This window comes from Hyalangium gracile (genome assembly GCF_020103725.1).
In the GTDB taxonomy this organism is placed as follows: Bacteria; Myxococcota; Myxococcia; order Myxococcales; family Myxococcaceae; genus Hyalangium; species Hyalangium gracile.
In genome coordinates, this window is record NZ_JAHXBG010000015.1 from 1 (window position 1) to 57,671 (window position 57,671).

30 protein-coding genes (1 of these 30 running past the window's edge) are annotated in these 57,671 nt (G+C 67.8%); 9 read left to right on the forward strand and 21 right to left on the reverse strand.

The annotated features are described in order from the left end of the window. Positions 1-5,015: S8 family serine peptidase (locus tag KY572_RS27870; RefSeq protein ID WP_224246024.1), on the forward strand; the 5,015-nt coding region annotated here is incomplete at its 5' end. A gap of 220 nt (positions 5,016-5,235) precedes the next feature. Further along, a complete protein-coding gene (locus KY572_RS27875; protein WP_224246025.1) occupies positions 5,236-7,047 on the forward strand; it encodes a serine/threonine-protein kinase in 1,812 nt (603 codons plus the stop codon). Positions 7,048-7,062: 15 nt separating this feature from the next. Here the strand turns inward: KY572_RS27875 and KY572_RS27880 are convergent, their stop codons facing one another. Continuing rightward, complete coding sequence (locus tag KY572_RS27880; protein ID WP_224246026.1) at positions 7,063-7,659, reverse strand: GbsR/MarR family transcriptional regulator; 597 nt, start codon at positions 7,657-7,659, stop codon at positions 7,063-7,065. Then, positions 7,656-8,654, reverse strand: a complete 999-nt coding sequence (locus tag KY572_RS27885) for a polyprenyl synthetase family protein (protein WP_224246027.1) — start codon at positions 8,652-8,654, stop codon at positions 7,656-7,658. Before KY572_RS27885 ends, KY572_RS27880 begins: the two co-directional genes overlap by 4 nt. Positions 8,655-8,893: 239 nt before the next feature. On the opposite strand from KY572_RS27885, the gene KY572_RS27890 reads away from it, so the two are divergent. Further along, positions 8,894-10,399: an MFS transporter gene (locus tag KY572_RS27890; protein ID WP_224246028.1), complete on the forward strand. Its 1,506-nt coding sequence runs from the start codon at positions 8,894-8,896 to the stop codon at positions 10,397-10,399. A 41-nt stretch (positions 10,400-10,440) separates the two neighbouring features. Here the strand turns inward: KY572_RS27890 and KY572_RS27895 are convergent, their stop codons facing one another. Further along, complete coding sequence (locus KY572_RS27895) at positions 10,441-11,976, reverse strand: methyl-accepting chemotaxis protein (protein WP_224246029.1); 1,536 nt, start codon at positions 11,974-11,976, stop codon at positions 10,441-10,443. A 163-nt stretch (positions 11,977-12,139) separates the two neighbouring features. Continuing rightward, entirely contained in the window at positions 12,140-12,874 is a 735-nt protein-coding gene (locus KY572_RS27900; RefSeq protein ID WP_224246030.1) for a hypothetical protein, read from the reverse strand. Between the two features lie 91 nt (positions 12,875-12,965). Between KY572_RS27900 and KY572_RS27905 the strand changes: the two genes are divergently transcribed. The 4 genes from KY572_RS27905 to KY572_RS27920 all read left to right on the forward strand — a co-directional run bounded on the left by KY572_RS27905 (position 12,966) and on the right by KY572_RS27920 (position 21,137). Continuing rightward, entirely contained in the window at positions 12,966-14,189 is a 1,224-nt protein-coding gene (locus KY572_RS27905) for a DUF6361 family protein (RefSeq protein ID WP_224246031.1), read from the forward strand. Beyond that, positions 14,190-16,004 (forward strand): phospholipase D family protein, encoded by a 1,815-nt coding sequence (locus KY572_RS27910; RefSeq protein WP_224246032.1) that lies wholly within the window; start codon positions 14,190-14,192, stop codon positions 16,002-16,004. After that, positions 15,992-19,003: a DEAD/DEAH box helicase gene (locus KY572_RS27915; protein WP_224246033.1), complete on the forward strand. Its 3,012-nt coding sequence runs from the start codon at positions 15,992-15,994 to the stop codon at positions 19,001-19,003. Before KY572_RS27910 ends, KY572_RS27915 begins: the two co-directional genes overlap by 13 nt. Positions 19,004-19,067: 64 nt before the next feature. Beyond that, positions 19,068-21,137, forward strand: coding sequence for an OPT family oligopeptide transporter (locus KY572_RS27920; protein WP_224246034.1), 2,070 nt, complete (start codon positions 19,068-19,070; stop codon positions 21,135-21,137). Between the two features lie 10 nt (positions 21,138-21,147). Here KY572_RS27920 and KY572_RS27925 read toward each other — a convergent pair whose 3' ends face one another. Then, entirely contained in the window at positions 21,148-26,445 is a 5,298-nt protein-coding gene (locus KY572_RS27925) for a trifunctional serine/threonine-protein kinase/ATP-binding protein/sensor histidine kinase (protein ID WP_224246035.1), read from the reverse strand. Between the two features lie 400 nt (positions 26,446-26,845). Here KY572_RS27925 and KY572_RS27930 point away from each other — a divergent pair, with 400 nt between their 5' ends. Continuing rightward, entirely contained in the window at positions 26,846-34,450 is a 7,605-nt protein-coding gene (locus tag KY572_RS27930; protein ID WP_224246036.1) for a hypothetical protein, read from the forward strand. 111 nt (positions 34,451-34,561) lie between these two features. Here KY572_RS27930 and KY572_RS27935 read toward each other — a convergent pair whose 3' ends face one another. From KY572_RS27935 to KY572_RS27945, 3 genes are read right to left on the reverse strand one after another with little or no spacing between them, the layout of a single operon-like run. Continuing rightward, positions 34,562-35,128, reverse strand: a complete 567-nt coding sequence (locus tag KY572_RS27935) for a glycoside hydrolase family protein (RefSeq protein WP_224246037.1) — start codon at positions 35,126-35,128, stop codon at positions 34,562-34,564. A gap of 5 nt (positions 35,129-35,133) precedes the next feature. Further along, complete coding sequence (locus KY572_RS27940; RefSeq protein WP_224246038.1) at positions 35,134-35,739, reverse strand: hypothetical protein; 606 nt, start codon at positions 35,737-35,739, stop codon at positions 35,134-35,136. Next, entirely contained in the window at positions 35,736-36,161 is a 426-nt protein-coding gene (locus KY572_RS27945; protein WP_224246039.1) for a hypothetical protein, read from the reverse strand. Before KY572_RS27945 ends, KY572_RS27940 begins: the two co-directional genes overlap by 4 nt. Positions 36,162-36,440: 279 nt before the next feature. On the opposite strand from KY572_RS27945, the gene KY572_RS48220 reads away from it, so the two are divergent. Then, positions 36,441-36,557 (forward strand): helix-turn-helix domain-containing protein, encoded by a 117-nt coding sequence (locus KY572_RS48220; RefSeq protein ID WP_224246040.1) that lies wholly within the window; start codon positions 36,441-36,443, stop codon positions 36,555-36,557. Between the two features lie 218 nt (positions 36,558-36,775). On the opposite strand, the gene dbpB (KY572_RS27955) is transcribed toward KY572_RS48220, so the two are convergent. From dbpB (KY572_RS27955) to KY572_RS28015, 13 genes are all read right to left on the reverse strand, one after another. Beyond that, on the reverse strand, positions 36,776-37,933 hold the full coding sequence (gene dbpB / locus KY572_RS27955; protein ID WP_224246041.1) for a DGQHR domain-containing protein DpdB: 1,158 nt from the start codon (positions 37,931-37,933) through the stop codon (positions 36,776-36,778). A gap of 37 nt (positions 37,934-37,970) precedes the next feature. Next, the gene (gene dpdA, locus KY572_RS27960) at positions 37,971-39,257 is read right to left on the reverse strand and encodes a tRNA-guanine transglycosylase DpdA (protein ID WP_224246042.1); all 1,287 of its coding nucleotides are present in this window, start codon (positions 39,255-39,257) and stop codon (positions 37,971-37,973) included. Next, positions 39,254-40,390: a DGQHR domain-containing protein DpdB gene (gene dbpB, locus KY572_RS27965; protein WP_224246043.1), complete on the reverse strand. Its 1,137-nt coding sequence runs from the start codon at positions 40,388-40,390 to the stop codon at positions 39,254-39,256. The genes dpdA and dbpB (KY572_RS27965) overlap by 4 nt, the downstream gene beginning before the upstream one ends. Beyond that, positions 40,383-41,339, reverse strand: a complete 957-nt coding sequence (locus KY572_RS27970) for a hypothetical protein (RefSeq protein ID WP_224246044.1) — start codon at positions 41,337-41,339, stop codon at positions 40,383-40,385. Before KY572_RS27970 ends, dbpB (KY572_RS27965) begins: the two co-directional genes overlap by 8 nt. Positions 41,340-41,360: 21 nt before the next feature. After that, entirely contained in the window at positions 41,361-41,732 is a 372-nt protein-coding gene (gene queD / locus KY572_RS27975; RefSeq protein WP_224246045.1) for a 6-carboxytetrahydropterin synthase QueD, read from the reverse strand. Positions 41,733-41,740: 8 nt separating this feature from the next. Then, positions 41,741-42,382, reverse strand: a complete 642-nt coding sequence (gene queE / locus KY572_RS27980; RefSeq protein WP_224246046.1) for a 7-carboxy-7-deazaguanine synthase — start codon at positions 42,380-42,382, stop codon at positions 41,741-41,743. A gap of 3 nt (positions 42,383-42,385) precedes the next feature. After that, on the reverse strand, positions 42,386-43,087 hold the full coding sequence (gene queC / locus KY572_RS27985) for a 7-cyano-7-deazaguanine synthase QueC (protein ID WP_224246047.1): 702 nt from the start codon (positions 43,085-43,087) through the stop codon (positions 42,386-42,388). A 280-nt stretch (positions 43,088-43,367) separates the two neighbouring features. Further along, entirely contained in the window at positions 43,368-44,120 is a 753-nt protein-coding gene (locus KY572_RS27990) for a hypothetical protein (protein ID WP_224246048.1), read from the reverse strand. Further along, positions 44,113-47,130, reverse strand: a complete 3,018-nt coding sequence (locus KY572_RS27995; RefSeq protein ID WP_224246049.1) for a hypothetical protein — start codon at positions 47,128-47,130, stop codon at positions 44,113-44,115. Before KY572_RS27995 ends, KY572_RS27990 begins: the two co-directional genes overlap by 8 nt. A 305-nt stretch (positions 47,131-47,435) precedes the next feature. Further along, a complete protein-coding gene (locus tag KY572_RS28000; RefSeq protein ID WP_224246050.1) occupies positions 47,436-48,314 on the reverse strand; it encodes a hypothetical protein in 879 nt (292 codons plus the stop codon). Further along, a complete protein-coding gene (locus KY572_RS28005; RefSeq protein ID WP_224246051.1) occupies positions 48,311-50,875 on the reverse strand; it encodes a helicase-related protein in 2,565 nt (854 codons plus the stop codon). The genes KY572_RS28000 and KY572_RS28005 overlap by 4 nt, the downstream gene beginning before the upstream one ends. Next, positions 50,872-53,880 (reverse strand): SNF2-related protein, encoded by a 3,009-nt coding sequence (locus tag KY572_RS28010; RefSeq protein WP_224246052.1) that lies wholly within the window; start codon positions 53,878-53,880, stop codon positions 50,872-50,874. Before KY572_RS28010 ends, KY572_RS28005 begins: the two co-directional genes overlap by 4 nt. Positions 53,881-54,257: 377 nt before the next feature. After that, positions 54,258-57,671, reverse strand: the 3' portion of a protein-coding gene (locus KY572_RS28015) for an AAA domain-containing protein (RefSeq protein WP_224246053.1). 3,012 nt of this gene lie beyond the right edge of the window; only the last 3,414 of its 6,426 coding nucleotides appear in the window; its start codon lies off the right edge, out of view; its stop codon occupies positions 54,258-54,260.

A 57,671-nucleotide genomic window follows, 5' to 3' on the forward strand; every position in this document is an offset into this window, starting at 1 on the left:
AGGGCTTCACCCAGGCGCAGTTCACCGCCTCGGGCTTCGGCGTGGACGTGTCCGACTCCGGTCTGGACAACGGCACCCCGACGCCGAACCACTACGGCTTCTACGTGGGCGGCAACATCAGCAACGCCAGCCGCATCGTCTACAACCGCATCGAGGGCTCCGGCTCCACCCCCGCGGGCTGCGACGGCCACGGCAACCTGAACGCGCACATCGTCGGCGGCTACACCGACAAGACGGGCGCGCCCTTCCAGGACGCGGCTGGCTACTCCTACGGCCTGGGCGTGGCGCCCTTCGTGAAGATGGGCGGCTCGGTCATCTTCGCGCCGAACTACACCGACCCGGTGTACGAGGACCTGCAGTCGCGCGCCTACCGCGACGGCATGCGCATCAGCACCAACAGCTGGGGCTACACCAGCGGCAACAGCTACAACATCGACTGCCAGCAGTACGACTCGCTGGTGCGTGACGCGCAGCAGGCCGGCCACGCCGAGCCCAACACGCCGGGCAACCAGCAGATGGTCATCGTGTTCGCCGCGGGCAACAACGGCCCGGGCGCCAACACCGTGGCGCCTCCGGGCACCGCGAAGAACATCATCACCGTGGGTGCCTCCGAGAACGTCCAGGCCTTCGGCGGCGCCGATGCCTGCCTCGTGGGCGATGACGGTGCGGACAGCGCCAACGACATCATCGACTTCTCCGGCCGCGGTCCCTCGTCGGACGGCCGCAAGAAGCCGGACATCGTGGCCCCCGGCACTCACGTGTCCGGTGGCGTGGCGCAGGACCCCAGCCAGCGCGCCAACCCGCCGGCCAACCCGCTGGGCAAGGCGCTCTCCTGCTTCGACGCCAGCGGCGTGTGCGGCGGCCCCAGCAACGACTTCTTCCCGGTGGGCCAGCAGTGGTACTCGGCCTCCTCGGGTACCAGCCACTCGACCCCGGCCGTCGCCGGCGGCGCGGCGCTGGTGCGCCAGTACTTCATCAACGAGGGCATGGCTCCGCCGAGCCCCGCGATGACGAAGGCGTACCTGATGAACACCACCCGCTACATGACGGGTGTGGACGCCAACGACAACCTCTGGTCCAACAAGCAGGGCATGGGTCTGATGGACCTGGGCATGGCCTTCGACGGCATCCCGCGCCTGATTGACGACGAGACCGCGGCCAGCCTCTTCACCGCCACGGGCCAGACGCGCACCTTCCAGGGCGAGATTGCTGACTCCAGCAAGCCCTTCCGCGTCACCCTGGCGTGGACGGACGCGCCGGGCTCCACCACCGGCGGCGCCTGGAAGAACAACCTGGACCTGACCGTCACGGTCGGCACCAACACCTACAAGGGCAACGTCTTCACCGGCGCCAACTCGGTCACGGGCGGCACGGCGGACACCCAGAACAACGTGGAGAGCGTGTTCCTGCCCGCGGGCACCACGGGCAGCTTCTCCATCACGGTGACGGCGGCCAACATCACCTCGGACGGTCTGCCGGGGAATGCCTCCACGCTGGACCAGGACTTCGCCCTGGTGGCGTACAACAGCTGCGACACCGCGGCCCCGACGCCCTCCGGCACGACGGCCACGGTCAACGGCGACAACCGCATCGACATCAGCTGGACGGAGAACGGCGCCAAGGAGTACCGCATCTACCGCGCCACCACCGCGGGCGGCCCGTACACCCGCGTGGCCAGCGCGACGGCCTCGCCGTACGCGGACATCGGCGTGTCCGGCAACACCACCTACTACTACGTGGTGCGCGCCGTGGACTGCGCCGAGTCTCCCAACTCCAACGAGGCCTCGGCCACCGCCACCGGTCTGTGCACCCTGGCGCCCACCTTCGCGGGCGTCACCGGCGTGACCAACAACGGCTCGGCCACCTGCGGCACCACCGTCAGCTGGGCGGCGGGCAGCCCGATCTGCGGCGGCACGCTGACCTACTCGGTCTACCGCAGCACCACCGCGGGCTTCACCCCGTCGGTCGCCAACCGCATCGCCATCGGCGTGAGCGGCACCAGCTTCACGGATGACCTGAACCTGACCAGCGGCACCAAGTACTACTACGTGGTCCGCGCCACCGAGGTGAGCAACGCCTCCAACGAGGACACCAACACCGTCGAGAAGTCCGTCATCCCCACGGGCGCGGTCTCCGCGGCGATCCGCTACTTCGACGACCTGGACAGCAACCGTCCGGCGGACGCGGCCTCGTACTGGATCGCGAGCGGCAGCACGGTCAACCTGACCACCAACTGCCACTACCAGTCGCCGACGCGGTCCTACCGCATGGGCGCGGCCTCGACGACGTGCACCAGCCTGTACGCGATCAACCAGACGGCCACCCTGTCGCTGGGCGGCAACGGCACCATCGCCGGCATCAACGGCTTCGACATCCCGGCCAGCACCATCGATCCGCGGATGACGTTCAACATCTGGTACGACTTCGAGAACAGGTACGACGGCTCGTGGCTGTCCTACAGCACCGTGGGCCCCAACGGCCCGTGGACCAACGTGGGCGATGCTCCGTCCGCCACCGCGCCGTACATCTCCTCGGGTGGCTACGACAACGCGCTGGATGACGACAGCTCCATCCGCATCTGGACGGGCGCGAACAAGGGCGCCAACGGCTCGCTGAAGGCCGTCACCGTCAACCTGTCGGCCCTGGCCGGTCAGAAGGTGTGGTTCGGCTTCCGGCTCTACACGGACATCTCGCAGAACGCCGAGGGCTTCTACGTCGACGACGTGCGCATCAACGCGGACGCGTACGCGACGTGCACCACCAACGTGCCTCCTCCGGGCCCGGCGGTGTCGTACCGGATCACCAACCTGCCCGCCACGGTGGGCGCCGGTGACTCGGTGACCTTCGACATCACCGCGCTGGACTCGGTGGGCCAGACGGCGACCGGCTACAGCGGCAGCGCCACGTTCACCAGCACCGACGCGCAGGCGGTCCTGCCCTCGGCCACCCCGTTCACCTCGGGTGTGGCGAACGGCGTGCCCGTCTCGTTCCGGACGCTGGGCACGCAGACGATCACCGCGAAGGACGCGGCCGACCCGGCCGTCACGGGCAGCGCCAGCACCAGCGTCACCGCGGGTGCTCCGGTGGCCCTGACGATCACCACGCAGCCGTCCACCACCGACGCGGGCGAGTCCATCTCTCCGGCGGTCCAGGTGGGCATGAAGGACCAGTTCGGCAACGTGGTCTCCACGGGCAGCAACGAGATCACCATCGCCCTGGAGAACAACGCGGGCGGCGGCACGCTGAGCGGCACCACCACGGTGGCGGCCGTCAACGGCGTGGCCACCTTCGGCGACCTGTCCATCGAGAAGGTGGGCGAGGGCTACACGCTGGCGGCGAGCGCTGACGGCCTGACCGGCGTCACCACCGACGGGTTCGACATCACCCCGGCGGCTCCGGCGAAGATGGCGTTCCTCAGCCAGCCTGGCACCACCAAGGCGGGCGACTCCATCACCCCGGCGGTGACGGTCATGATCCTGGACGCGTTCGACAACACCACGGACGCGGTGACCGAGGTCAGCGTCGCGCTGGGCAACAACCCGGGCGAGGGCCGGCTGAGCGGCACCACCACGGTGGAGTCCGTCAACGGCGTGGCCACCTTCAGCAACCTGTCCATCGACAAGGTGGGCACGGGCTACACGCTGGAGGCCTCGGCGGACGGGCTCGAGAACGCGACCAGCCAGGGCTTCAACATCACCCCGGCGGATCCGTACCGCGTCGTCATCACCCGCCAGCCGTCCGACGTGCAGGCGCGCGCCGCGATCACCCCGTCCGTCCTGGCCACCGTGCTGGATCGGTTCGGCAACGTCGCGACGCAGGCCACCGACCCTGTCTCGGCCGCGCTCGGCAGCAACTCCGGGGGCGCCCAGCTGCGCGGCACCACCACGGTCAACCCGGTGAGCGGCGTGGCCACCTTCAGCAACCTGTCGGTGAGCAAGGCCGGCCTCAACTACACCCTGGTGATCGGCTCCAGGAGGCTCTACGCGGACACCAGCGTGGGCTTCGACGTCACCCCGCGCTCGAACAGCAACGCGGACAAGCTGGCCTTCCGCGCCTCCGCGGACCAGTTCAACGCCGGTGAGGCGCAGACCATCGAGGTGGAGCTGCAGGATGCGGAGGGCCAGGTGCTGTCGGGCTCCTCCGAGTCCGTGACGCTGAGCCTCGGCGAGAACCCGGCGGGGGGCCAGCTGCTCGGCACCACGACGGTCGCCGCGGTCAACGGCGTGGCGAAGTTCACCGGCCTGTCGGTGCAGAAGGCCGGCGGCGGCTACACGCTGGTGGCCAGCGCCCAGGGCTTCGAGGGCGCGACCAGCGCCGCGTTCGCGGTGAAGCCCGGCCCCGCGGCCAGCTTCTCCGTGAAGCTGCCCTCCAGCGTCACGGCCGGTGAGGAGACCACGATCTCCGCCACCGCCCTGGACGCCTACGGCAACGTGGCGGCCTCCTACGCGGGTTCGGCCAAGGTGACGAGCTCGGACGCCTCCGCGTCCTTCGCCTCCACGGCCACCTTCGTCGAGGGCGTGCTGAGCAACTTCAAGGTGACCTTCAAGGGCACCGGCATGAAGTCGCTCTCCTTCGAGGACTCGGCGAACGCCAGCCTGAAGAGCTCCGCGAGCACCAACGTCACCGCCTTCGGTCAGCCGACGGCGTCCGTGACGAACCCCGAGGGCGGCACGGTCGTCTCCGGCTCCGTCAGCATCACCGCCGAGGGCGCGGTTGCCTCCGGCACGACGCTGGCCAAGCTCGCCATCTTCGTGGACGGCGTCGAGATCGCCAGCGGCTCGGATGCGAAGGTGACTGGCACCTGGGACAGCAGCGACGCCCAGGCCGGCACGCACATCATCACCGCCGTCATCACCGACGGCGCGGGCAACTCGGTCACCTCCGCTCCGGTCGTCGTCTCGACCGAGGCCGGTGGCTGCGGCTGCGGCGCGACGTCCGGCGCCGACGCCAGCGTCTTCCTGGGCCTGCTCGTCCTGGCGCGCTACGCGCTGGGCCGTCGCCGCAAGGCGGCCTAGGGGATGAGGCTCCGGGGCGCCTGAAGCCGGCGTCCCGGGGCTGACCGAGGGGAGCTCCTGGCTCCTCCCGGTCGCCACGAAGTCCAGCAGTCGATAGGAATGCGCCGGCGTGGAGCTCTCCCGCCGGTGCATTTTTTTTGTCCCGGGTCCAGCACGCGACAGTCCCCGGGAGCGAGTGCCTCCTCCAAATTCGGGGAATACGCTAAACTAGGAAGCCCTGTTGGGAGAGACCGTCATGGAGCTGCAGCCGGTGAAGTGCCCGTCCTGCGGAAAGCAGATGCCCGGCAACGTGGCATTCTGCCCGTGGGATGGGCATGCACTGGCGCACGCCATCTCCCTCACCCCGCGCTCGGATCCGCTGATCGAGACCCCGGTCAGCGAGTACGTCGTCAAGGAGCGCATCGGCGCGGGGGGCATGGGCATCGTCTACCGCGCGGTGCAGCCGCTGATCGGCAAGCAGGTCGCCATCAAGGTGCTGAAGGCGGAGTACGCGGGCGAGGCGGAGGTGGTGCAGCGGCTGCTCGTGGAGGCGCGGGTGGTGAACGCCATCCAGCACCGCGGCATCATCGACATCTTCGGGTTCGGACAGCTGCCGGATGGCCGGCCGTACGTGGTGATGGAGCTGCTCCAGGGCACGGCGTTGTCCTCGTACATCCGGAAGCGGAAGCGGCTGGCCCCGGACGAGGTGGTGGGTATCCTGGACGAGATCCTCGCCGCGCTCGGCGCCGCGCACCGAGGCGGTGTCATCCACCGCGATCTGAAGCCGGGCAACGTGTTCCTGGTGGAGAGCAGTGACGGGCAGCGCTCCGTCAAGCTGCTCGACTTCGGGATCGCCAAGGTGGTGCAGTTCCGCCCCGCCCGGCCGCTGACGGCACAAGGCAACATCCTGGGCACTCCCGAGTTCATGGCCCCCGAGCAGGTGCGCGGCGAGAAGGTGGGGCCCGCCACGGATCTCTACGCGCTGGGGATCATCGCGTTCCAGCTGCTCACGGGGCGCGTGCCCTTCATGGGCGAGACCACGCAGGTGCTCGTGGCGCAGGTGGAGCAGAAGCCCCCCACCCTGACCAGCCTGGTGCCGGAGGTGCCCGCCGCGCTCGAGCGGCTCGTGCTCCGGCTGCTGGCCAAGGATCCCTCGAAGCGCTTCCAGTCGGCGGAGGCGGTGCGCCGGGAGCTGGGCGCGCTGGGTGCCAAGGGGGCCACCAGGGCCATGGCGAGCGCCGCCAGCGAGGAGCGTACGGAGGTCTACCGCCCGGACGCGGCCCTCACGGCCCCGGCGGTGGTGAGGTCCTCCGGCGGCAACACCGTCTCTCTCGGGCCGAAGACCATCGAGGAGCCCATGCTGTCCGCCGCCGAGGAGGACAGCCGGTCCTCCACGGTGGAGGAGACCGAGCCCGTTCCGGTGGAGAAGGCCGCGGCCTCGCAGGCGGACGACAGCGACTCCACCGCGGCGCATGCGACCGAGCCTGCCCCGATAGAGCCCGTCTCGGTGCTGAAGCTTCGGAAGCCTCCGAGGCCCTTGTGGATCATGGGCGCAGGCATGGCGGCGCTCGTGCTGACCACGGGCGCCGTGGCCTTCGCGGCGTTTCACAGCGAGCCCTCGGCGCAGGAGCCGATCACCGAGACCGTGGCGCTCGGGGTCCCCTCTCCCGCCCCGGAGGACCCGAGGCCTGGCGCCCCCTCGCCCTCGAGGCCCCAAGCCATCGACCCGAAGGCGCGCGTGGAGCCCTGGAATCAGCGGAAGGTCACGAAGGCAGTGGCCCCCAAGCCCGCGGCGTCCAGGCCAGCCTCCACCCCGGCGGTGGCGGCCCCCAGCGCGAGCAACCGCACCTCCTACAAGGTCCTGCTGGCGAGGATCGCGGAGGCCGAGGCGCGGATGGTCAAGGTCAACCCGCTGATCTGCACGAACTCGTCACCGGCCTTCGCGGCGCTGAAGGATCTGGAGAAGCAGATCCAGGCGGCACCGGACGAGGACCGGATGAAGCTGACGGCCATGCTGGACGACTGGGAGCAGAAGTTCCTGCCCAAGCCCTGAGCGAGCGCGCGCCGCTCAGCGGGCCTTCTTGCGCGCGGGGCCCGCCTCGTCCCGGAACGCTCCGAGCACTCCGCCCACGTCCAGCCGCGCCGTCTTGATGAAGAGGCGGATGGCCTTCTCCACGTGCTCGGCCAGGGTGGCCATCCGCTCGAGGCGCTGGAGCCGCTCGGTGTCCACCGCGCCGGACTCGCGCGCCAGCCGCAGCGACTCCGAGAGGTCGGCGCGGATGCGCGCAACGAAGCCGGCCTCACGCTCCTCGATGACGTGCGTCACCATGCGGACCAGATCCGTCTCCGCCGCGTAGCGCCAGACGGTGTCCTGCGGCTGCCGGACGCGCTGCACCACGCCCCAGCGCTCCAGGTCCCTCAGGAGCATGGAGACGCCGCCCTTGGACAGATCCAGCTCGCGCTCGATCTCCCCGGCGGTGAGCGGCTCGCCACGCAGGTACAGCAGGGCCCAGACGCGGCCCTGGTTGCGCTTGAACCCCCAGAACTCGATGACGTTGCCCACGGCCTCCACGGCCATGGCCTCCCACGGCGCCAGCGAGCCTGGAGCCGAGAGCGACTCCGGACCTGGCGGGGTGACGCCACCTGTCCAGAGGTAGCCCTTCATGCGACCTTGCTCCGCACCTGGGCGGTGATGCCGTCGGACAGCTTGCGGGCCCAGCCCAGCAGCTCCTGGCCGCCCACCGTGTTCGAGAACGGCCCGAGGAAGTCCACGGCCGCGTTGATCTCCGCGTTGAGCCGCTCCAGCGACATCTCCACCGCGCCGGTGGCGATGATGCCCGCGCCCAGCTCCTGGGTGCGCTCCGGGGAGATGCTGGAGAAGGCCCACGCGTCGCGCAGCTTGCGCCGCAGCCCCTCGTCCTTGGCCAGGGCCAGGAGGATGGGCATGGAGGGCGTGCGCGAGTGCAGATCCGCGTACTGCGGCTTGCCCACGTCGGTGCCGAGGATGTCGCGGATGTCGTCGGCGATCTGGAAGGCCACGCCCAGGTGGCGGCCGAAGCCGTCGAAGCGATCCACGGCCTGGGGCTGGTTGGCGATCAGCGCGGCGGCCCGGCCGCACCAGCCGAAGAGCGAGCCCGTCTTGCCCTCGGCGATGTAGCGCAGCCGCGCCATGGGCAGATCCATGATGCCGCGCGCCTCCACCTCGGCGATGGCGGCCCGGGTCATCTCGGAGACGACGGACAGGGCCGTCTCTGCGACGCGGGCATCCATCTGGACCAGGCGCAGCAGCGTGGAGGAGAGGATGAGGTCGCCGCTCATCACCGCGACGATGTTGCCCCAGCGGGCGTTCACCGTGGGCCGGCCGCGGCGGAACATGCCGGCGTCCACCACGTCGTCATGCAGGAGGCTGGCGGAGTGGATGAGCTCCGCGGAGACGGCGATCTCCACCAGCTTGTCGGCGGGCACCCCCACCGCGTCTCCGAAGAGGCGCACGAGCATGGGGCGCGCGCGCTTGCCGCCGCCGCCCATGACCAGGTGGCGCGCGGCCTCCATCAGGGTGTCACCCTTCACGCCCGGACCCGCGTCCCCATCCACCAGCGCCGCACCGATGCGCTGCTCCACCACCGCGAGAAAGTCCGACAGCTCACGAGCCAGTTCCATGCAGAGACCTCTCTCCTCGGACGTTCATATAGTTCAAGACCGCGTGAACCGCATACGGAAACCTGCGGGGGACCTCATGGGGGGTATCAGGGGTTTGAGGTGAGGGATGAGCAGCACCGGTGTAGGAGCGCCGAAGCCGGCTGCCCTCCGGGCGTCCTGCCGCACCGCGTCGAAGCGGGTTTGAGTCACGGTGCCGCTCGTGAGACAGAGAGAAGGCCTCCTTATCGCCTTCGAGTCGCGTGTCTCCCGCCGCCCTGCGTCGTCACTTCCTCCGCAGCCTCGCCTCGCTCGCCACCTCCATCCCGCTGTTCCGTCCGGGCAGCTCGCTGCCGGGCGCCAACGCACCGCTGGTGGGCGCTCCCCCGCTGGATGTGGCCTCCGTGCGGACGCGCTCGCGCCCGGCGCTCCGCCTGTCCCTGCGAGCCTCGGTGGCCGAGGGGATGTTCGCGGAGGTGTTCACCGCGTGCGCGGGCGCCACGGTGCTCACCGCCTGGGCGCTGGCGCTGAAGCTGGGGCCCTTCCTGGTGGGAGTGATGGCCTCGCTGTCCTTCCTCGCCCAGTTCGTGCAGTTCCCCGCGGCGTGGCTCACCTCCACCTTCGGGCACCGGCGCGTGGCGCTCACCGCGGTGTGCCTGTCGCGGCTGGCGATCCTGCCGCTGTGCCTGCTCCCCTGGCTGCCGCTGTCCCTGGCCGGGCAGCAGCGACTGCTGGTGGGGATCGCCGCCGCTTCGGCCGTGCTGGGCGTGGTGGGCAACAACGCCTGGGTGGCGTGGATGGGCGAGCTCGTCCCGCGTCACCTCCGAGGCCGCTTCTTCGGCCGGCGCACGGCGCTGTGCACCGTCGCGGGCACCCTGGCGTCGCTGGCCGCGGGGGTGTTCCTGGATCGGACGCGGGAGCTCGGCGCGGTGGGCTGGGCGCTGCCGCTGCTCTCCGCGATCGCGTGCATCGTGGGCGTCATCACCGCGCTCCTGATGGCGCGGCAGCATGATCCGGCGCCGGGGAGCTCGGCGATCCGGCTGGACTTCGAGTCGGCGAAGGTGCCGCTGCGGGATCCGCGGGCGCGCCGGGTGCTGCTGTACCAGGTGGCGTGGAACGCGGCGATCGGCATCTCGGCGCCCTACTTCGCGCTGCACATGCTCCAGAACCTGAAGATGACGTTCGTCGTCATGGCGCTGTACTCGGCCGTCGTGGCGGCGGTGCGCGTGCTGCTGGGGCCGCTGTGGGGCAAGCTCATCGACCGGGTGGGGGCACAGCCGGTGGTGCTGGCGTGCTCGCTCGGGCTCACGCTGGTGCCGCTGATCTGGCTGTTCCCCACCGAGGGGATGATGTGGCCGCTGGTGTTCGACGTGATCCTCGCGGGCTCGCTGTGGAGCGGCCATGGCCTGGCGGTGTTCGCGCTGCCGCTGGCGGTGGCTCCTCGGAAGGGCCGGCCCTTCTACCTGGCGGCCTTCGCCACCGCGGGAGGACTGGCCTACGCGGCGGCCTCCGCGCTGGGCGGGGGCCTGGCGAGCGCCCTGCCCGCCCACTTCACCCTGGGCCGGCACGAGTGGGCGAACTTCCAGGTGCTCTTCCTCATCTCCGCGGTGGCGCGGTTCGGCGCGGCCTTCCTCGCCATGCGCATCATCGAGCCGGACGCGCGCCCGGTGCGCTCCCTGGGCGCGCTCGTGGAGGTGCTGTGGCCGCGCGTCCGCCCCACGCCCGCCCCGGTGCTCGTCGAGGCCCGGACGGGCAACGGCGAGCGGTGAAGGCCTGAGGCCCAGCCCCGGCGCCCACCGCGCCGAGCGGCTCAGAGGCGGTAGCCGCGGACCACCTGGGAGACGCGCTCGGAGAGCGCCTGGAGCGAGTCCACCGAGGCGGTGGTGGAGGTGATGCGCTCCAGGGTGTCGTTCATCAGCGAGTTCAGCTCGTTCACGGCGGTGGAGATCTGCTGGATGCCGCTGGTCTGCTGACTGACGGTGCTGGCGATCTGCCGGACGGACGCGGAGCTGTCGCGGACGATGTCGGACAGGGCCTGGAGGTTGTCGCCGGACTGGCGGATCTGGGAGAGCCCCTCCTCCATCTTGTGGGTGCCCTCCTCGGTGATGCGCACGGTGGTGACGATGGCCTCGCTCACGTCGCCGAGCAGATCCCGCACCTGCGAGGTGGCGCGGATGGACTGGTCCGCCAGGGCGCGGATCTCCCGGGCCACCACGGCGAAGCCCTTGCCGTGCTCGCCGGAGCGCACGGCCTCGATGGCGGCGTTGAGCGCCAGCATGTGGGACTGGTCCGCCAGGTCCTTCACCGTCTGGGTGATGCCGCCGATCTGCCGGGTGCGCTCGCCCAGCGAGGTGATCTGCGTGGCGATCTGCTTCACCGTCTCGAGCATCTCCACCAGCCCGTTGATGCTCTCGCTGATGGCGGCGCCGCCCTTCTTGCCCAGCTCGTCGGCGCGAGCGGCCACCTTGAGGACGGACTCCGCCGTCTGGGAGGCGTCGCTGGAGGTCCGGTGGAGCTCCTGCGCCGTGGTCTGCGTCTCATGCAGCGAGCTGGCGTAGCGGCTGGCCATCTCGTTCTGGTCGCTGGCGGAGTGGCTGAGCACCCGGACGGACTGGGTCATCAGCTCCGAGGAGAACTGGAGCTCGTGCAGCACCTCCTTGAGCCGGTTCACCATGGAGGCGAAGGCCAGGGAGAGCTGTCCCACCTCGTCCTGGGAGTCCACCCGGATGGACTCGCGCAGGTCGCCCTGGTCGGCGATGCGCCGGGCCACCTGGGTGAGCCGCAGCAGGGGCGCCACGATCCGCCGGCTGAAGAGGTAGGCCCCGATGCAGAAGGCCAGCAGGGCTCCCAGGAGCACGCTGCCGAAGCGGAGGGTGAGCTCCTGGAGCCGCTCGCGCGCCGCGGAGCGGTTGAAGCCCACGTGGATGGAGCCGAGCGCCCCCTCGAGCACCGGGGCGCGCAGCGAGAGGATCTCGGCCTCCTTGACGAGGAACGTGTGCGACGCCTGCTTGGAGAGGAGCTGCTTGTGCTGCTCCCGGAGGACGGGGGCGAAGGAGCCGGAGACGGCGAGCAGCGCACCCTCCGGGTCCACCACCGCGATGTAGGCCACCTTGGAGCGGCTGGCGACCTCGTCGATGGCGCCCTGGACGGCGGCGTCCTGGTGCCGGGCCATCAGCTCCAGCAGCGTGGAGGAGAGCGCGGTGGGGAGCGCGGCGCCGATCTCCTCTCCTTGGGCGTCGAAGCCGGCCTCCATGCGAGGCAGCAGATACCCGAAGGCGAGCAGCCCCGTGAGGATGGCGACCCCGAGCGGGCCAAGGCTGAGCTTCTGAGAGAGGGAGAGGCGCATCAGAAAGCCAGATTGTGAGTGCGGGGAGGAAGACAATGCAATCACTCTGCCCGTCACGGCGCAGCCAGGAGACGTGTCACGTCCTACGACGGCGCGGAACGCAGCACGGTGGGGTCGTGTGTCCGGCGGCAAGGCAGGCGGGCAGCCCCTCCCTGGCGCCGGCTCAGCCCCCGGCGCGGGCCATGGCCTCCCAGGCCTCCAGGCGGCGATCCAGGGCGGTGAGCGCCCACAGGTCGGCCTTGTTGTCCGGGTCCAGGGCCCCCAGGGCGCGCCGCAGCGGCTCCCGGGCCTGGATGACGCCCCACTCCGAGAGCACGCGCAGCGCCATGATGGACGAGCGCTCGGCCAGCAGCCCGAGGAGCGCGGAGACGACGCGCTCGCTCCGCTCGGCCGAGAGGCGCTGGACGGCCTCGTGACGCTCCTCGGGGGTGGACTCGGGATCGGCCAGGACTGCGGAGAGCGATTGGAAGCGCTCCGGGTCCAGCAGCTCGTGGGGGCCGTCCTTCACCCAGTGCTCCAGGGTGACGCTGGTCCCGCCGAACGAGACGCACTCGCGGCCCACCCCATCGTCCCCGAACAGGCCGAGGATGCGCTCCGGAGAAGGCGTGCCGCCCTCGAGCAGCCCCTTGGCGCGGGCGAAGAGCCCGGAGGAGTCGCCGATCAGGTGGACACGCACCACGGAGGCCTCCGCGTCCGCGCTGCGCTCCGGGCTGACCCGTCCCCACTTGAGGAAGACCTCGGCGAGCCCGCGCTGGTGCACGTACCAACGGTACTCCAGCCACACGGCGCTGGGGCGGTCGGCGAAGCGCGGCTCATCGGGCTCATAGAGGCGCGAGGCGCCCTCGGGCATCCCGGCGAAGCAGCGGTCCACGAGAGCCTGGGCGTCCTTGAGTCGCATGGGATGGTGGAGCTTAGTGCGAGTATCGTCGCGGGTGGGCACTGCCTTCACACCCGCGCTCCTGAATCCCGGCTAGGCTGCCATCCTTGCCATGGAGTCCTCCCTCGGCTGGGTCTATTTTTCGCGACGAGCATTCAAACGGGCGGAGGCGCTGCTCGCGGAGAGCGGCCAAGGCGTGCTCGATGAGATGGGATTCCTCGCCGTTCACTCCGCTTACGCCAACCGCTTCTTCCCGGGCACCTCCGTCCTTCATACCCGCCTGCGCTACGTCCTCTTCATTCCCTGGATCTATGAAGATCTGTCGATCCTGGGAGTGGAGCGAGGTCAGCTGGCCCGAGAGCTGGAGAAGCGGGAGATGCTGCTGACGGGGCGCCTCGAAGCTGGAACCGTCAAAGGCGACAGCTGGGGGATCATTGGCGTGGATAACTACCAACGCAAGAAGCCGGCCGCCCAGCCCGCTTCGCAGATCTATTGGGGGGCGCTGGGGCACTGGAGGGTCCTCCGCGCCCAGATCGGAGGCCAGCCGCCGAGCCGGACCATGCTCCACCGCTCCTGGCGGCCACGTGAGCGACGAGCCCCTCTGGACGATGACAAGACTCCCCTCAGTGAGGAAGCGTTCCCCTTCACGCAGCTTCCTCCACGGCCGCCTCACTGGGAGAACGCCAGCTCGCCGCTGGACTTCCGCATCCTCTCGAAGGAACGGCAGTTTTTGAGAAACCATCTGCTCTCGGTGACGAGGCGAGACGGTCAGCCCTCCTTCCTGTCTCGCCTCGTGGAGCGTGGGCCTGTGGTGCAGCCAGGTCTCTCACTGTATGACGACTCCGTCCTGGCTGCTGCGGATCGGGACGACAGGGAGGCCCTGGAACGAGCCAGGAGAGCCGCAGCCCTGGCCGCCGTGGGACGCGGCGTTTATGCGGCCCTCGTCGAGCAGGTTCGAGAGAACGATGGTGATACTCCAACGCCTCGGCGCCATCGGGAGAACCTCTCGAAGGTACTCGCCAGACATGGCCCCGAAGGCTCCAGCCTCGACGTAGAGGCCATGAGGGAGGACGCGGACTTCCCCGAAGACATTCTCGAGGTGCTTCGAGAGCTGCGCCGGTGGGTGGTGCAGGCACCGAACCGCCCGGAAGAACTGGCCACGCTTTTCGAGAAGGTGGAGTACCTCCGGAAGAAGGATCGCGCCAGACTCTCCCGAACGCTCATGGGGCGTGCCCGCCGAAGCGAGTGGGATCCCGAGAGCCACCCCGGCGCCGAGCCCCTCCACTACCGGTGGCACATCGTGAGGAACCTGCTGTCCGATCTGGGGCAGGACTGAATGGCACTGGGAAGACGAGACACGCTCGCGCTCCTCGACGCCATCCGCCCAGAGCCGGGACAGGAGGTGCAGTGGGCACTGTTCGCGACCTACTCCGCCGAACTCGTGGCGTTGGTGGCCATGCTCCTGGCCCTGGCGGGACTGGATGACGAGGACGCGAGCGGCTCCAAGGTAGACCTGGCACGCTCGATCGAGCACCTGCGCGGCCGGGTTCGCTTCCTCGCACAGGCAGGACGTGTCGTCCCCCCCTCACGTCATCCCCGCGTGCTGGGCCTTCTCGATCAGTTCGTCCGCGAGATCCCCTTCGATGAGCGAAGAGCCGCATGGCATCCGAAGCTGGCCCTGGTGCGCCTGGGGGCCGCGCAGGGAGAAGCGGAATGGCGGCTCTGGGTCGGAAGTCGGAACCTCACGAGGGATCTGTCCTGGGACACAGGGCTGCTGCTGGTAGGCCATCCGGGAGGGGCCGGTGTGGAGATCGCCGGCGTGCCCGAAGCTGGCGAGCATCTGGCGACCCGAGCCGCTCTGCCGGGGCTCGATCCGGAGACCGTCCAGCGTGAGTTGACCCAGGTCCGCTGGAAACTGCCCGAGGGCGTGCTGGCTCTCCCCGAGCTGAGGCTCCATACCGGGGCAGCGCGGTCTCTCCCCTCAGCGCCCATGGGGCTTCGCTCGCTGACGATCGTCAGCCCCTTCCTGAGCCAGGGGGTGCTGTCCACGCTCAGCTCCTGGGGTGATGCGTCCACACACCGGACGCTCGTCTCTACCCTGCCGGCGCTCCAGAAGCTGCCTCCCGTGCTCCGAGCGACCCTGGGCTTCGCGCAGGTGGCACACCTGGATGTCCCTGCGCACGAAGAAGCGGTGCCCACCAAAGGAGCAGACTCCGAGAGCGAGGAACAGCCACCCAACCGAGGACTCCACGGCAAGGTGATCCATGCGGTCCACCAGGGAGGACAGACCCTCTGGCTCGGCAGTGCCAACACCACCGAACGGGGGTGGAAGGGCCCCAACGCCGAGGTGATTGCCCGGTTGGAGGTAGCTTCCTCGCTGGGAGACTCGCTCCTGGACTTCATCGGCATGGCCCGGCCCGTTGCCTGGAAGGATCTGCCGGAACTCCCCGCCGAAGATCCGGACGAGCGAGCCCTGGAAGAAGCCCGAGCCGAGGTCTCATCGGGCTGGAAGGTGCTGCAGAGACGAGACCCTCGAGGTGTCGTGCTCATTGGAGGGCCAGCGCCCCACCCTCAGGACGCGAGCATCGAGCTGGAGGTGGGCCTCCTGGGCGGGGACGGTGTCCTCTGGCCACGAGGAACCGAGGAGCTTCGCCTCCCATCGGTGGGTCTTCTGGCGGAGACGGAGTGGATCAAGGTCTTGCTGCGCAGGAACCAGCGCACGTGCAGCTGGGTGCAGCGAGCTCCCCTCGATCCGCCACCTGATGAGGAGCGCGATCGACGCCTGCTGGCCGCCTACCTGGGACCTCGAGCCTTCCTGCTCTGGGTCCGCTCTACATTGCTCGAAGGAGACACGCTGGACGGAGGGGGCGCCTGGGATGAAGAGCACCGCCCGGCGCCTGCCTCCCACGGGAGGTCCCGGGATGCGGCACTGGTGCAGTGGGCTCCCAGTCTAGAGCTCGTGCTGCGGTCCTGGGCGCGACAGGGGGATGTGGCCATCCGACGGGCGGATGCCCTCGTCCAGCGCTACCTCTCCCTGGTCGAGAAGTCCTCCGAACCCGTCTCCCCCGAGGAGCAGCAGGTGCTCCACCAGTTCGCTGCATCCTGGTCGGGAATGGTCGTCGGCCTGCTGGGGGGCGCATGCAGCAACTGATGCCGTTCCAGGAGGCGACCGCCGCGGCGGGTCTGCGGACCCTCCAGCACCCCACTGGCCCACGGCGGTTTCTCGTGGCGGATGAGGTCGGGCTGGGAAAGACCGTCGTCGCTCAACGGATCCTCCACGGGATGCTCGAAGGCCGCTCGACGCCCCTGGTGGTCCTCTACGTCTGCAGCAACCTCGCCATCGCCTACCAGAACGTCCAGCGCCTCGCCGCGGTCCTCCCAGAAGAGGAGCGTGAGCAGGCGTGCTGCGATGTCGATCGGCTCTCGCTACTCCCGAGCACCCAACCTCCCTCCCACCCCCGCCTCCACCTGTACAGCCTGACGCCCCACACCTCCCTGCCGCAGTGGAGCGGGAGCCGCGGCGGCATCTGGGTGGAGAGGGCCTTGCTGGAGATCCTGGTCGAGAGGATCGCCCCGGAGTTTCTGGCGGGGAGACCGGAGCCGTTCAGCCGGGGGGTGAAGGACTGGAAGCAGAAGCTCGCCTGGATGCGCGGCTCCGTGACCAGCGTGGACAAGGTCTCCGCGGCGCTCCTCGAAGAGCTCTTCGCGGAGTTCAAGGTGGACTCGCGACAGCGGCTGCTCGAGGTCTTGAAGGCCACCCAGGACGAGCTCGCGATCATCATGAGCATGCGCAACGCGCTCGCTTCGGCGGGGATCCGGGAGCTCCGCCCGGACCTGGTAATCCTCGACGAGTTCCAGAAGTTTCGAGACTTGCTCTCCGTGGACGGTACCGGGTCCGAAAAGCAAGAGGAAGATCGGGTCGCCGCGCGGCTCATCAGGGGTCACGGAAAACATCGCCACGGCCTGCTGCTCCTCTCGGCGACGCCCTACCGCCTCTTCACTCGACGCTGGGAGGACGCCAGCGAGGGCGGGCACCACGCTGACTTCTTCGAGCTGATCGAGTTCCTCGCGGGCGGCCACGAGCACGGACGAGAGCTCCGGCGCGAGTGTGAGCGCCACTTCGTGCGCCTGGGTGAGGCCCTGCGGCGCGGGGAGCCGGGCGCTCCGGAGGCAGGAGAGGCGCGCCGTCAGCTCACCACTCGCCTCGCGGCGCTGATGGCGAGAACCGAGCGGGCCTTGCATCCAGCAGGCTGGGAGGAGCACCAGACCGAGCCCCTCCCCGCGGGCATTCCTTCCACCGCGTTTCAGGTCTATCGCCACTTCGTGGGGTGCCTTGCCGAAGACCACAAGTCCTGGGCCGTGCCCTACTGGAATTCCATCCCCCTTCCGATGCAAACCCTGGGCTCCCGATACCAAGCATGGCAGAAGGCTACGAGGCGGGCGCGCCCGGGAGATCTCGAGTTCACGCAGGCGGACCGAGATGCGTTCCAGCTTCAGGAGCCGCTGCCTCATGCGCGTCTCGCAGCGCTCTTTGGCAAGCTTCCTCCCAGCAGGCTCGCGCTCCCGTGGCTGGCTCCCTCAAAGCCCTGGTGGCCCCTCTCGGGCCAGTGGAAGGACGCGGGGACGGACATGGACAAGCTCCTCGCCTTCAGCCGATTTCGAGCGGTCCCTCATGCCGTGGCGGCCCTGCTGAGCTTTCAACTGGAGCGCCACTTCCTCGCGCAGCAGGGGCTGGCCTACGAAGCCGTCTCGCAGCGCCGGCTCTTGACGCTGCGGCGAGATCGCCTGGGCCTCCTGGCTCTCTTCCACCCTTCTCCCTGGCTCATCGAAAACACGGATCCTCGCCAGGCCCAGGACGAGGACTTGCGAGGAAGTCTGCGCCAGCAGTTGCGTGAGGCGCTGGCCAGGGCCCGAGTGCCCATGCGCGACCACGCCAGCACGCGCCCTCCATGGTCATTGGTGGCGCGGCTCGACCGCCTCGAGAGTGCTCGGCCCTGGATTCGCAAGGCTTGGGAGAAGATCGCCCTGAAGGACGAGGCCTCGGAGGCCTCGGCGGCCCTGGATCAATGGCAGCACGAGGCGGGGCTGCAGCTTGGCCCGATCAGCGATCGCGAGTTGGACAGTCTCGCGGACTGGGCACTGACCGCCCCCGGCATCGTCGTTGGGCGCGCGCTGCGGCGGCACTGGCCGCAGGCCGTTGGGAAGGACGGCTTCGCCAGCACCCTGAGCGCGAGTTGGAAGGGACTGCGCAGCTATCTCGACCACCCCTTGTTCGCGGCCATCCTCCAGGCAGGCCAGGATCACGAAGGCTTTCCACACGCCATCCGACGGGCCGTCGAAGCGGGCAACCTCGAGTCCGTCCTCGACGAGCACTTCTGGGTTCTCGGCGTCCTGTCCGGGACGAGTGGCGACGAGCTTGCGTCGAGCCTGGAAGCCGGGCTCCGCGTCCATACGAGCAACGCATACTTCCATCCGCTCCAGGGGGAGCGAACCTTCTCGCTCCGGTGCCATGTCGCCCTGCCCATGACCGAAGCGCGGATGCAGGTAGAGGAGGATGGCACGGAGCGCTCGTTCCGCCCGGACGAGCTGCGAAAGGCCTTCAACACGCCCTTCTGGCCCCATGTGCTCGTCTCGACGTCCGTGGGGCAGGAGGGGCTGGACTTCCACGCCTGGTGCAGCTCGATCCTACACTGGGATCTGCCGACCAACCCGATCGATCTCGAGCAACGTGAAGGGCGCATCCGGCGCTTCGCGGGGCGCGCCATCCGCCGAGCGCTCGCGGAGCGGTTCACGGAGCATGAGCCCAAGGACATGAGCCCCTGGGTCTTCCATGCCGGGCAGGCCCAGCAGCAGCTGGCGGATGCATCCGGACTCTGTCCCTGGTGGGTGTACCCGGGCGCCACCGTGCACCGCTACATCCTGGATGTCCCTCTCAGCGAGGAGAGCGCGCGGCTGGCGAGCCTGAAGGAGGAGCGCTGGCTGTACCGGCTCGCGCTCGGCCAGCCGAACCAGGAGGACCTGATCCAGATGCTGATGGGACGAATCTCTCCCAGTGAGGTCCAGGACGTGATGCTGTGTCTGTCCCCCTGGTTCCTCGAGAAGCGCTCCCAGGGCCCGGCCATCCCTGTCCCCCCTGAAAGCCCACCCTAAGGATTGGCTAATCGGGCCTGTCCCTGTAGAAGGTGCCAGCCACGCCCTCCCTCCTGGGTAACCCATGTCCGAAATCGCAGCAGCCGACACCAAGAAGGAAGCCGAGTTCCAGCCCTATATCTCCGCGGACCGGAGCGACGTCGCCGAGTTCACCCCGAAGGCCATCATCATCGGAGTGGTCTTCGGCATCATCTTCGGCGCGGCGACGGTGTACCTGGCTCTCAAGGCGGGCCTGACCGTCTCGGCCTCCATCCCCATCGCGGTTCTCGCCATCTCGGTGCTGAAGAAGCTGGGTGGCTCGACGATCCTCGAGAACAACGTGGTGCAGACCATCGGCTCGGCGGGCGAGTCCATCGCCTCCGGCGTGGTGTTCACCCTGCCCGGCTTCCTCTTCCTGAGCGCCCAGAGCGGGGGCACCACCTTCTTCAACTACTGGACCATCTTCACCCTGGCGCTGCTGGGCGGCGTGCTGGGCACGCTGATGATGATCCCGCTGCGGCGCTCGCTCATCGTCAAAGAGCACTACAACCTGCCCTACCCCGAGGGCACCGCCTGCGCCTCGGTGCTGATCGCCGGCGAGAAGGGCGGCAACCTGGCGAAGCTCGCCTTCCAGGGCGTGGGCTTCGCGTTCGTCTACGCGCTGCTCCAGAAGGTCATCAAGCTCATCGCGGAGACGCCCGCGCTGGTGTCGGCGCAGACCAACAAGTACTTCCCGTCCGCCACGCTCAACGGCGACATCACCCCCGAGTACCTGGGCGTGGGCTACATCATCGGCCCGAGGATCGCGGGCGTGCTGGTGGCCGGTGGCGTGCTCGCGTGGCTGGGGCTCATCCCACTGCTGGCCTCGCTGGTCCCGCCGGACATCATCGCCACGCAGCTGGTGAAGCTGGGCTACATGACGGACCTGGCGACGAGCACGGGCGGTCCGGTCCGGTGGGATCCGGCGACGCACACCTTCGGCAACATGCCCCTGGCCGTGTACCGGGCCTACGTGCGGCAGATCGGCGCGGGCGCGGTGGCGGCGGGCGGCTTCATCACGCTGCTCAAGACGCTGCCCACCATCGTCTCGGCCTTCAAGGAGAGCCTGGCCTCGCTGCGTGAGGGTCCGGGTACCGCCGCGCCCAAGCGCACCGAGCGGGATCTGCCGCTGACGGTGGTGCTCTTCGGCAGCGTGGGCCTCGTGCTGGTGATGGCCGCCCTGCCCTTCATCCCGGGCAGCCCGCTGGGCAAGCTGCTGCTCGGCGTCCTGATCGTGGTCTTCGGATTCTTCTTCGTCACGGTGGCCTCGCGCATCGTGGGCATCATCGGCTCCTCGTCCAGCCCCATCTCGGGCATGACGATCGCCACGCTGATGGCCACCTGCCTCATCTTCATCGGCATCGGCTGGACGGGGGACGTCTACCAGCCCATGGCCCTGTGCGTGGGCGGCATGGTCTGCATCGCGGCCGCCAACGCTGGCGCCACCTCGCAGGACCTCAAGACGGGCTACCTCGTGGGTGCCACCCCGCGGGCGCAGCAGATCGGCCTGATGATCGGCGCGGTGGCCGCGGCGGTGGTCATCGGCATCACCGTGCAGCTGCTGGACATGCCCCCCGCCGAGCTGCGGGCCACGGGTGTCGAGCACATGATCGGCTCGGACAAGTTCCCCGCGCCGCAGGGCACGCTGATGGCCACGCTCATCAAGGGCCTGCTCTCGTTCAACCTGGACTGGCAGTTCGTGCTGGTGGGCGTCTTCCTGTCCATCACCATGGAGCTGTGCGGCGTGAAGTCGCTGTCCTTCGCGGTGGGCGCGTACCTGCCGCTGTCCACCACCGCGCCCATCTTCGTGGGCGGCGCCGTCAAGGGCCTGGCCGACTACATGGCCAGGCGCAAGGGCGAGAAGGTGGAGGAGTCCGAGCTGGGGCCCGGCAACCTCTTCGCCACGGGCCTGGTGGCCGGCGGCGCGCTGGCGGGCGTGCTCGTCGCCATCCTCTCGGTGAACGACAACGTCAGCAAGGCCATGGGCAACATCTCCCTGGAGCATGCGCTGGCGGGCGCCCTGGGCGATGGCGGCTACCAGCTCTTCGGCCTCATCTGCTTCGCGGTGATGAGCTTCGTGCTGTACCGCATCTCGCGCCGGCCGTCGGAGGCGTAGCAGCGGCCGCTCAGGCCTCGGCCACCGTGGCCGCCATGGGCTGCTCGAACGGCAGCTCCAGCGTCGCGGTGGCCCCCTTGGACAGGCCCTCGCTCTCCAGCGTCAGCCGGGCGCCCAGCAGCCGGGCCGCCAGCGCGCTGGAGTGCAGGCCGATGCCGTGCCCCTGCTTGCGCGTGGTGAAGCCCTGGGTGAACAGCCGGGCTCGCGACTCCGGGGCGATGCCGGCTCCGTTGTCCACCACCTGGATGCGGGCCCACTCGCCCCGCGGCTCCAGCCGCACCACCAGCCGCCGGTCGTCCATGGGCACGTTCTCCATGGCGTGGCAGGCGTTGCTGATGAGGTTGAGCAGGATCTGCAGCACCTTGTACCGGTCGACCTTCACGCGCGGCAGCGGAGACACCTCGCGCGTCACCTGGACGCCCGCGTGGCGCATGACGCCCTGCTGGAGCCGGAGCGCATCCTCCAGCAGCTCGCCCAGCTCGCACTCCTCCGTGAGGAGCGTGGAGGTGGCGTACGTCTGCTGCATCTGGACGATGGCGCGCACCCGGTTGACGTTCTTGTTCAGGTCCTCGAGCGTGCGCAGCAGCGCCTCCTGCTCGTGAGACAGCTCCAGGGCCAGGCCCGAGAGGTAGTCCACCAGGTGGCTGCCGCGCGGATCCTTGGTGAGGAAGCCCACCAGGTTGTCGCGCTGCTCCTCCAGCAGGGCGGCCAGCTGCTTCATGCGGCCCAGCCGTGAGGAGGCCACCGTCTGGCGCATCAGCCCGGTGTCCACCACGATGCTGGTGAGCACGTTGCCCACGTCATGCAGCACGTTGGTGGCCACCTCCGCCATGCCCACCATGCGCGCGGTGTCCACCAGCTGCGCCTGGGCCTGCGTCAGCTCGCGCGTGCGCTCCTCCACCCGCTGCTCCAGCTCCTCGTTGGCCTGGCGCAGCGCGGCCTCGGCGCGCTGGACCTCCGTATAGAGCCGCGCGTTCTCGATGGAGATGGCCGCCTGCGAGGCGATGTGGCCCAGCAGCGCCAGCCGCCCCGGGGTGAAGGCCTGCGTGGTGAGCGAGTTCTCCAGGTACAGCACCCCGTAGAACTCCTCCTTGCGGCGCAGGGGCAGGCAGAGCACGGAGCGGGCGTGGCTGCGCAGCAGCTCGCCGTCGCTCAGGTAGGCGTGGGGGCGGCTCGTGTCGTCGATGACGACGGGCTCCCCGGTGCGGCGCACATAGGACAGCAGCGTCCAGGGCAGGGCCTGGTTCCCCTCGCGAGGCTTGCTCCCGGTGGCATCCGAGAGGGCCACCACCTTCAGCAGATCGCCCTGCCGCAGCAGCAGCGCCCCGCGCTGGGCACCCGCGCTCTGCAGCGCGACGCTCATGAGCGTGGCCACCAGCCGGTCCAGGACGATCTCCCGGGAGACGGCCTGCTGGGCCTTCACCACGCTGAGCGCGTCGAGCTGCGAGGCGCCGGTGGTGCCCTGGCTCCCCTCGCGGGAGATGGCCACGCGCGGCCACTGGACCTCGAGCAGGCGCGCCTTCCCCTCGGCGCCCCACTGCCGGTAGAAGTCCCAGGCCTCGCGAGCGTAGGAGTTCGAGGCCGTCACCCACCCCAGCTCCTGGGAGAAGCGGGCGGCCAGCTCCGCGGCCATGGCGGCATGGTGGACGAGCCCGTTCTCCCGGCCCGACTGCATGGCCTCCTCGTAGGCCCGCATGGCGTCCTCGGTCTTCCCGGTCATCCGGGCCAGCTCGCCGGCCACCATGCGCTCCGCCGCGCGGAAGTTCTCCGGGCACAGGCCGGCCCACACCACGAGCTGCTGGTGGTGCTGCCGGGCGGCGGACAGGGACGCCTGCCGCTGCTCCGGAGAAGCCTCGCGGTAGCAGGCCGCCAGGGTCAGCGCGCGGAACAGGTGGAAGTCGAAGCGGATGATGAGGCCGGAGATCGTCCCCAGCAGCTTGTCCGCGGCGTCGGCGGCCTGACGCGCCTCCTCGAACTGGCCCCCGAAGTAGCGCGCCTTCATCTTGGTGATGAAGTAGATGCAGGCCATGAAGTGCAGGCCGCGGCTGGCCACGCGAGCCTCGAACTCCTGCTCGTTGAAGCCGTCGCCGTCCAGCGAGCCCGGCGCCGCCGAGTGCCCGCGCAGCTGCTGCACGTGGCGCTGGAAGATGGTGAGGAAGGTGCCGACGTCCTCGTAGTTCGCCTTGCGCACGAACTCGAGCCGCGCCACGGACTCCTGGTACACGTCCGACAGCTCGTGCCCCATGAGCAGGCGGTTGATGATGATGTTGTCGCAGCAGTAGCAGGCGTTGCGGAAGTCGCCGCGGGGCAGCGCGTGCCGGAACGTCTCGTGGAACAGGCCCAGGGACACCGAGAAGGACCGGACCCAGCGGCTGAGGTGCGCCAGGATGAACAGCGTCCCGCTGCGGTGGGCGGCGAACTCGGGCCTGTCCACCAGCCGCTGCGCCACCCGGCCGAACGCGTACCCCTCCTGGTATTTCTCCGCCGAGGCCACGCAGCCCACGAGGCCGAACCAGGCGTAGCCGTGCGCGGCGACCTCCGCGTTGCCGTGGCGGATGGACAGCGCCACCATGCGGCAGAGGTGGAACGGCAGCAGGCTGCTGCCCGAGTAGAGCGCCGGCACGGTCAGGTCGGCCATGATGCTCAGGGCCGCCTTCATGTCGGGATCCACCATGGGAGGCAGCTCCGCGAGGCTCTCGATGGGCCTGTCGCCCAGCAGCGCCCACACCTCCGCGTCCACGGCCCTGATCTCCTCGGGCGTGGGGCTGTGCGGCATGGGCATGCCGAACCGCTCCAGGCACTCGAGCAGGCAGACCACCGCGGCTTCGATCTCGCCGGCGGCCAGGTGCAGGGTGCTCTTGAGGCGATAGGCCTCGGCCAGCTCCGGACGCCCGTTGGCCCGAGGCAGCAGCTCGTCCACGAGCTGGCGCGCCGCGGCGGGGTGGCCCGCCATGAGCTCGCAGCTGGCCTGATCCAGCCGCAGCTTGAAGGCGAGCGCGTGCTCCGTCTTCCAAGGATCGCCGGGCAGCAGGGGGAAGACGGCGTTGAAGTAGCCCACGGCCGAGCGCCACGCCGCGGAGGCCTTCGCGCGCCAGCCGGCCTCGGCGTTCAGCCGCGCGAGGCGCAAGCGCTCGTCGGCATCCCCCATCAGCTCGGCGCCGGCGTTCAGCTGGCCCACCACGTCGAAGAGCCGCTCGCGCAGCTGCTCCTGTGAGAGGCTCGCCAGGAGCATGCGGCCGATGCGCAGGTGCACGGCCTTGCGCTCCACCTCGGGGATGAGCGCGTAGGCCGCCTGCTGGATGCGGTCGTGCAGGAAGCGGTACTGGTCGCCGCCGGTCTGCACCACCATCTCTTCATGGAGGGCGGGCTCCAGCCGCCGCTCCAGCTCCAGGGACTCGAGGCTGCCCAGGAGGGCCAGGGTCGGCGCGGAGAAGGCGTTGCCCACGCACGCGGCCAGGCGCAGCAGCTGCTGGGTGGGCTCGGGCAGCTGCCGCAGGCGGCCCGCCATGAACTCCACCACGTTGTCCGAGTACCCCTTGGCCTTGACGCCGGCCTCGTCCCAGCGCCAGCCGCCGCCGGGGGCGCGCACCAGCAGCCCGTCCTGGTAGAGCGTCTGCAAGAGCTGCAGCAGGAAGAAGGGGTTGCCGCCCGTCTTCGCCTGCAGCACGGCGGTGAGGGCCTGCACCACCTCCGAGCGCGTGCCCGGCAGCGCATCGCCCACCAGCTGCCGGGTCTGCTCCAGCAACAGGGGCCCCAGGGAGATGTCCCCCAGGCGGGTGCCGGCCTTGCGCACCTCATCCACCGTCAGCATGAGCGGATGGGAGGAGCTCACCTCGTTGTCGCGGTAGGCGCCCACCCAGAGCAAGGGGGGCGTGTCGGGGTGCGTGGCGAGGAACTTCAGCAGCTCGAGGCTGGCGAAGTCCGCCCACTGCAGATCATCGAGGAACAGCACCAGCGGGCGCTCGGGCGTGGCGAAGACGCTGAGGAAGCGCTGGAAGACGCGGTGGAAGCGGTTCTGCGCCTCCTGGGGAGGCATCTCGGAGAGCGGGGGCTGCCTGCCCACCACCCACTCCAGCTGGGGCACCAGGTCCACCAGCACCTGCCCGAAGCCCTCGAAGGCCTCCAGCAGCCGCTGGCGCCAGGACTCGATCTCGGTGTCGCTGCTGGCCAGCAGCTGCTGCACCAGGCCCTTGAAGGCCTGCGCCAGCGTGGCGTACGGCACGTCGCGCTGGAGCTGATCGAACTTGCCGCTGAGGAAGAAGCCGCGGCGCTGCAGCACCGGCTGGTGCAGCGCGTGCACCACGGACGACTTGCCGATGCCCGAGTAGCCGCGGACGAGGATCCACTCGGAGCGGCCCTGGCGCGTCACCCGCTCGAAGGCGTTGAGCAGGGCCTCCACCTCGTTGTCGCGGCCATACAGCCGCTGGGGCAGCTGGAAGCGGGCGGGGAAGTCCTGGCTGCCCAGGGAGAACTCCTCCACGTCCGCGCGCGAGAGCCGCTCGCGGCACGCCTCCAGGTCCGCCTTGAGCCCCTCGAAGCTCTGGTAGCGCTCCTCGGGCATCTTGGCGATGAGCTTGAGGACCACGGCCGACAGCATGGGCGGGATGGAGGCCACGCGCTGGTGTGGCGGCACGGGCGCCTGGGCCAGGTGGGCGTGGATCCACTCCAGCGCGTCCTTGCCCTCGAACGGGAGGCTGCCCGTCAGCAGCTGATAGAAGGTGATGCCCAGCGAGTACAGGTCCGTGCGGTAGTCGAGCGTGCGGTTCATCCGCCCCGACTGCTCCGGAGACATATAGGCCGGCGTGCCCTCCATGAGCTGAGGGGGCGCGGCCTGGACGTGCTGGACCTGCTGGAGGGTGGCGCTACCGAAGTCGATGATCCAGGGCTGTCCGGTGGGTGCCAGGAGGATGTGAGCGGGCTGGAGATCCTTGTGGATGACGCCGCGCCGGTGGACCTCGGCCAGGGTGGCGGCCAGGGCGCTGGCGATGGGAAGGAAGCGGCCGGGCTCGAGGGGCTCCTGCTTCTGCTCCGAGAGGGGGGTGCCTTCCACCCGCTCCAGCACGAGCACGGGCCGGTTCTGGTGGACCTCGAAGGCCAGGGCGGTGAGCACGCCCGGGGTGCCTTCCAGGCGGCGCAGCAGGGTGTACTCGTGCTCGAACCGGGCGCGCTCGCGAGCGCTCAGGTGCTCCGAGCGCGGCATCTTCAGGATCACGGGTCGGCGGTCATCTCCGCGGAGGGCGCGATACAGGAGGGTGGTGCCTCTCACGGGGAGAGGCTCGAGCTGTGTGTATCCTGGAAGTTCGAGCATCCATTCCCCCTGACGCAGGCCCCAGACCGAAACCTGCGCGGGTTTTTGAGTCAGGACCCGGGCCGCGACCTGACAGGGCCTATCATCGCCGATCCCCGAGGGGCTTGCTGCGGGGTGAAGGCGGGAAACAGGGAGGAAAATCCGGAAGTCTCCGCTGCTGTACACAAGCCTCGACAATCACTCGGATTTTCCACGGCTGGCGGGGTTCTGGCGTCACTGCCTAGCCACAGGGGGGACCGGGGTGTTGCCGACCCCCTCCCAGGCGATCCTGCGAGAGCATGCGGTGCGCCGCCCCTGTGGCCCCAGAGCTCCGAGCCCGTTTCCACCCAGGCACCGAGCCTTCTTGCTGCATCATGTACGGACCCTCGCTCACCATTCATCCCCACGACGGCCTGCCCTCATGCCCATCACTCAGCGTCTCAAGATCATCGACCGCAACCTGCTCAAGGTCCGCTATGACGATCTCGCGGTCCACGCGACGTCCGGCTGGCAGACACAGCCCGTTCCAGTGCAGGCCCTGGAGAAGGTGGAGATTGCCCTGGCCGGACGAATCGTCTGGTACCACCGGACCTGGAAGACCTCGGGGCGCTGCGGCAGAACAGAGCGCCATGTCGATCACCGCGAGGCCTCTCCCCACGAGGAGAACGGTCGCTGCGGGGCGGCCCTGGTGGCTGCGGACTCCGGGCAGGTGGTGTTTGCCTTCCCAGGCAACCTTGGCGCGAACTCGCCCAGGCCCGAGGCGATGCTGGGCATCCCGGAGGAGCTGGCGGGGTACGCGAACCTCCGGCTCGCCTGCGCGACCGTGGATGCCCTCCGCGGAGGAGGCGGTGACAACGCAGGCTCCTTCAGCCTGCGGGTGACCGTGGATTGGCTCGAGCGCCACAAGCGTTTCCTTGCCACCGTCGACAGGTGCATCGCCCAGGCACGGCAGACGAACTGGGAGGATGCCAACGCCGCCGCCACCGCCGATAGCATGGCCGCCAGCCTCGTCCAGTGGTTCGCGCCGCGCGCGGTGCTCAGCGCCTCCGCGCAGGAGGCATTCCTCCAGAAGCTGAACGCCCTCGGCACGCTCCTCGTCGGGGTGAAAGGGGTCACCGCCGTCCAGTTCGCGGACTGGCTCGGCGAGTGGATGGTGACGGAGAACGCCGGAGGCCGCCTCAGCTTCGCGCCCGGCTGGCTCCTCCGCGGCAGGGCCGCCGCCCTCCAGGGCCAGTTCACCCTCGCCGACAGCATGTTCAAGTCGGCGCTCGTGTACGCGGAGAACAAGGCCTCGGTCCTATACGAGCAGGCAAAAATCCGCGACATGCGGGGGCAGCTCTTCTCGCCCACCGGAAAGGAAGTGACCAGCATTGCCCAGGCCGTGGCGCGGCTGACCACGAAGGATGCGGCAACGGTGGTGGGGGCGTACGATTTGTACAAGCTCAGCCTGGCCGAGGGCACCGGCACCCTGGACGCAAATGGCGCCGCGAAGATGGAGCAGGCGAAGGCGAGCGACATCCTGAAGGCCTATGACCGCCACTACGCGGTCGCCCGCCTGGCCTATCTGCGGCACACGACGGCCTCGCTCCAGGAATCCGCGGCGCACTTCAAGATGTGCCGCCGCCTCGCGCGCTTCCGGCACTTCACCCACCGATCCCGATTCCCGGGCTACACGCTGGACATGCTGTTCGACGACGTCCAACGGTCGCAGCCCAACCCCTTCCATACCGGCGGGCGCGTGGGCGCGCAGGATGTCCCTGTCGGCCTCCGCAGGCTTCCGATCACGCTCCGGGCCACGCTGCAGCACATTCGTCCGGAGGGGCCTGGGAGCTCCCCGATCCTGGGGGACCAGCCAGAGGCCGTGCTCAGCGTGGTGGACTGGCTCACCATCAACGGTCCGGCCTGCAGTGGGGACGTGCTGCTCTCCGACGGGCGCCTGCAGGCGCTGGTGGCCGACCCCGCGGGCAGTGCCCAGCCCGTGGTGTCTGCTCTGTGGCAGCGCCTGTCGGGCAACGTCCGCACGCTCCTGTTCCCCTCGGCCGAGTCGCTCCGGGACCAGCCCGTGGGCCTGGTGTCGGCCCTCGCCAGCATGGGGAGCCCCTCGAGCGCGCTGGCCGAGGAAGCCCTCTGCGCGACGGACTGGCTGCAGAACCCCTTCTACTGGGTCTCCTTCCTGCTCCAGGAGGCGACACGACCGGCCGGCAGGATTCCTCCCCCACGGGCGGACCTCGATTGGAGCGCCTATCGGCTGGATGCCGTGGCGGATCAGGAGCTCAAGCCCGGCGAGCCTCCGCGACTCACGCTCACCCTGCTCAGCCCCGAAGCGGCAGCCGCTGTCGCGGACTGCACGCTCCTCGGGGACCGGCTGCGGCTCGACTCGCTCGTGCTGCGCAACCAGGGCCTCACGGTCCTCCGGATGGATCTGATCTACCCCGGCACCACGGCCTCGCCCGCGGCGCCGCCGGATCGCCTGCAGGAGATCGTCATCCGGATGCCCAAGCTGGCCTCGGCGCCGGTTCTTGGCCGGGAACGAGACCTCACCGCCGGGGCCCAGCCCGACCTCAAGCTCGAGCTCACCTACGATGGCCGAGACTGCGTCCGCCAGGTCACCCTGAACGACTACCGGGCCGCGCGCGCGGCCGAGGCGCTGGACGCGGCGATGGCCGCCCTGGGCATCGTATGGACGTACGAGCTGAAGCTTCCCAAGGACGGCCAGGGACTGCTGGTGGGGCACCCCAGCCTGGCGAGCGCGTACACGCCCTTCCACCGCAACCTCAACCCCGAGTCGTACCGCTCCGTGTCCTGCCAGGACGCACGCTGGGCGCTCGCACAGCGCGGCCTGGGTGTGGAGGTCGCGCAGTGCCTGGTGGAGGATCTGGGCCGGCGCGTCGCGGAGGTCGCCGCGGAGGAGGACGCCACGCTCACCCAGGAGCGCAACGAGGCGCGCCTCGTCCTGTTCGACCTGCTGACCGGGTTCTTCGACAGGGCCTCCGACCAGCGGAGCGGGACCGACCGGCTGAAGGCCTGCGCCGCGTCCGCCCTGCTCGCGGAGTCGCCTCCCGCGCTCGATCCGGAGCGTGTCCTCTCCTCCAAGCGTCTGGCACGTGACGTAGCGCTCCGGCTGCTCGCCAGCCTGAGCGGCTCCGGCGAGGAGCAGGAACTGGCCGTGGCTCACGGGCTGGCGCGCTTCCCTGTCCCGCTCGTGCCGCTCCAGTTCCCGCCCGTCCTGGAGACCGGCAAGGAGCCCGTGGAGACCACCGAGCCCGATCCCGAGCGCCGCGCCGCGGCCCGGCTCACCGTCGCCTGGCTGGACGCGCTGGTCCGCTGCGCGTCCGCGCCGGAGACGGCGTACAAGCTCGCCCGAGTGGCCGTCTCCAACGGACTGTCGGACCTCGCGCATGCCTGGGTCACCACCCACCTGGCGCCGGACACGCGCGGTCGAGCGGTGGCCACCGTCCTGAGCTGGCTGGTGAACCGCGCGCTGCCGCCCTCCCCCACCGAGAGCCTCGAGTCCCTACGGATCACGACCGTCCCCACTGCCGTGCCGATGATCGAGGCGCTGGCCAGGGCAGCGGTGGCCTGGCAGTCGCGGGAGCAAAACCCGGAGCAGCTGGCGCTCGCGCTGACGCGGGTGCAGCGGCAGTTGGGGCACGCGAGGGCCACACGCCTGCTCCCTGAGCGAGATCTCGCCACGCTGGCCGTGGAGGTGCTCAACCGGGCCGTCCAGGAAGTCTCGCACCGGCCGCGCGGCGCATGCCAGTCGATGCTGCCCGGGCTCGTCCGGATTGCGGGGGCGTTGGGGTACGTGGCGGAGAGCTCCACCCAGGCGAACCCGGCGCGGCGCGCATGCGAACTGGCCGTCGGCCTCTACCGGGAGCTCAAGGGCGTGCCCTTCGACAACAAGCCCGCGCCGGAGCTGGCGACCCAGTGGGAGCAGGCCGTGGCCCTCGCGGCCGCGGACGATCCAGCCCTGGAGCCCTGGCTCAAGGCGAGCCCCGTGGCCCGCGCTCCGGCCGCGGGCGTCCGCGCGGGCGCCTGGTACCTCCCCCCGCTCAGGCTGCCCAGGCGTGAGGCGGTGACGGACGTCAGGGACTCGGTGAACGAGGCGCGCGAAGAGATGGTCAGCTTCGCGCGCGTGGCGAAGGCCACCTACGACAGCTGGGAGTTCGTCCTCAACGACCACCCCTACTCCGACAGCTCCGCGGCGCTCATCTCGCTGGCGGATCGCCACCTGGCACGCGGGGAGCGCGACGCGGCCCGTGAGTCACTCCACCTGGCGCTCTGGTCGTTGTTGAAGCTGGAGAACGACGAGGGCCCCAATGTCTCCCCTGCGGATCGCGCGCAGCTCGGCTCGCTGCTGCGCCGGGTGCGGCTGCGGCTGGCGTGGCTGGACCAGGACCGGGACGCGTACGGGCGCTTCCTCACCCAGGCCCCGGCGCGACGGCTGAACGTGCTGGTCGCCCAGTTCGAGCGCTCCCTGAGACAGTACCGCAATCACCTGGCCGAGGTCCGCACGGCGCAGACCGAGAGCGACGCAGAGCAGCGGTTCGCCCTGGGGCTGAACCTGCAGCGCATCGACGCGCAGCATGCCCTCAAGCGGGCCACCCTGGACGTGGAGCGGGATCAGCGGATGCTGGCCCACACCCAGGCCACCGTCAGCCGGCTGGAGGCGCGGCGGCAGGAGACGCTCCGGCAGACCCAGGAAGGAGTGGCGCAGTTCAAGCGCGGGGAGCAGCGCGCGGCCCAGGCGCTGGACAGCCTGGGGCAACTGGCGATGTCGGCCGCCGTGAGCTACCTGCCCGCGGTCGGTCCCGTGGGCAACCTGGCGGGCAAGGCAAAGGAGACCGCCCGGGCCCTCGACGTCATCCGCAAGGTGTCCTCCGGTGAGGATCCGCTGCGCACCATCGTCAGCTCGTACGGGCAGGACATCGTGACGCTGTGCTTCTCCAGCTTCGAGCAGGGCTCGTTCCTGGGGGGACACCTGGAGTCGGCGACCCGGGATGCGCTCAAGCAGTACGCCCGGAACGGTCGCATCGAGTTCAATGCCCTGGCCTCCGCGACGATGCGCCGGCTGGGCGAAGAGCTGTTCGACGGAGCCGTGGGAAGGCTGGCCTCGGAGATCGACAAATGGATCGCCCGGGCACCCGCGGAGCTCACCGAGCTCAAGCGCAGCTGGGATGAGCTGGTGCAGTCCGCCAGCGAGGTGCTGGAAGAGGGAAGGTTGCGCGTCGGCGAGCTGCGGCGGCTCGTCAACCGCGTGGAGCTGACGGCGGCCGCTCGGGTCAGCATCCTCCGCGAGGTGCTGGCCAAGGCGCCAGACGACGTCCTCCGCAAGGTCGTGGAGGCATTGCCGGTGGGCGAGCTTCCGGTGGATCAGGTGGTGGCGGCGTACCAGCGGCTTTCGGCCTCGGGAGCGGCGGGTGCCCTGGCTGTGGAGGCCCTGGGCCGATTCGTGGGAGGCCTCACCAACCCGAATGCCTGGTGGCGCCTCTGTGGCCTCGAGGACGGGATGCTGCCAGGGCCAACGGTCTTGGAGACGGCGCTGAAGAACCTGTCGGAGTTGCTGCGCCAACTCGCGGTGAGCGTGTTGACCTTCGCCTCCGCCTCGGAAGCCGAGCGGGTAGCCGACCGGTTCGAGCGCATCCGCCAGGTGCTGGCGCTCATCGAGCGCGGCGTGCCCCTGCCCGCCGAGCGCATCGCCGACATCAACCTGCGCGTCCCGGATGCCGTGCGCGCCCGGATGCGCGAGGCTTATGAGGCCCTGGTGGCCGCCGGTGCCACGCCGGCCGCGGCACTGCTCGAGGCCGTGGCGCGAGAGATCACCCGGGCGGCCGAACAGGGACTCGCGGGCGCCACGGAGCTCAAGCCGTGCATCGAAGTGCTGGCGGAGCTCGCCTCGGGCCTGTCGGAGGGGACCATGCTCCTCCAAGAGCTGCCTTCCCGAGTGCTCGTGGGAGACGGCACGGCAGTCGAGTTCAGGACGGCGATCCTCCAGGCCATGAAGGAGGGCGTTGGCGCCCTCTTCCAGGCCGCGAACCTCAACCCCAGGACGGCAACCGCCATCCGCGGAACCGTCCTAGAGGCGCGTGCCTTCGTGGCCCGGGCCATTCGGGCGCTGGAGACCGAGGGGAAGACGGGCGAGCGAGCAGTGAGCTTCGACCAGCGTTTCCTCTCGGCGGAGGCGGTGTTCGGCCAGCCGCTGTCCATCGTACTGTTCGGGAAGTCGCGGCAGGAGATTGCCCCACTGCTCGGCGCGCTGGAGGAGACGTTGAGCGGCAGGCTGCCCCAGGCCAACGGAGTGCTGAGGGCGGTGCTGAACGCCGGCCTCGAGCCGGTTACCGACCCGGCCCTGGGCAAAACTGCCGCGGCGACGCCCCTGCTCAAAGCGTTGGAGAGCGTCGAGCTGGGCCTCGCCGGAGGGAAGAAGGCGCTGGCCGATCCCATCGCCTACACGCGCTTCCTCGCGGCCGATGTGCTCCTCAAGGAGGTCCTGCCCGTCATGCCTCCGCCGGGTGATGGGAAGGTCCTCCAGGCATCCCTGGAGAAGGCGCTGGCCAGCGGCGAGGGCATCGAGTACCCGGCGCCCGTGAATGGCACGCCTCCGGCGGAGTCCCCGGACGAGCTGACACGGGTGCTGTCCAACCCGGGCGCGCAGGCCATGCTGGCGGTGCTGGCGAGCGCCTATCCCGCGGTGGGGATCGCTGTGAAGGCGGTCACCCTGGTCAATGCGTGGCTGAGCGGGACCAAGGAGAAGGAGCTGGGCGCCAGCCAGGCCAAGGCGGCGATGGCCGAGACCCGGAGCCTGGATCAGCAGGTGATGGAGGCGCGGCACCAGCGGGAGCTGGCGGCGCTCGAGTTGCTCGTCGCGCATGACGAGGTCGAGCGGGCGCAAGAGTCGCTCAGCGCGCTCAATCAGGTGGAAGGCTTCGCGGGGAGCGTGCAGGACCGCGACGTGTATCTCCAGCGGGTGGCTTACCAGCGCATCTGGACGCGCATAGAGCTGCTCTCGTATCAGCTCTACATCATCCAGCGAGCGTTCGAGTACGAGTTCGACGCCGAGTTGGGGGAGATCTTCCAGCGCTGGCCGATGCTGCAGCGCTTCCAGCCGCTGCTCCAGCTGTCCCCCGGAATACTGACCGGGGAGTTCGACCGCACCAATGTCCACCAGGATCTGCTCCAGCATGCGGCGGATCTGGAGAATCTGCCCGAGGCGTTGCAGTTGGTGCAGGACATGGCGCTGGAGACGCGCTACCGCGCGACCGTGACGCTGTCGCTGCGGCATGACTTCCCGGATGCATGGGAGCAGTTCCGCCGATTCGGACCGCCCATCAGCTTCGAGACGAAGCTCCCGATGTTCTCGGGGCTGGCACAGAGCGATCGCACCTTCCGCCACTCGATCAAGATCGCCCGGGTAGAGGTCAAGCCGCGGTTCCCGAACCTGCCTGGGGGACCTCCTGGCGTGGCGTCCATGCCTTCGGAGACGGTGGCGTTGGCGGACCTCACGGTGAGCATGGTGAGCCCACGCAAGATGGGTGAGCGGCTGGAGGCGTCACGCGAGAGCAAGCGACAGCAGTCGCTGCGCCTGGTCTTCGAGCATCCCGACCGACTGGGCCTGGCTCTCTTCCACAGCGGCGAAGGCTACCAGGTTGACGAGCGTGGCCACCTGCGCTGGGTGGAGTGGGGGCCGCAGGTGCTCGACAGCAACCTGGAAGTGGCCGACCCGGAGGCGCACTACAACGCGCTGGAAGGCCTGACGCCGGCCGCGCGCTGGGATCTGCTACTGGACCCCGCGGCGGGGATCCGCCCCGAGGATCTGGAGGACATCCTGCTCGTCGTGACCTTCACGTACGGCCGGCACGAGGCGAACGTGCGGCTGGCCTACAACACCCTGAAGGATGCCGTGCGCAGCAACACCTTCGTCGAGGCAAACGAGGCGCTCCGGCAGGCGGAGCCCGCTGGTAGCCCGAACGGAGCGCAGGCGCTCGTCACCAAGCAGGTGGAGCTGCTGCGCTCGCGGCTCTCCTAGGACGAAGGCCGTGGAGGCTCACGAACCGCTGAAGCGCTCCTCCACGAGGAACGGCTCGCAGGGGCGGCCCTCGAGATCACGGAAGGCGACATGGGGCTGGATCGCCTTCCGCTAATCTCCGTACTGGCTGTATTCGGTGCCGTTGCGCCACACGTGCAGGGACATCGCATGGAGCCCCTCCCCCACCCTCACGAAGGCGGGATGGCCCGGGCCGTTCCACTGGCCTCCGAGCGCGGAGCTGTGGCTGTCGATGAGGATGCGCTCGTCTCGCACGCTGTTGGAGAGCAGGTCGAGCTTCGCGATGTACGTGCGGTACTGGGAGTTGCCGAAGAAGCCCGCGCTGTAGATGAGGTACGACTGGCCGTTCTCGTGCACCACGAACTGGCCTTCGATCAGGCCATCGTGGTGGGGCCCGTTGGTGAGCAGGACCTTCGCCGGGCCCAGGAGCTCGATGCGGCCGTCGGCATCCTGCCGGAACTCGTGCGAGAGGATGGGCGTGGGGGCCTTGCGCGGCTGCCCCGTTGCCGGGTCCTTCCACTGCAGCCCGTTGCCATCCACCTTGGTGAGCAGGAACGTCCGCTCCCGGCCCTCCGAGTCGGTGGCCGCGGCCACGTGGCCGTCAATCATGCCGACGACGGAGTTCTCCCCGGCGGGCCCACCCGGATAGTCGGGCGCCACGTCCTTCACGCGGACGTTGATGTCGAGGAAGCCGTGGTCCTTCCACTCGCCATCGATGGCGGAGGCGGTGGCGTAGGCCGAGCGCAGGATGCCGGCCCGATCGCGAGCGGTGTAGTGCAGCGTGAGCCGGCGTGGCGCTCGTCGATCTCGGGGGCCCAGCGAGCCACGACGAGATCCCTGGGAAGGTCGGGCGAGAGCGGATCGAGCTCGCCGGCGTTCCACCACGCGGGGAGCTTTCCCTCGGGGAAGATGGCGCGGTGCTTGCCGTCCACGATGTGCGGCGTCCAGGAACCACCCACGAGGCGATACAGCCGGAAGGCGAACGGCTGATCGTTGGTGGTGGCAATCAGCCAGAGGCCGGCGGTGCGCGCGCCGCCGGGGCTCTTGGCGGTCAGCCGCAGCACGAACGGGTCCGGCATGGGCTCGTGGATGAGGGGCTCGGGGACGCGCTGCAGGTTCGCGACGATGTCCTGGAGAGTGCGCGACGCCTCCGGCGGAACGTCGAAGACGGCTGCCGGGTCCTTCAAGGCATTGTCGCGGAGGCGGTTCGGCTCGAGCCGCTGGGTACCTGCGGTGGCATTCGGAGTCTGGGAGTCGGAGGGGGAGCTCACACGGGTGCGCAAGGTAGCGGAGGGGTCCTTTCGGGTTCCAGCGTTGGAGCCTGGGCGGCGGGGGTGTCGCGGTGCACGTCCTGGTAGGCGGACCCGAGCGTGGGAGTATCCGTGGCGAGCTGGCACATGACAGCGTCCTTGCCAACGAGGTGCTCGACCACCGCCAGCAGGTCCTCATCCTCGAAGAGGCGAGGCTCGGCGAAAGGCGCGGTGAACGGCAGCGTCACGTAGTAGCGGGACGGGCCACGGTTGGGCAGGTGTCCCTCGCGGGCGATGTGAGCCTCGAGCAGCGGAGAGAACGCCTCCCGCCACGCCGTCAGGATCTCCGGTGGGAAGTGCTGCGGAAGCACGCAGAAGCCGTCGGTGAGCGCCTGCTGGGCAAAGGCCTCGATCTGCTGGGGGGAGTATCGAGCTTGCGTCATGGCGGAAGTGAACCTCTCTTTTCCGTCGAGCGCTACGCTACTCCTCGGAATATTCTGGCGTGACGACGGTGACAGCCATGCTGAGTGAAGGGTTCTACTTCTGCCACTCCTTCGACTTCGGGATGCCTCTCGAGACCATCACATCCCCAACAGCCGGTTCGACTTGTGGGTGAACAAGCTCGGCCTGGGGGTCGCCTTCCAGAGGGTGACCGGAGTGAGCACCTGAAAGCAGGCGCTCGACATCTTCAACGCGGAGCGGCTGGGGACTGCCGGACCACCGTGTACCGCCTGTGCGACCGGGGCCCACTGCCCCACATCCGCATCTCCAACTCGATCCGAGTCAACGTGGAAGCCTTGGAGCAGTTCCTGAGGGAGCACACAGAGCAAGGGCCGTAGCTGAGGCCCTGTTGCTTCAGCCACGCCGGAGGAAATCGCGCTCTTGGAACCGGCAGGATGCAAGAGCCTCCGCGTAAACACGCTGGGCTGGTCCACGACTCCTAGCCGCCCGCTTCGGGGCAAGCTCACTCAGCCGACCGTCCACCCGCCGTGGACTCCACCGTCCACACTGTGAGGCCCACGCCCCATGAAGGAGAGCCGAACTTTGCAGAGCCTACTTACCCGCCGCGCGCTCGCCGCTCGGACGGATGGTTCGCATCCCAGACGAGTTCCTTGTACTTGTCGAGGAGGTACGCGGAGAGCTGCTTGATATCGGAGGGCGTGTTCTCGATCTCGTTCCACTTGAGCTTTTGCCCTGGCCCCAAATCCCAAAACCCATCGGTCCACCTGCACACCTCCTTCAGGGGCGTCAGATCCTGGGCAAACAACTCCCGCTTGAGGTGGATCCGGTTCCGATACCGGTCAGCGATGGTGTCCATGAGCAGGCCCATGCTCAGGATGCCGGCACCATGCATGAGCCGTGACTTCTTGGGTGGTTTTGCCCAAGCTTCGGGGAAGACATCACTGACGGCCCCCCAGTAGGCGCACAGGATGGTGACCATCGGATCGATGGCCCCTCCCGCCCCATCATCCGAGCGAAAGCGGTAAAGGACCCCCTCGTTCAGGCTGTTCTCCAGCATCCTCAAGATGGAGTTGTCCTTGATGATGCCACTGGGGTTCGTGGGCGTCTGGATGAGACCGCGGAAGGGTGAATGCCTCTTGGCATTGAGGATGTTGAGGAGCTGGGACGGGAAGCGCTTCTTGAGCAGGCTCGACGGGAGACGCGACTCGGTGTTGGGGAGCAGCTCATAGACCAGGCCCTTCGCGAGCGGCTTGGTGGAGTTGACCAGGATGAACTGGTCGGTCTGCTCGGACACATCGTCCGTGATGAAGGCCACCACGCTCAGCGGGAATGAGTCGAGGCTCGAATCGCGGACTGCGGCAAGCCGCTGCTGCCCATCCACGACAAAAGCCGGTTTGTCCTCATCGAGCATGTCCTCCTCGAAGGGGATGCGCAGGGTTCCAGGGCGGGAGTACCCCTCGGGATGGAACTCCGAACCCGCCGGATCGAAGTGCACGCTAGAATTGAAGGCCAGCACGACCGCATTGGGAATCATCGGGCTGGGGCCCTCGATGAATCGCTTGATCTCGTCGATGTGAGAAAGGACCTCGGGCCGTTGGTAGCCGCGAAGCTCCCCTTCCTCATCCCTTCTCACACGAGAGATGGTCGAGAAGCGGTGGACCAGTTTCCCGTCTACGGAGAAGACGTACAACATCCGCTTCGGCCCTTGCTTCACCTGAAGCGCGGGGAGCCGAAGCTCACGCGTTTTCGCCATTGCCACACCCTCCATGCCAACAGAAAGCCGCATCCCGCTACGCGGCGTCTTCTAGGCGCAGACCTAGTTCGCTTCGAAGCTTTCGGTAGAAGACCCAGACGTTATGGAATCCGCGGCGCCGGTTGCGCTCCGCCCCGCGGAAGAGAATGACGTGGTGCCCAATGGAGCGGCAGACCTCGCAACCACACTTCTTCCAGGGTTGGTCCGACAGCACCTCTCGGTACACGTCCGCCCTGCTCTGCCGGCTCTTGGCCGCACTCGCCTTCTTTTCCTTGGGCGTGCTCTCGGCGCAGAGTTCCTCGTACTCGGTCAGCGCCTCTACCGCTGCGTCGATGTCCAACTTCCCATTGTTGAAGGCCGCCATGGCCGAGAGCGCAGCCTTCTCCAGCTTGCGAGCGGTCTCCTGACGAATGACTCCGGAGGAGATCTTCTTCTGGAGCTTGGCGTTTCCTTCGACCTGGGGAATCCGGATCGCACTGTAGGTCCGGCTTAGGGTGTAATAGTTGTCCGATGCATCCTTGAAGGCCTGCCGCAGAGGCGACGTGCCATCGATGCTCGCTACCCCCAGGGTCGCGAACGCATTCATGTGGTCGAGCCGAGTCACTCCCAGGAGATGCAGCCGGGTCTTCGGCTTCCGGACCTCCGCGATCTTCTCTAGCGAGGCGAGAACCTCCGCAGTCTTGAGCGGGACCATGCCGCCGAGCGCGATATAGGAGTATCCCATCGCTTGGAGTTCCTTGACCGCATGAGCGTAGGACTTCGGGCTCCATCCCTGGGCGACGCCAATGGGGATAAAGCCCTCTTTCCGCGCTTTGCAGCGCGTCCAGAACTCCTCTGCGAGGCTCAGGGTGAGGGCCTGCCGATCCTTGACTTCATCGGGCGGTTTGGCCCCCTTAAGGTCCCAATCGGGCTGGTAGGACAGGATCACATGATCCACTGACAGCCCGTAATCGAAGCGGCAGTCGGAGTAGAAGTTGATGACCTCGTCAGCGGTGTACGGGGGGACCTTCTCCTTGACATAGGTGAAGGCACCACAGTCGCCCATGACCTCGAGGGGGTAAGGCACCTTGTCGATGCGGAGGAACTCCTTCACCCCATTGCGTAGGAGCCTGTGCTTCTGGCCAATGGTGTAGCGGCTACCCACCTGGCCGTAGCCATCGACAATGCCCTTGGAGACCAGCAAGCCGTCATAGGCTCGCGAGCGGAAGACTTCGTGGGCGTACAGATCGTCACGTTGCCTGACTCGGAGCTCGGCCCGCCGTTCGGTCTCGAAATCGAAGCTCGGGTCGACCAGGTCTTGGCTGTCAGGGAAGAAGAACTTCATGGGGCTTTCCGTTGGTACTGGGCGACGTATTCCCGGACCAGGTGATTGCTGAGGAGTTCGATGTCCTGGGGGGTGTTCTGCAGGGCATTCCACCGCATCCCACCGAGCCCCTCCCAGGCGCCGGCCGTCCAGCGGCAGGAGTTTCTCAGAGGGGTGAGCTGCTTGCGGATCTGTGTCTCCGCTTTGGAGTCGAACGGGTCGATTCCCACCATGACCCGATCCATCAGCCTCCCCATGGAGCGGATACCAATGCCGTGCATCAGGCGGCTCTGTTGGGACCGCTTGCCCCAAGCCTCCGGGAAGGTGTGCCTCACCGCGTTCCAGTAGGCGAAGAGGATTCGGCGGATCGCCTCGTAGTCCGTCTCCCGGGTTGCTGCATTGGTATAGGGGTAGAGACAGCCCGAAGCGGCCTTCAGGCTCTCCGCAATCATTGCCACCACCACCGTCCCGGTCACCACCGCCTCTTTTCGCTCCCGGGGAGGAGTCGAGGTGAGCTGGATGAGCTTGTAGAACGGCGAGTGGGGGTCGTTGTTGAGAACCTCGCAGAGCCGGGCGGGGGCCTTCTTCGCCTCGAGCTGTGGAGGGAGGATCGTGTCCACATCGGGGAGCAGTTCGGTGATGAGTCCCCGCGGGAGCGGCCGGGTGCTGTTGATGCGGAGGAACTGATCCTTCTGGAGCGAGATCTCGTCCGCAACGAAGGCATTTACCGGGACAGGCAGGTCCGCGTTCTTGGCACGAGCGAGCGCCAAGGCCCGCTGTTGCCCATCCACGATCCAAGCGGGCTTGGGCTGCCCCTCTCCGGCCACTGGAATGATCAGGGTGCCGGATTCGGCCAGCCCGTCGGATACATTCGGGCCGCGGGAATGGACGAATGAACTCGCACTACTGAGGGCCAGGATGATCGAGTTCGGAAAGAGCACGCTTCCACTGTCGAGGTAGTCGACGATGCTCTGCACGTGCCGCCGCACCTCAGGGCGCTGATAACCGATGAGCTTGCCCGCTTCGGTCCGTGAGACCCGGGAGACATCGGCCACGCGGAGGAGTTCCTTCGCGGAGAGGGTGAACATGTAGAGCGGGTGCTTGCCGTCCTGAATGACGCGAAGCGCCCTGCGCTTGATCTCCTGGTCAGCCACGAACCCCTCCTTCCTTCAGCGTGGCGAAGAGCCGGTTGAAGCGTTCCATCTGGCACTTTCGTCCCGAGTCCCGGAACTTCCGGAGCAAGCTGCTGCGCGATTGCCCTGACGTGTCGCGAAGCTCGCTTCGGATGAACTGCAGAACCTCATGATCGGTCACCGGACTACGGGTGTTCTCGGGCCAGTCACCGGCCTTGCGGGAAAGCGCGGCGACTTGCTCGCGCACGGCTTGAACCTCTAGACCCGTCTTGCGGGACTCAAGTAGCAGGTGTCGTGCTACCCGTGCATGGAGCGAAGCCACCCCACCCCCCAACTCGAAGACCAGCGCCCCCGGGCATTCAATCCAGTAAGCGCCGAGTGGCCCGGCCTGCAGCGGAGAGGATGTCGAGACGACGAGGAGCTTCTGCTTCGACCGCCGATGTTGTCCGGCACGGACCAGGTCGGGTTCCATCGCCTCCACGTAAGCGGGGGGGGCCACAATCATGAGAACGGCGTTCCGGTCATGCTCCGTCAACTCGGCGACCGAGCGAGGTTCCGACTTGAGCCGATGCTCACCCTGACCCAGCGCGTTCCACCAAGCCTGGCGCAAGGCACGGCCGCTCTTTCCGGCGGGGGCCACGGCATCTCGGGACATGCCCGAGAAGGTCGCCGAGTAGGCATGAGCGAGCCAGTCGCAGTTCCACAGACCGTAGCCCGCCGAGGCCACCCAGAGCCGGACCTCGAGCCCGGCATTGGTTCCATCCGCTGGAAGCGATCGGACCACCGACCAGTGCTGCCCACCGTACAGGTCCAGGGCGGGCAGCTTTCGCGCCTCCGACCCAGCGAGCCGTTGGCACCAGGTAGCAGCACGGGCGGAGACGTCCCCTGCAGGAACTCGGGACAACTGGAGCTCCGGAGGCACTTTCAGGAGTTTCTTATCCGTGCAACTGGCAACCACGTTGACCCGCATGGCGTCCCGAGGGAGCAGCGCCTAGCCGCGACCCTCATCCTCCCCAGCGTAGATGCAGCCACTCGTGCAGGTTTCCCGCACCACCACGCGACTCAGTTCGGGGAGGCTCGGCTTGAGGCGTCGCCAGATCCAGCGTGCGAGGTTCTCGCTCGTAGGGTTCTCCAGCCCGGGGACTTCGTTCAGGAAGTGGTGGTCAAGGGTCTCAATGAGGGGCTGGAAAGCCGCCTTGAGATCCCCAAAGTCCCGGATCCAGCCGGTCTTGGGGTCGACCTCCCCCCGGATGTGGACCTCGACCGAGTAGGAGTGGCCATGCAGCCGCCGGCATTTGTGCCCCTCGGGAGTGAAGGGGAGCCGGTGAGCGGCCTCGAAGGTAAACGCCTTGAAGATCTCCATCCGCCACCTTACGGGATGCCGAGAAGTTTGTGGGTCTGCAGGCTGAGCCGCCAGCGCGGATTCGACAGGCAGAACTCCACGCAGGCTTGGGTGTTCCGCTCACGGTCGGGTCCATCGAGCGGCTGCAGGAAGAAGTGGGTGAACGAGAGAGACTCGAAGCTCTCGGGAGGCATCCCCTGCTGGGGGTAGACCAGCTTGAGCTCATGGCCCTCGCGCAGAGCCAGTTGGCTGTTCGCCTTGGGGCTGACGCAGATCCAATCAATGCCCGGAGGTGGGAGGAGGGTCCCGTTGGTTTCGATCGCAATCTCGAAAGAACGTCGGTGGAGTTCCTCCACCAGAGACTCATCGAGTTGTAGCAGTGGCTCGCCTCCGGTGCAGACTACGAGCTTTCTGCCGTAAGTCTCACGCCAAGTCGCCGCCACAGCGGCTGCCAGCGCTACAGCATCTCGGAACCGTCCGCCTCCTGGGCCATTGGTGCCGACAAAGTCGGTGTCGCACCACCTTGAGCAGCCGCCCGCCCCATGGAAACGGTCGGCATCCCGTCCGCTCCAGAGGTTGCAGCCGGAGAACCTCAGGAAGACGGCCGCGCGGCCTGTCTGGGCGCCTTCGCCTTGAAGGGTATAGAAGATCTCCTTGACCGCGTAGGCCATCCCCTACTCCGCCCGATACCGTGCTGGATCCTTTGCCCCGGCTTCGCGGAACCCCTTGAGCCGAAGTTGGCAGGAATCGCAGTGGCCGCAGGCTTCGCCGAGGGGCGACGGATCGTAGCAACTCAAGGTGAGTCCGTAGTCGACTCCGAGGGAGAGCCCTGTGCGGATGATCTCTGCCTTGCTGAGGGAGATGAGCGGGGTGTGGATCCGAAGCCGCTGGTGTCCTTCCACTCCGGCCTTGGTGGCCAAGTTCGCCATCCGCTCATAGGCCTCGATGTACTCCGGGCGGCAGTCCGGGTAACCCGAGTAGTCGAGCGCGTTGACGCCAATGAAGACGTCGCTCGCGCCGAGCACCTCGGCCCAGGCCAGGGCAAAGGAGAGGAAGATGGTGTTGCGCGCCGGCACGTAGGTCACCGGGATCCCATGGGAGATCTCGGAAGCGGGCCGATCCTTGGGCACCGCGATATCTGCGGTCAGCGCCGAGTTCCCGAACATCCGCAAATCGATCTGCGCGGTTTCATGCCGGAGGGCGCCTAGGCTGGCGGCCACACGCTTCGCCGACTCGAGTTCCACCTCATGCCGCTGGCCGTAGCGAAAGCTCAGGGCGTAGGGCGCGAATCCCTGTGATCGGGCCATGGCGAGTGCCGTGGCCGAGTCGAGCCCACCACTCAGGAGCACCACCGCCCTACGTTCCGTGCCGGACATGCCTTCTCCCCACCGCGCTCAGTCCTCGAACAACGGCGACCCGCGATCTTTCGGCCCCCGGATAGCACACCCGGAGTTTCCGGGCGCAGTTTTCCAAGCGCGGCCCAAAGAAAACTGTGCCTTGACTCTTGGAGCCGGAGCACAAAACTCCTTTTTACCCCCGCAGAAGGCTGAGCATCCGCGCAGGTGTCATCCTACCCTACAGGTAGATAATACCTGCGGCGCTCCAGGCAACTTAGCAGGTCACCTGCCAGCCTGTACCCTCGCTCGCTCCCCTGGCTTACGAAGCGCTCTTCAAGGAAAGCAGGAAGAAGTCCAGGGCGTTCTGCTCCGACAACCACTCCAGGAGTTCGCTGTTGACGTGGGCAAGCGTCGCTTTTCCTTCCGCAGCCCGGAGTAGGAACTCGATGATCTTCTTGTCCGTGCCGGTCTTCTCCAGTTCCTGGAGCTGCGCGTCACGCTCGCGCAGGTGTTGCTTCAGGGCCTCCCGGGCCTCGGGGGCGGGAAAGTGCGACTCAAGGGCGAGCGCCGCTTTCGCCGTGGCTCTCAGCCGCCGGGCGAGGTCCGCATGCTGGGAGAAGCGCATCAAAACCCCTGCTAGCTGGTCCCGCGGCGAGAACTCGCGCCTCAAATAGCGCCCCCACGCTTCATGGATGCGGACCTCGATGGGCCGGGCATACGCCTCGGCCAGCTTAAAGAGGTCGGGGATTTCCCGAAGGCGCTCCTGAGAAGCCAGATCATTCTCCAAGGGACGGACCGTGTCCCTCAGGCTCTTTAGGGAGGTGCTGAGCTCCTTCAAGCCTGCAGGCTCGAGGTGCGCCGCGAGCAGGATCATCCACTCTGCCAACAGCTCCAGCCGGGTCAGGAACTTCTCCTGGTTCTTGATGGCCTGGACCGCCTTTTCCAGGCTTTCGCCGAGATCCCGAGCCTCGACTGCGGCCTGCAGACTGCCGTTGTCGAGCACCTCGGTCAGCGCCAGAAGGGGATCCTCGGCCTGTTCCACGGAGGGTCCAGAAACAAGGACTTCAGCCACGGGCCACCTCCTTCGGCAGTGCTGCCTGAATCGACTCAATCGCCACAGCCATTCTCTTCACCGCGGACTGGACCACTCCGAGCGTAGCGCCCACCTGCGCTCCCGTGAGCTGCAGGCGGTTCTTGACGTAGGTGTGGAGATCCTTGAGTGCGCCCTCGATCAGCTTGATCTGCTCGAAGGTCTGGGCCAGGTCTGCGGCGGGAGCACGCAGGGCCCACACGAGGGCCTCCGGCAGGCTTGCCTTCTCCAGTTGCGCACAGCGCTCCGGGGTCAACTCCCTCAGGAAATCGTCCACCCTCCGCGCGGCCGTGCCGTCTCGATCTTCTGTCAGCCCGCGCTTGCGCAGTTCGGCCAGGGCCTTGTGACAGGCAGCGAGGGGCGCCTGGGGAACCTTGGCGGGATCGACCTGGATAAGCCGGGAGGCAGTGGTCTCGACCTTCTGGAGGTATTCGGGCAACGCGCTGTACCGGCAGGCCCGATCCACCTCGGCGGCCCGATGTAGCAGGCGCTCGCGCTCGAAGCGTACCAGCGGCTGGAGGCGGTCCTCGACATAGTGCGCGTACTGCGACACCTTCTCGAGCACCGAGGTGGTCTGGGTGAACTTCTCATCGGCTCTTGGCAGCGGGGCGAAGCGGAGGGTCCGGATGAGGTCCAGCAAGGCTGCAGCCACCTCTCCCGCGTCATAGAAGGAGAGGTCCTGTTTCAAGGGATCCTGGGGAAGGTTGAGCAGGTGGAGCAGCGGATCGTAGATGGTGCTCTGGGCATTCCTGACTCGCTGCACCACCTCCGTCCACTTCTCGACGCGGGGCTGGCTACTGTCGGGGGGCTCGGGCGTGTTGTCCACCACGGCATTCCATTGCTCGTGCGCGGGCGCATCCGGGGCGATCGTACCCCGGAGCCAGGAACGAACGAGGAGCACCTGGGCCGCGCTCCTGGCCGGCGACCAGGCCTCCCCGGACTCGGTGGTGGGGATGCGCCTTCTCACGTACTCCTGAGCGGAGGAAGACAGCTTGCGCAATAGCCGGGCGAACCTTCGGCGGTGGAACTCGACGTCCACCTTGTCCGCAGCTTCTCCTTTCGCGTTGAGGACGATGAAGGCCTCGAGCCCCTCTCTCACCCAGAGTTCTCGCGGCAGCACCAGGTGCCGCACGTCACCCTTGGCAGTGCCCTCCAGCAGCAGCGTCTCCTCGCTGAATAACTGGTGCTGCGCCCACGAGCTGATTCCCAGGGCACGCCAGGGCAGGTTCTTCATCAGCCCGAAGAGCTGCTTCTTCCAGAAGGTCGCGTCCTCGAGGACCTCGTCCTTGAACCAGTTCGTGAGCTGGTCCTTCCGCTTTTGGAGCTCCGAGGAGTCCTGAACACGCTTCGGCTTGGGTGGCTTCGGCTCCTTTGAGGGGCCGGGCCTCACAGGGGCCGAAGGCTTGGATTCGTCGGGTGTAGGCCCCTGTACCGGAGGCGTTCCAACGGGCGGCGGTGTCGGTGGCACCGGCTGCGGCCCCAGCTGGGGTACAGGCTGGGGCACCAGTTGCGGTTCAGGTGCTTGGAGGACGTTCGTATTCGAGCCCAACCAGGGCAAGGAGAAGGCCTCGAAGACGCCCTGGGGGACGGAGGCGAACTCCAGCGTCCCATCCTTGCGCGCCTGTGTTTTTCCACTGTCGCGATCACCCCACCAGGCAATGAGGCGGCGCAGGCGCTCCTGGGTCTGCTCGTCTCCTCCCTGGGCCGAGACGATCCGGGCAACGATGCCAGTCAGCTCTCCCTTGGGAACCCACACGCTCTCCACGTCAGAAGAGGGGAACTCGCCCTGGGCGAGGGCTTGCGGCTTGAGCATCGTCGGGACGAGGACGCCCTGGATCATGCCGCGAGGCGTCTTCAAGGTGGCCTCACCCTTGACGTCCCGCAGACTCTCATAGAACTGACTGATGGCCGTCTCCGTGAACGGGTAGAGGCCTACCTCATCGAAAGAGCCGAACGTGGCATGACAGACCGTGCGATGGGGGCAGACGTTGCAGCGGTTGGGGACGGCGGCGGAATCCTCGGGCTTGATCTGCTCGATCTCTTCCAGCCCCGAGCGAACGGCCTTCAAATAGCGGGAGACGAAGCGAAGCCGCTCCTCGGAGGAGCGCAGGGCATATATCTCCTGAAAGCTCTGCTCCTGCTGGCCGAACTTCAGGTGGAGCGAGATGCGCTGCCTCAAGTTCGCGGCGTTGAAGAGCTTGTGGAAGAAGCTGGGCGTCACGCCGACGATGGTGATGAGATCGCAGAGCGTGCGGTTCTCCTCGGTCTCGCTGCTCGCAATCATCACGTCCATCAACTGGTCCTGCACCCCCTGCATGCTGGTGATGTCCTCGAAGAGGAGGACCAGCCGCTTGTTGCGCTCCGGGCGCGCCAACTCCTCGCGGAGCTTCATGAAGGCGTTCTTCAGCGCTTGGCTGCTGATGCCGAGCAGATCCTGGACCGCGTGGTTCAGGCGTGCGTTCAGGGCCTCCACTAGCCGCTTGAGTTCGCTGTTCTCGTCCAGCTCGCGGAGGAGATCCTCCTCGCGGGCCCCCTGCTCAAGCCGATTGCGGAGATCATCCGCCTCCTGCGTGAGCCGGCGCTTGAAACGCGTAGCCTTGATGCCGAACTCCTGCACCTTTCTCAGCAGTGCGGTGAACTCCAGCACGTCCTCGAGCGTGAATTCCGCTGTGCGGCTGTTCCGCTCGCCCTTCATGCCCGAGAGGATGTTCAGGATGCGCCTGGGCGCCTTCCACTCGCCGCGGATCCGGGGCGGATCCAGCAACTGGGAGATCTGATGACTCTCCGCCCAGTCCGCATGGAGCGGAGAGGTGGAGGTGAAGTAGCCGCGCGTGAAGCTGTGGGCAAGCTTGCTCTGGAAGTCCAGGGCCCTGCCTTCGAGCGAAGTAGTCTTCACCTCTCCCAGGCCAGCGAACAGCCCCTGAAGGTCGGGAGGCAGTCCCGCGCGCAAGCCGCGCAACGTGCCTTCCAGGCTGCCCTCACTGCGGGGCACCAGGACCACCTCATCACGTCCATTCTTGGGCCAGTTGAAGCGGAGCCAGCGGATGAGGTGCGATTTTCCAGAGCCCGGCTCCCCTTCCACAACGCACAGCGCATGCCTCAATCCCGGCTGTAGCAACGCCTCCTGGAGTCCCTTGTCGGAAGGGCGCTCGACCCACACCGCGCGATGGCCGGAGACCTCGAAACCCTCGATTGGGACGTGCGTGGCCATGAAGAGGGCCCGGCTCCCCTCAAGTGCTTCGGTGCGGAGAATCTGGTTCGCATCGTCCTTCTTCCAACAGACGTAGCGCTGGAAGCTCATGACTTCCTCCCAGGAATGACTACAAAGCCAAAGGACTGGATCTTGTGCGCCGGGTCCTCCGCGAGTGCCGTGGCACCCGTCATATCGCCGCGCAAGCCCAACTGGAGCACCTGATCGTCGTGCAGTTCGCGCAAGGTCTCGCTGAGGACGACCCCCAATCTGGGAGTGCCTCGTGACCAGTGGATCCGGCGGGCCATGTCTTCGAACACCGAGCCGCTGTCTACATAGGGCATCCGTTGCGCCACCTGCGCGAGGAACTTCGCGGCGGGTATCTCCTTGTCGAAGCCCAGCAGATTGCCGATCTCTGGTAGCTCCCGCCCCAACCGCACCGAGGGTTGGGGATGGAAGCCCATCTCCTGGGTGTCCCACGCCAGTCCCATGGCGACGAGCCAAGCCCGCCAGGGAGGGGACTTCTCCTCGTTGAACTGATCCTTGGCGCCGTCGGCGCCCGCCAGGGCGTTCCGGATGAAGTTCGAGACCTCCGCGACGGTATCGATCTTCAGCCAAGCGGTCCCCTGCTCCTGCTCACAGCGGACCAGCACCGCCGCATACGCTTCGAACAGCACGCGATCCGCCGCGTTGGGTGCATCAAGGAGGCGGTTGTGCACCAGATCCCCGAAGCCCGCAGGATCTGCGGGAACCGGGCTTATGGTCAGCTCTTGTTCGGCCCTGCGCTCCTCGGCCTTGATGAAGCCTAGGCTCTTGGCCGCACCCAGTGTCTGGTCCGCGGCGGTCGTCCTTTCCTTGCCTAGCGCGCGCGGCATCAGCCAAGCTTGGATCTCTTCCTTGCTGAGCCTCCCTCCATGGGCCTCCAGCAACCTCAGGAGCGAGTGGACGCGCTCGGGGCGTCCTTGGGTATCCGAAAGCAAGCTCATCGCCGCGAACCTCTCCAGTCATCCAGGCGCGCCTCCATCATGGGCGCGTGCTTCGATACGACCTGTGCTGCCTGCCTTCCGCCGATCCGGAGGCCCGGGGAGGCCACGACGAACAGGCCCACGTCCCCCAACCGCTCCTCGTCCCGTACCCGCTGCAAGAGCTCCTCGTTAGGGGCTGCATCCGCGCCCAGGTTGCCCAGCAGCAGCGCGGTGGGGATGCGTGCGAGCGTCCTGACACGAGACAGATCCGGCGACTCCAGCACCAGCCCCGGAGAGCCCTTGAACCCCTTGAGCAGCTGGCTGCACGTGGTTCCGAACCCCGCTGGCACCACAAACTGCCCTACCCCGACGATCACCAGCCTCCGCAGGAGACTCTCCGGTGCGGAGAAGTCCTCGGACTCGGGGTAGATGAGATAACAACCCCCATCCGGAGACGCGGGGGCGCTCCAGATCTGGCCAGTCCCTTTGAACTGGAAAGACCTGGGTGGCTCTACCTCGTGGCTGCGGCAATGAGGGCAACGGCCGCACTGCTCGATGAACGGCCGCCCGGCCTCCACCATTTCGAAGACACGCCCGAGTAGACAGTCCTCCTCGGGGGTCTCCAAGCACTGGAGGAACGCCTCGAAGCGCGCCCCTGCTTCCCGTACCTCGGCCGCCCGTCCCTGGAGGATCTCCAAGAGGCGCTGGTTGGCCTGCTCGCCCTCATCGAGCAGCAGAGGCTCGGTCAGGACGATCTTCCATCGGAAGTGTTGATCGTCCACCGACAGGATCCTGGCGGCCCCGTAGCGCTGAAGCTGGTTCAGGAGAGAGGCGTTCCAGCGGCGCGTATAGGAGCCTCTCTTCTTTCCCGGCGGCGGTACATCCAGGTCCACCATGAGCACCGGGTGTCCGGTGCTGGGCTCGGGCTCGATGCCCCGCCTGCGGCTGTCTTCGACGATGGCGCGCCAGCGAGGCACGGCCGTGTCCAGGCTCATGAGTTGGCCCAAGGCCATTGCCCGGGCTGTCGCTGCGTCTTCGGGTGTCCACAGCAACAAGCCCAGCGACTGGTGCCCATCCCGTCCGGCCCGGCCGATCTCCTGGTAGTAGCGCGAGCTGTCCTCGGGCATGCAGGCATGGACCACCGCGCGGACGTCCCTCACGTCGATTCCCATGCCGAAGGCGGACGTGGCGACGACGAGATCCAGCTCCCCCTCGTGCCACCTGTTCACCACCGAGGACCTCATCTCGCTGTCCGTGCTCCCAGTGAAGGCCTCCACGCGGTCGTAGCCCTGAGCTCGAAGCTGGACCACGAGCCGCTCGGCCTCCTCCACCTCCGTGGTGTACACGATGGCGGGCCTGGGGATCAGGTCGACCAGCCGGAGAAGCGCGGCACTGCGGGCGGTCTCCGCCTGGAACTGGTGGGTGACGAGGTCCAGCTCCGTGCGGGGGCAGGACGCGAAGATCGAGAGGAACGGCCCGGTATTGGCATATTGCTGCTCGAGCAGCCTCCTCGCTTCGGTTCCGATTGTCGCCGACAGGAGCACAGTGCGCAGATCGGAGTTATGTCCCCTGAGCTCCTGGACGAGGCTGGAGAGGCGCTGGAAGTCGGGCCGGAAGCTTCGGCCCCAGCTGTCGATGATGTGGGCTTCATCTACGAAAAAGCCCTCCAGGTGTCCACGCTCCGCCGAGTAACGCTGACCGTTGGGGAGTGCCGCCCTCAGAAGTGTCTCCCGGGCGGAGTTGAGCGCGGACTCCGGTGATAAGAGCAGGATGGGGACTTCGCCCTGACGGAAGGCGATCAGGATGTCCTCCCTCCGAGCGGGAGACATCGCTCCCACCAGCGCGGCGCTGCCCTCCAGCCCGGGCAGCGTTTTGAGCGTCTTCTCGTGAGCGAGTGCCAGTGCCACGGTGGGCACAATCACCACCGCACAGGGCCGCTCGCCGGAAGCGCGCTCACGCCACCAACGCACTCCCAGCTGGAACAGAAGGCTCTTTCCTGCGCCGGTGGCCATGCTGACGAAGAGTGTGGCGCCGCCCGGCATCGTGAGGAGGGCCCGAACCGCCGCCTTCTGGGTGGGGTTCTGGTACGCACGGTGAGCGGAGAGCCTCAACAACACCCCATCGGGAGTATCCGCCTGCCGGAACCGCCGCAACCCTGGATCCAGCTGGAGCGCGGTCTTCAGTGGACTCGCTAGCTCGGGAGGCACGTGCTCCTCCGCTTCGACGGGTCGCAGATCGAGCACTACCTCGCGAGCACACTCGCCTCGGGTGTGTGCGCCCAGGCCGAACCGGTGCAGAAGGGAGAGCTCCTCTTCCCCAAGCCCGACCCCCGCCAGTGGCAGCACCAGATAGTTGTCACAGAGCCGGGCTGCCTCCCGAAGGAGGACTCCCCGGTCCGCGAACGTGCGGGACCGGGCCAGGCAGGTGAACACCCGCTCCAGGCTGGCAAGTCTCCACGCCAGGGCCTCGGCTTCGTCGCCGGGCGCGCTCCTCGCTGCGTCTTTCCGAATCCGAAGGGTGTTGAGCACCTGGGCCAAATCGGTGCAGCCCGAGAAGTCCCAGCTGGCACTGGTCCCACTCATGATCCGATGACGACCGCCAAGCCATCGATTTCCACGACGCCTTGACGGACCGCCTCCAGCAGCTCCTCACGCATTCGGATCTCCTCCCGGGCCTGCGTGGCGTCCGCTCCAGTCCCCCGCTCTGCGACGCCGCGGAGGTAGCCCATCTCGTGGCTCAGATCTTCCTCCAGCGCCTTCGCGGCCTCCTCATGAAGGCTGACGCGCTCGGAGCGAATGGACTCGATGGCGAGCGAAATGGCTTGCCGGACGGCATTCCAGAGTGGAGTGGGATCCCACTGAGCGGAGAAATCCCCGGGCTCTACCTTCTGATCCAGCCTGCCCCCCTGGTACGGCGCGAGGATCCGCTTGCGCAGGTCTCCATCCTGGACGACCTCGGCCGCAGGCTCGCTTCTAGGACGGAGCACGAACACCTGCTCGGCCGGGGACGGCCAGAGGTGCCGCTGCGCGCGGACGATCAGTCCGCCGGGAACGGCGGGGATCTGGATGGTGCAGTGTGCCAGCACCACCAGGTACATCTGGTGGCGATACTTCGTGCCAAGGGATCTGCGGAAGACGGTGGCCCGGCCCACGGAGGTCGTGTCCAAGGCGTTGATGAGCACGTCGAACAGCCGGTGCCCCGGGCCGAAGAACTGGATGGAGTCGTTCCTCATCGCGAGCTGCCGCTCGAACGTCCCCATGTACCGGAATGCTGCCTCCGGGTCGAACCCCATCTCCGCCAGAGGCACCTCGAGCTGCCCTGTCTCCCACCGCAGGCGGAATGCTCCATCCTGGTAGGCGCTGTCGATCCCCAGAGCCTTGGCCCAGGCGGTCAGTTGCTCCGCGAACTCTCCAGGCTCCGTTTCCCCGATCATCTCCGCCAGCTCATTGGCCTTCTCCAACTGGGGCCGGGACGTGTCGAGCGACAACTCGAACTCCTCGTCCGTCTGCTTCAGCAGGCTGGCCACCTCGGCGCGCAGGCGCTCCTGCGCGTCGGCGGGGGCCTTCCCGCTGGCGATCTCGTGAACAGTCACCTGCAGTCGCGGCAGCGCGAACTCGAGACCACCGATGGAGCGTTCATGAACGCGGAACACGTCCTGGTGCAGCTGGATCACCGCCAGCTCACTCGACACCCGCCCACGCATGACCACCGAGCGCACGGGCCGTCCGGCGGCGCGCCCGACCCGATCCAGGCGCCCGATCCTCTGCTCAACTCGTGCGACGGAGATGGGGGTGTCCAGGTGCAACACCGCCCAGGCGACCTCGAAGTTGCGTCCCTCTCCGCCCAGTTCGTCGGAGACGAGCACCCGGCACTTGCCGTCCCGCTGAAACCCCAGGGCCACCTTCTCAAGATCCTCGGGCTTCATGAGGTAATGGAACGTCTGGGCGCCAGCCTCAGGGGCCACCTCCCGAAGGTGATTCGCAAAGGCCTCCACCACGGGCTGCTCCTGGGAGAACACGAGCAGCTTGCGCTTGGGATCCTCCTTCAAGCGGGCGCTCACCCATTGGGCCGCCTCACGCAGCCTCGCGCAGACGGCACCGCTCTCCTTCCACTCCTCGGTGATCCCGGCTGCCTTGGTGAGCCACTCGGCCTCGCCCGGCAACGGCTTGGCGCTGTTGACCAGCCACTGGAGCAGTACTACCTCCTCTTCCGGCCCCGGATCGCTCCGAAGCGCGGCTGCGGGGGAGATCTCCGGCGGCTTTTCAGGCTTGGCCAGGCTCTTCCGCCGCGCGCGGATCAAACGCAGGAAGAGATCCGGCATGGACGCGGCGAAGCGCTGGTAGATACCCCTGAGGGCCCACTGCTCCACATCCAGCACGGGACTGGCTGCCAACTGGTCTAGGTGTTCTGCCAGGAGGACTTCATCCGCGTCCGGCTCGTAGTCGAGGATTTCTCCCTCGCGAGGGTTGCGTGGCAGTCCAAGCGCATCCAGCGTCACCCGGCGGGTCCGGATCAGCCGGCGATCGATGCGGTGGAACTCCTGCACATACCCGACGAGCTGATCCAGGGCGTCGGTATCTCCTCCGCGGACGGCGTCCAGCAGTTCGGCGAAGACGGGGTCCTCGGTGACGACGCCTTCCCAGGACTTGACGATATCCTGGAGAGACTCCTCGTCCAGTTCTTCGTCCGCCCTCCGCGCGGCCGCCATCAGCTCGTGGCTGAAGGCCAGCGCATCCCAGATGCGCTTCTTGGCGGTGAGCCGCCTCTCCAGTGCCGCAGTATCTCGAGGCTCATAGACACCGGGGGACACCAGCGCGAGCAGCCCCAACAGGCTCTCGGTCTCGCGCTTAGAAGGGGTTGCGGAGAGCGCCAGGAAGCCCTGGGAGTGCCGCGAGAGCTCCTGCAGCCACGGGTAGAGCGAGTGGCTGGGGGGAAACTGATGCGCCTCATCGACGATGACGAGGCCGAAGTCCAGGCTAGCGAGCGTCTCGCGGAGGTCGGGGTGGCTCTCCACCGCTGTCGTCGAGACGATGAGCCGGGATTTGGCGAGGGTCTTGACCCGCTCGACGGAGGAGAGCTCTTCCCAGCGCGTGGTGGAGATCTCCGTAAAGGCGCGCGCGCCAAAGCGCAGGTACAGCTCGCAGAGCCACTGGCGGGTCATCGCTCCTGGGGCCACCACGAGGACGTTGAGCGAGAGATCTGCGGCGGACAAAGCCTGGATGACGTACCCGGCCTCGATCGTCTTCCCAAGCCCCACTTCGTCCGCCAGGATGAAGCGCGGCGTCCGATCCCACAGTATGCGCCGCGAGGCATAGAGCTGGTGGCCCAAGGGCCACACCCGCGCCCCGAAGAGCGTGGGCGTCCCATCCGAATCCTCGTACATGCGAGCCAGAGTTGCCCGCAGATCCCTCCGGGCGAAGAAGCGCCGAGGCCCTCGCCACTCCGCAGCTTCCAGCGTGTCTAGGGGGCTTGCGCCCAGGGCACTGCCCGGAATGAGCCGCGACTCATCCACCCAGTGCTCATCTCCCCCGGCGTCAATGCGGACCAGACACTGACGCAGCCCGTCCACGCGGTTGATGGAGACCAAACGAGCCGCTTGGCGACTCGCGAGACCCTGGCCGGGTTCCGCCTGGGAGGCCGAAGCAAGCGTGAGCGGCATCCCCTCATGGAGAGGAAACGCAACAAGCTCGGACGGACTGACCTTCAGCGTCTGATCCTCGCCGCGCAACCTGCGGACGACGAGCTTGTCACCCGCACTTCGGATGACCCTGATCGGGCCCATCGTCTGATTCTGACGGAGATAGACCAGCGCCCCAGGCAACCAACCCATGGACTGATTTCGCAACGGTTCCCCCGATACGCACCGCCCGCGATCGCGAGAGACAGGCCTCGCCAGGAGCCACGCTGATCCGGGACTCGCCCAGGGTATCACCCCGCGGCTCGCGCGGGGAGCTTCCCTTCAGCTCAGGCCTTCTCAAGAAACGCGCCGAGCTGCTCCAGCATCCTGCGGCTGACCACGACCTCGGCCAGATCGTCGTCCATGATCGTGCTACCGGTGTGCAGACAGGTCTGGCAGCCGTCCACGCAGAGCCGGGCGCTCAGCCGGTAGGCCTGATCCGCCAGGCGTGCCTCCGCACTCAGTGACTCTTCCTGCAGGGCGTCATCGAGCGCCCGGTAGTTCTCGAGCAACTGGCTCCACTGCGGCACCGAGGCATGATTCTCCGCAGCCCGGGCAACCACTGCTCCCACCAGTTCCCAGGCGGAGGCCTCGCGCTCCAGGTCCTTCTCGAGGCCGACCCGCACACTCCGTATCTCCCGGTGCAACTGGTAGAGCTCATACCGCTGGGTGCCGAGCTCCTCCGTCCCGTACAAGAGGCGCAGCACGCCTTGGATGGGGCCTGCGTTGGACTCCAAGTCCACGCCGAGCTCGGAGGCCAGAGCTTGGATGCGCCGCTCGTCTCGCGGGTCCCAGCTCCGCCAGCGAGCCGCGTCCGCCTCACGCTCGAAGACATGGTTGACCAGCCGGTCCTCCTCCACGTTGGGACAAGCGCCTAGGTGGCTGGGATGGAGCTCCTCCAGGGACTCCCCCAGGTGCCGGAGGAACGTCCGGGTCGTTCCATCCCCGTGGCTGCCGTCCTCCGCGATAGTGATGATGTCCTCGGCGCCCTGGGCGAACTGCACGGGCAGCTTGACGTGAAAGAGGATCCGCCGCTCGTCTCCGCGCCCGTGGCGCACGAACGCCTGCCCCAGACGGATGGCCAGCCCATGCACGACTACGGAGCGCAGGTACGAGGTAAAGGACTCGCTCGAGGCCACCTCTTTCATGGCTCGCCGCAGCACGTCAGCAAAGGCTGAAGCGGAGATGAGCTCCTCGCGCAGACGCTCCATGCGGCGATCACTCAGCATCGGGTGCTGCCGGAGGTGCCGCCGGTACACACCATCCAAGAGCTCCCCGAACTGGGCCGCGCTCCAGCGATGGACCAGCCCGCTGATCTTCTCCTTCACGCCCTTGAAGGCAGCGGCGGTCACCATGAGATCCGCCACCTGACGGAGTTGGTACGAGTTCAATCCCGCCGCCGCGCCATGGCTCATCAGCAGGAAGCGCAGGTGCTGGCCATGGAGCCACTTCTTCTCCGCGGGCGCGCCCTGGAGGCGCTCGAGTTCCCATTGGATGAAGGTCTCCAGTACGACTCGATCCAGGTGCAGCCGGACGCCCTCGGTCTCCACCTGGTAGCCATGCAGCAGGGGCCTACGGGCCTGGACCAGCGGGAGCCCTTGATCCTCCGGGTGGACGAACACCTGACTGACGTAGGCATCTTCACGCTTCCGCTTCTGCTCCAGCACTAGGCGGGCATCGGCGCCCCAGAAGACGCGAGAGAGCTTCAGCCCGGTCTGGCTACCTCGGGCGGTGGATCCCTGAAAGACCTCCAGGCGGGAAGCGAGACGTCCCAGCGTGGAGATGTTGATGAATCGAGCCATCTCGGGCCGGGCATCCACGACAATGAACCCTTGCAGACGCCCCTGGCTCTTGTGGTTGACGCTGGGAAGCTCGCCACCAGCTTTGTACGGCTGCAGCTTGCGGCGGGCTGGGTCATAGGCCCAGTCCGGTTGCCACTCCGTGCCCAGGAACCTCCCGCCCTTCTCGAGAATGAGCTTTGGGGGCCTCACCACCTGAGGCTCCATCCGGGGCCCCAGCAGCGCCCGGGCCACCAGCGGCAGTTCCTGTTGGAGTTCCTTCACTCCTCCGGGGACAGCGGAGAACCTCGGCCAGGACTCGAAGCCGGTCTTGTCCATCTGCAGCGGCTCACGCCCGTTGGCTGGGGGGAGCCAGTGCACGGTGGTGAAGCCGAAGCGCCGGGTCATGTTGCCGGGCACACACTCAGAGAAGGCAAGCGCCATGTCCTCCGTTCTGGGCGTGAGCTCCCCCATGTCATTGGGGAAGGTGACTTCTATGCGGGGCAGGTTGCTCGACTGGAACAGGGGCCTGGGTACCCAGTGGATCTTATTCGCCCAGTCGTAGGGGCTCTGGCTTGTATCCAGGGAGATCCCCCGGGTCGCCTCCGTCCAGAGCTCCCCGAGCGACGAGACCTCCAAGCGGCTGTACACATCCTCGCCGAAGGTGGCTCGGACCAGCGGATCCGCTTCGGCTAGGAGGTTCGGTTCCCCTGGGGGGCTCATCTTGCCGAGGCAGCGCCGCCGAGCAACTAGATCCAGCAGCAAGGCGATCACCTGCCCCCGGCAGACGAAATAGTTCTCCATGTTCAGGGGGACCTCGAAGCCCTTCGCGTCGAGCATCTCCCTGGGGCGCCGGAAGAACCACGAGTCCCGGGCGGAGTAGGCGGAGAGTGTCACACCCGTGAGCGGCCGGTCATCCGAGCTGCGACCGCCGCGGCCCTTGCGCTGAACGAAGGAGGCCAAGTTCAGCGGCGCGTAGTGCTGGTACACGAGGATCATCTCCGGATCGTCGAAGCCCACCTCCAGGGACGACGTGGAGAAGATGAGGTCACTGCGTTGGACCAGCTCATCGGCCTTGCCGCCGGTGCCCGAGAAGATGGGGCGTTCACAGACGGCGAGCGGCTGCCCCGGACTGTAAGCTCCCCCCACCCGCCGCTGCCGACGATCCGTAGCGGCGAAATACCAGCACTCTCCTTGACGGAAGTGATCGCAAGCATCCGGCGAGCGGCAGCACTCGCGCCGCGGTTGACCGGACTGGAGATCGTCGTCATAGAGGCGCGTCCGCAGCTGCGCCAAGCGCCCCCCCTCTTCGGCGTCGCGATAGTCCGAGTGCAGGCGCTTGAGCTTGTCGATGGAGTCGAAGAACGCGATGCCTCGGAAGCCGCCCTCGTCTCCGCTCCGCCGGCGCATGCCGTGCGCCAGACACATGAGAGACTGGATGGTGGTGGACGCTCCTGCGATGTCTCGGCCGCGAGACTCGATCTCGGGCTGCACGAAGTAGAAGTACTCGCGGCCTCGAGGGTTGGGCTTCCGCTCCCCTTCCTCGGGCTGGATGATCTTAACGTCTTGGCGACCGCAGAGCCGCCCCCAAACCTCGTCTGGATTGCCCAGCGTCGCGCTCATGCCCAGCGCCAGCGTCCGCGAGGTACCCTGCCCGTGCTCACAGCGGTTGAACTCCGTGCGGGTGAGTAACCGCCGGAGTGCGTAGCCCACCTGGGCTCCGTGCAGATGTGAATAGAGGTGGATCTCGTCCGCCAGCACGGCCCGTGGCGCGGAGAACGGGGGGAGATCCCCGAACAGGCGCCCGGCCTCCGGGCGGTGCATCCACTGGTGGAGGGACTCCGTAACGGGGAGGAAGAAGTGCGGTGGGTGCTCCCGAAGCCGCTCCTGGCTGCCGATCCAGCCCGCGTAGCGCCAGCCGCA

What these genes read in the sequence shown, in the direction of transcription:
- KY572_RS27880 (WP_224246026.1), bottom strand. Translation starts at nt 7,659, where the DNA reads ATGAAGGGCTACCTCTGGACAGGTGGCGTCACCCCGCCAGGTCCGGAG.
- KY572_RS27885 (WP_224246027.1), bottom strand. Translation starts at nt 8,654, where the DNA reads ATGGAACTGGCTCGTGAGCTGTCGGACTTTCTCGCGGTGGTGGAGCAG.
- KY572_RS27895 (WP_224246029.1), bottom strand. Translation starts at nt 11,976, where the DNA reads ATGCGCCTCTCCCTCTCTCAGAAGCTCAGCCTTGGCCCGCTCGGGGTC.
- KY572_RS27900 (WP_224246030.1), bottom strand. Translation starts at nt 12,874, where the DNA reads ATGCGACTCAAGGACGCCCAGGCTCTCGTGGACCGCTGCTTCGCCGGG.
- KY572_RS27905 (WP_224246031.1), top strand. Translation starts at nt 12,966, where the DNA reads ATGGAGTCCTCCCTCGGCTGGGTCTATTTTTCGCGACGAGCATTCAAA.
- KY572_RS27910 (WP_224246032.1), top strand. Translation starts at nt 14,190, where the DNA reads ATGGCACTGGGAAGACGAGACACGCTCGCGCTCCTCGACGCCATCCGC.
- KY572_RS27915 (WP_224246033.1), top strand. Translation starts at nt 15,992, where the DNA reads ATGCAGCAACTGATGCCGTTCCAGGAGGCGACCGCCGCGGCGGGTCTG.
- KY572_RS27920 (WP_224246034.1), top strand. Translation starts at nt 19,068, where the DNA reads ATGTCCGAAATCGCAGCAGCCGACACCAAGAAGGAAGCCGAGTTCCAG.
- KY572_RS27925 (WP_224246035.1), bottom strand. Translation starts at nt 26,445, where the DNA reads ATGCTCGAACTTCCAGGATACACACAGCTCGAGCCTCTCCCCGTGAGA.
- KY572_RS27930 (WP_224246036.1), top strand. Translation starts at nt 26,846, where the DNA reads ATGCCCATCACTCAGCGTCTCAAGATCATCGACCGCAACCTGCTCAAG.
- KY572_RS27945 (WP_224246039.1), bottom strand. Translation starts at nt 36,161, where the DNA reads ATGACGCAAGCTCGATACTCCCCCCAGCAGATCGAGGCCTTTGCCCAG.
- dbpB (WP_224246041.1), bottom strand. Translation starts at nt 37,933, where the DNA reads ATGGCGAAAACGCGTGAGCTTCGGCTCCCCGCGCTTCAGGTGAAGCAA.
- dpdA (WP_224246042.1), bottom strand. Translation starts at nt 39,257, where the DNA reads ATGAAGTTCTTCTTCCCTGACAGCCAAGACCTGGTCGACCCGAGCTTC.
- KY572_RS27970 (WP_224246044.1), bottom strand. Translation starts at nt 41,339, where the DNA reads ATGCGGGTCAACGTGGTTGCCAGTTGCACGGATAAGAAACTCCTGAAA.
- queD (WP_224246045.1), bottom strand. Translation starts at nt 41,732, where the DNA reads ATGGAGATCTTCAAGGCGTTTACCTTCGAGGCCGCTCACCGGCTCCCC.
- queE (WP_224246046.1), bottom strand. Translation starts at nt 42,382, where the DNA reads ATGGCCTACGCGGTCAAGGAGATCTTCTATACCCTTCAAGGCGAAGGC.
- queC (WP_224246047.1), bottom strand. Translation starts at nt 43,087, where the DNA reads ATGTCCGGCACGGAACGTAGGGCGGTGGTGCTCCTGAGTGGTGGGCTC.
- KY572_RS28000 (WP_224246050.1), bottom strand. Translation starts at nt 48,314, where the DNA reads ATGAGCTTGCTTTCGGATACCCAAGGACGCCCCGAGCGCGTCCACTCG.
- KY572_RS28005 (WP_224246051.1), bottom strand. Translation starts at nt 50,875, where the DNA reads ATGAGTGGGACCAGTGCCAGCTGGGACTTCTCGGGCTGCACCGATTTG.